Annotated in this window: 51 protein-coding genes, 3 tRNA genes, 1 other RNA gene and 1 pseudogene (2 of these 56 running past the window's edge); 26 read left to right on the plus strand and 30 right to left on the minus strand. The window is 59.3% G+C overall.

What is annotated here, in order from left to right:
• A pseudogene (locus KYK83_RS04415) lies at positions 1-359 on the plus strand (serine hydrolase domain-containing protein); it begins 517 nt to the left of the window's first position.
• A gap of 7 nt (positions 360-366) precedes the next feature.
• Here KYK83_RS04415 and KYK83_RS04420 read toward each other — a convergent pair.
• From KYK83_RS04420 to KYK83_RS04435, 4 genes are read right to left on the minus strand one after another with little or no spacing between them, the layout of a single operon-like run.
• Entirely contained in the window at positions 367-1041 is a 675-nt protein-coding gene (locus KYK83_RS04420) for a TetR/AcrR family transcriptional regulator (protein WP_346729414.1), read from the minus strand.
• A gap of 55 nt (positions 1042-1096) precedes the next feature.
• Positions 1097-2659, minus strand: a complete 1563-nt coding sequence (locus KYK83_RS04425; RefSeq protein WP_222827328.1) for an AMP-binding protein — start codon at positions 2657-2659, stop codon at positions 1097-1099.
• On the minus strand, positions 2656-4314 hold the full coding sequence (locus KYK83_RS04430) for a carboxylesterase/lipase family protein (RefSeq protein WP_222827329.1): 1659 nt from the start codon (positions 4312-4314) through the stop codon (positions 2656-2658). Before KYK83_RS04430 ends, KYK83_RS04425 begins: the two co-directional genes overlap by 4 nt.
• A gap of 2 nt (positions 4315-4316) precedes the next feature.
• A complete protein-coding gene (locus KYK83_RS04435) occupies positions 4317-6695 on the minus strand; it encodes a TonB-dependent receptor (RefSeq protein WP_222827330.1) in 2379 nt (792 codons plus the stop codon).
• 262 nt (positions 6696-6957) lie between these two features.
• Here KYK83_RS04435 and KYK83_RS04440 point away from each other — a divergent pair, with 262 nt between their 5' ends.
• The gene (locus tag KYK83_RS04440; protein ID WP_301642702.1) at positions 6958-8256 is read left to right on the plus strand and encodes a spinster family MFS transporter; all 1299 of its coding nucleotides are present in this window, start codon (positions 6958-6960) and stop codon (positions 8254-8256) included.
• A gap of 28 nt (positions 8257-8284) precedes the next feature.
• Here the strand turns inward: KYK83_RS04440 and KYK83_RS04445 are convergent, their stop codons facing one another.
• From KYK83_RS04445 to KYK83_RS04460, 4 genes are all read right to left on the minus strand, one after another.
• Positions 8285-9535: an adenosylmethionine--8-amino-7-oxononanoate transaminase gene (locus KYK83_RS04445; protein WP_222827331.1), complete on the minus strand. Its 1251-nt coding sequence runs from the start codon at positions 9533-9535 to the stop codon at positions 8285-8287.
• The gene (bioD, locus tag KYK83_RS04450; RefSeq protein WP_222827332.1) at positions 9532-10155 is read right to left on the minus strand and encodes a dethiobiotin synthase; all 624 of its coding nucleotides are present in this window, start codon (positions 10153-10155) and stop codon (positions 9532-9534) included. Before bioD ends, KYK83_RS04445 begins: the two co-directional genes overlap by 4 nt.
• The gene (locus KYK83_RS04455) at positions 10152-11207 is read right to left on the minus strand and encodes an 8-amino-7-oxononanoate synthase (protein ID WP_346729415.1); all 1056 of its coding nucleotides are present in this window, start codon (positions 11205-11207) and stop codon (positions 10152-10154) included. The genes bioD and KYK83_RS04455 overlap by 4 nt, the downstream gene beginning before the upstream one ends.
• A 195-nt stretch (positions 11208-11402) precedes the next feature.
• Entirely contained in the window at positions 11403-12023 is a 621-nt protein-coding gene (locus KYK83_RS04460) for a flavin reductase family protein (RefSeq protein WP_222827333.1), read from the minus strand.
• Positions 12024-12423: 400 nt separating this feature from the next.
• Between KYK83_RS04460 and KYK83_RS04465 the strand changes: the two genes are divergently transcribed.
• The 7 genes from KYK83_RS04465 to KYK83_RS04495 all read left to right on the plus strand — a co-directional run bounded on the left by KYK83_RS04465 (position 12424) and on the right by KYK83_RS04495 (position 19385).
• Positions 12424-13605 carry a tyrosine-type recombinase/integrase gene (locus KYK83_RS04465; protein WP_222827334.1) on the plus strand — a complete coding sequence of 394 codons (1182 nt, stop codon included), beginning with the start codon at positions 12424-12426 and terminating at the stop codon, positions 13603-13605.
• A 322-nt stretch (positions 13606-13927) separates the two neighbouring features.
• Positions 13928-14707 carry a CPBP family glutamic-type intramembrane protease gene (locus KYK83_RS04470; RefSeq protein WP_222827335.1) on the plus strand — a complete coding sequence of 260 codons (780 nt, stop codon included), beginning with the start codon at positions 13928-13930 and terminating at the stop codon, positions 14705-14707.
• Between the two features lie 129 nt (positions 14708-14836).
• A complete protein-coding gene (locus tag KYK83_RS04475; protein ID WP_222827336.1) occupies positions 14837-15751 on the plus strand; it encodes an ABC transporter ATP-binding protein in 915 nt (304 codons plus the stop codon).
• A complete protein-coding gene (locus tag KYK83_RS04480) occupies positions 15751-16503 on the plus strand; it encodes an ABC transporter permease (RefSeq protein ID WP_222827337.1) in 753 nt (250 codons plus the stop codon). Before KYK83_RS04475 ends, KYK83_RS04480 begins: the two co-directional genes overlap by 1 nt.
• Positions 16500-17669, plus strand: coding sequence for a histidine kinase (locus KYK83_RS17525; RefSeq protein ID WP_222827338.1), 1170 nt, complete (start codon positions 16500-16502; stop codon positions 17667-17669). Before KYK83_RS04480 ends, KYK83_RS17525 begins: the two co-directional genes overlap by 4 nt.
• On the plus strand, positions 17666-18271 hold the full coding sequence (locus tag KYK83_RS04490; protein ID WP_222827339.1) for a response regulator transcription factor: 606 nt from the start codon (positions 17666-17668) through the stop codon (positions 18269-18271). Before KYK83_RS17525 ends, KYK83_RS04490 begins: the two co-directional genes overlap by 4 nt.
• A 103-nt stretch (positions 18272-18374) precedes the next feature.
• The gene (locus tag KYK83_RS04495) at positions 18375-19385 is read left to right on the plus strand and encodes an acyl-CoA thioester hydrolase/BAAT C-terminal domain-containing protein (RefSeq protein ID WP_222827340.1); all 1011 of its coding nucleotides are present in this window, start codon (positions 18375-18377) and stop codon (positions 19383-19385) included.
• Positions 19386-19526: 141 nt separating this feature from the next.
• Here the strand turns inward: KYK83_RS04495 and KYK83_RS04500 are convergent, their stop codons facing one another.
• From KYK83_RS04500 to KYK83_RS04515, 5 genes are all read right to left on the minus strand, one after another.
• A complete protein-coding gene (locus KYK83_RS04500) occupies positions 19527-19850 on the minus strand; it encodes a helix-turn-helix domain-containing protein (protein WP_248284253.1) in 324 nt (107 codons plus the stop codon).
• A 445-nt stretch (positions 19851-20295) separates the two neighbouring features.
• A complete protein-coding gene (locus KYK83_RS17600; protein ID WP_430299016.1) occupies positions 20296-20634 on the minus strand; it encodes an HNH endonuclease in 339 nt (112 codons plus the stop codon).
• Between the two features lie 36 nt (positions 20635-20670).
• Positions 20671-21609, minus strand: coding sequence for a HEPN domain-containing protein (locus tag KYK83_RS04505; protein ID WP_222827341.1), 939 nt, complete (start codon positions 21607-21609; stop codon positions 20671-20673).
• A 408-nt stretch (positions 21610-22017) separates the two neighbouring features.
• Positions 22018-22092 (minus strand) — tRNA-Asn (locus KYK83_RS04510).
• A gap of 97 nt (positions 22093-22189) precedes the next feature.
• Entirely contained in the window at positions 22190-22972 is a 783-nt protein-coding gene (locus KYK83_RS04515) for an NAD kinase (protein ID WP_103023318.1), read from the minus strand.
• A gap of 131 nt (positions 22973-23103) precedes the next feature.
• On the opposite strand from KYK83_RS04515, the gene KYK83_RS04520 reads away from it, so the two are divergent.
• The gene (locus KYK83_RS04520) at positions 23104-24426 is read left to right on the plus strand and encodes a bifunctional diguanylate cyclase/phosphodiesterase (RefSeq protein ID WP_103023319.1); all 1323 of its coding nucleotides are present in this window, start codon (positions 23104-23106) and stop codon (positions 24424-24426) included.
• On the opposite strand, the gene mfd is transcribed toward KYK83_RS04520, so the two are convergent.
• Positions 24423-27914, minus strand: a complete 3492-nt coding sequence (gene mfd / locus KYK83_RS04525) for a transcription-repair coupling factor (RefSeq protein ID WP_222827342.1) — start codon at positions 27912-27914, stop codon at positions 24423-24425. The genes KYK83_RS04520 and mfd overlap by 4 nt on opposite strands.
• Before the next feature lie 121 nt (positions 27915-28035).
• Positions 28036-28314, minus strand: a complete 279-nt coding sequence (locus KYK83_RS04530) for an FAD assembly factor SdhE (RefSeq protein ID WP_103023321.1) — start codon at positions 28312-28314, stop codon at positions 28036-28038.
• 54 nt (positions 28315-28368) lie between these two features.
• On the opposite strand from KYK83_RS04530, the gene recG reads away from it, so the two are divergent.
• Complete coding sequence (gene recG, locus KYK83_RS04535; RefSeq protein WP_222827343.1) at positions 28369-30432, plus strand: ATP-dependent DNA helicase RecG; 2064 nt, start codon at positions 28369-28371, stop codon at positions 30430-30432.
• Here recG and KYK83_RS04540 read toward each other — a convergent pair.
• The 4 genes from KYK83_RS04540 to acs are packed head-to-tail and all read right to left on the minus strand — an operon-like array spanning position 30429 to position 34948.
• Positions 30429-31235 carry a fructosamine kinase family protein gene (locus KYK83_RS04540; protein ID WP_222827344.1) on the minus strand — a complete coding sequence of 269 codons (807 nt, stop codon included), beginning with the start codon at positions 31233-31235 and terminating at the stop codon, positions 30429-30431. The two genes, recG and KYK83_RS04540, sit on opposite strands and share 4 nt — an antisense overlap.
• Positions 31222-31695, minus strand: coding sequence for a low molecular weight protein-tyrosine-phosphatase (locus KYK83_RS04545; protein ID WP_222827345.1), 474 nt, complete (start codon positions 31693-31695; stop codon positions 31222-31224). Before KYK83_RS04545 ends, KYK83_RS04540 begins: the two co-directional genes overlap by 14 nt.
• Positions 31696-31734: 39 nt before the next feature.
• Positions 31735-32970, minus strand: coding sequence for a sensor domain-containing diguanylate cyclase (locus KYK83_RS04550; protein WP_222827346.1), 1236 nt, complete (start codon positions 32968-32970; stop codon positions 31735-31737).
• Positions 32971-32998: 28 nt separating this feature from the next.
• The gene (gene acs / locus KYK83_RS04555) at positions 32999-34948 is read right to left on the minus strand and encodes an acetate--CoA ligase (RefSeq protein WP_222827347.1); all 1950 of its coding nucleotides are present in this window, start codon (positions 34946-34948) and stop codon (positions 32999-33001) included.
• A gap of 103 nt (positions 34949-35051) precedes the next feature.
• Between acs and KYK83_RS04560 the strand changes: the two genes are divergently transcribed.
• The gene (locus tag KYK83_RS04560) at positions 35052-37061 is read left to right on the plus strand and encodes a TonB-dependent receptor plug domain-containing protein (RefSeq protein WP_222827348.1); all 2010 of its coding nucleotides are present in this window, start codon (positions 35052-35054) and stop codon (positions 37059-37061) included.
• Between the two features lie 4 nt (positions 37062-37065).
• Here the strand turns inward: KYK83_RS04560 and KYK83_RS17395 are convergent, their stop codons facing one another.
• Complete coding sequence (locus tag KYK83_RS17395) at positions 37066-37188, minus strand: hypothetical protein (protein WP_283249907.1); 123 nt, start codon at positions 37186-37188, stop codon at positions 37066-37068.
• A 339-nt stretch (positions 37189-37527) separates the two neighbouring features.
• On the opposite strand from KYK83_RS17395, the gene KYK83_RS04565 reads away from it, so the two are divergent.
• Positions 37528-38523: an AI-2E family transporter gene (locus KYK83_RS04565; RefSeq protein ID WP_222827349.1), complete on the plus strand. Its 996-nt coding sequence runs from the start codon at positions 37528-37530 to the stop codon at positions 38521-38523.
• A gap of 180 nt (positions 38524-38703) precedes the next feature.
• On the opposite strand, the gene KYK83_RS04570 is transcribed toward KYK83_RS04565, so the two are convergent.
• Together KYK83_RS04570 and KYK83_RS04575 are read right to left on the minus strand one after the other, a co-directional pair.
• On the minus strand, positions 38704-40425 hold the full coding sequence (locus tag KYK83_RS04570; RefSeq protein WP_346729416.1) for a sensor domain-containing diguanylate cyclase: 1722 nt from the start codon (positions 40423-40425) through the stop codon (positions 38704-38706).
• A 508-nt stretch (positions 40426-40933) separates the two neighbouring features.
• Positions 40934-41010: transfer RNA gene (locus KYK83_RS04575), tRNA-Pro, on the minus strand.
• A gap of 130 nt (positions 41011-41140) precedes the next feature.
• On the opposite strand from KYK83_RS04575, the gene thyA reads away from it, so the two are divergent.
• The 5 genes from thyA to KYK83_RS04600 all read left to right on the plus strand — a co-directional run bounded on the left by thyA (position 41141) and on the right by KYK83_RS04600 (position 46268).
• The gene (gene thyA, locus KYK83_RS04580) at positions 41141-42067 is read left to right on the plus strand and encodes a thymidylate synthase (protein ID WP_222827351.1); all 927 of its coding nucleotides are present in this window, start codon (positions 41141-41143) and stop codon (positions 42065-42067) included.
• A gap of 79 nt (positions 42068-42146) precedes the next feature.
• A complete protein-coding gene (locus tag KYK83_RS04585; protein WP_222827352.1) occupies positions 42147-43448 on the plus strand; it encodes a 3-methyl-2-oxobutanoate dehydrogenase (2-methylpropanoyl-transferring) subunit alpha in 1302 nt (433 codons plus the stop codon).
• Between the two features lie 59 nt (positions 43449-43507).
• Positions 43508-44506, plus strand: a complete 999-nt coding sequence (locus tag KYK83_RS04590; RefSeq protein ID WP_222827445.1) for an alpha-ketoacid dehydrogenase subunit beta — start codon at positions 43508-43510, stop codon at positions 44504-44506.
• A gap of 5 nt (positions 44507-44511) precedes the next feature.
• Complete coding sequence (locus KYK83_RS04595; RefSeq protein ID WP_222827353.1) at positions 44512-45819, plus strand: dihydrolipoamide acetyltransferase family protein; 1308 nt, start codon at positions 44512-44514, stop codon at positions 45817-45819.
• Positions 45820-46191: 372 nt separating this feature from the next.
• Positions 46192-46268 (plus strand) — tRNA-Asp (locus tag KYK83_RS04600).
• 118 nt (positions 46269-46386) lie between these two features.
• On the opposite strand, the gene KYK83_RS04605 is transcribed toward KYK83_RS04600, so the two are convergent.
• The 5 genes from KYK83_RS04605 to KYK83_RS04620 all read right to left on the minus strand — a co-directional run bounded on the left by KYK83_RS04605 (position 46387) and on the right by KYK83_RS04620 (position 47917).
• The gene (locus tag KYK83_RS04605) at positions 46387-46602 is read right to left on the minus strand and encodes a DUF2842 domain-containing protein (RefSeq protein WP_103023333.1); all 216 of its coding nucleotides are present in this window, start codon (positions 46600-46602) and stop codon (positions 46387-46389) included.
• Entirely contained in the window at positions 46599-47171 is a 573-nt protein-coding gene (locus KYK83_RS04610; protein WP_222827354.1) for a 5-formyltetrahydrofolate cyclo-ligase, read from the minus strand. The genes KYK83_RS04605 and KYK83_RS04610 overlap by 4 nt, the downstream gene beginning before the upstream one ends.
• 66 nt (positions 47172-47237) lie before the next feature.
• Positions 47238-47407, minus strand: a non-coding RNA gene (ssrS, locus tag KYK83_RS17605) — 6S RNA.
• A gap of 10 nt (positions 47408-47417) precedes the next feature.
• Entirely contained in the window at positions 47418-47741 is a 324-nt protein-coding gene (locus KYK83_RS04615) for a cell division protein ZapA (RefSeq protein ID WP_103023335.1), read from the minus strand.
• Complete coding sequence (locus KYK83_RS04620) at positions 47738-47917, minus strand: hypothetical protein (protein WP_234003115.1); 180 nt, start codon at positions 47915-47917, stop codon at positions 47738-47740. Before KYK83_RS04620 ends, KYK83_RS04615 begins: the two co-directional genes overlap by 4 nt.
• A gap of 205 nt (positions 47918-48122) precedes the next feature.
• On the opposite strand from KYK83_RS04620, the gene tkt reads away from it, so the two are divergent.
• Genes tkt through KYK83_RS04640 form a run of 4 tightly spaced genes read left to right on the plus strand, consistent with a single transcriptional unit; the run spans position 48123 to position 52828 of the window.
• Positions 48123-50114 carry a transketolase gene (gene tkt, locus KYK83_RS04625; protein ID WP_222827355.1) on the plus strand — a complete coding sequence of 664 codons (1992 nt, stop codon included), beginning with the start codon at positions 48123-48125 and terminating at the stop codon, positions 50112-50114.
• Between the two features lie 16 nt (positions 50115-50130).
• Complete coding sequence (gene gap / locus KYK83_RS04630) at positions 50131-51138, plus strand: type I glyceraldehyde-3-phosphate dehydrogenase (protein ID WP_103023337.1); 1008 nt, start codon at positions 50131-50133, stop codon at positions 51136-51138.
• A gap of 10 nt (positions 51139-51148) precedes the next feature.
• Positions 51149-52348, plus strand: a complete 1200-nt coding sequence (locus KYK83_RS04635; protein ID WP_222827356.1) for a phosphoglycerate kinase — start codon at positions 51149-51151, stop codon at positions 52346-52348.
• A gap of 12 nt (positions 52349-52360) precedes the next feature.
• Entirely contained in the window at positions 52361-52828 is a 468-nt protein-coding gene (locus KYK83_RS04640) for a PaaI family thioesterase (protein ID WP_222827357.1), read from the plus strand.
• Here KYK83_RS04640 and KYK83_RS04645 read toward each other — a convergent pair whose 3' ends face one another.
• Complete coding sequence (locus KYK83_RS04645; protein WP_222827358.1) at positions 52829-53587, minus strand: flavodoxin family protein; 759 nt, start codon at positions 53585-53587, stop codon at positions 52829-52831.
• A 135-nt stretch (positions 53588-53722) separates the two neighbouring features.
• Between KYK83_RS04645 and KYK83_RS04650 the strand changes: the two genes are divergently transcribed.
• A complete protein-coding gene (locus tag KYK83_RS04650) occupies positions 53723-54610 on the plus strand; it encodes a fructose bisphosphate aldolase (protein ID WP_222827359.1) in 888 nt (295 codons plus the stop codon).
• 10 nt (positions 54611-54620) lie between these two features.
• Here the strand turns inward: KYK83_RS04650 and KYK83_RS04655 are convergent, their stop codons facing one another.
• Complete coding sequence (locus KYK83_RS04655; protein WP_222827451.1) at positions 54621-54941, minus strand: hypothetical protein; 321 nt, start codon at positions 54939-54941, stop codon at positions 54621-54623.
• Between the two features lie 150 nt (positions 54942-55091).
• On the opposite strand from KYK83_RS04655, the gene thiE reads away from it, so the two are divergent.
• The 3 genes from thiE to KYK83_RS04670 all read left to right on the plus strand — a co-directional run bounded on the left by thiE (position 55092) and on the right by KYK83_RS04670 (position 57653).
• A complete protein-coding gene (gene thiE, locus KYK83_RS04660) occupies positions 55092-55715 on the plus strand; it encodes a thiamine phosphate synthase (protein ID WP_222827360.1) in 624 nt (207 codons plus the stop codon).
• A gap of 61 nt (positions 55716-55776) precedes the next feature.
• Complete coding sequence (locus KYK83_RS04665; protein ID WP_248284279.1) at positions 55777-56979, plus strand: L,D-transpeptidase family protein; 1203 nt, start codon at positions 55777-55779, stop codon at positions 56977-56979.
• Positions 56980-56996: 17 nt separating this feature from the next.
• Positions 56997-57653 carry a M23 family metallopeptidase gene (locus tag KYK83_RS04670; RefSeq protein WP_222827361.1) on the plus strand — a complete coding sequence of 219 codons (657 nt, stop codon included), beginning with the start codon at positions 56997-56999 and terminating at the stop codon, positions 57651-57653.
• On the opposite strand, the gene KYK83_RS04675 is transcribed toward KYK83_RS04670, so the two are convergent.
• Positions 57654-57671 carry the 3' end of a hypothetical protein gene (locus KYK83_RS04675; RefSeq protein ID WP_248284254.1) on the minus strand. Its footprint extends 351 nt past the window's final position, so only the last 18 of its 369 coding nucleotides appear in the window; the start codon falls outside the window, past its right edge; its stop codon occupies positions 57654-57656.

Genomic DNA, 57671 nt, shown 5'->3' on the forward strand with positions numbered 1-57671 from the left:
CCATGAGCCCGCGCGGCATGGCGAAGTTCGGAGAACTCTACCGGCTCGGTGGGGCGATCGATGGGAAGCGCCTGCTGCCAGAGGAATGGGTCGAACTGAGTTGGAAGCCCCAGACGACTTCCCCCTGGAGCGGAGAGCAATATGGTTACGGATGGTTCATATCCGACGTCGGCGGACATGAGTTGTATTATGCGTGGGGATATGGAGGCCAAATGATCTATGTCGTGCCTGACCTCGAATTGACGGTGGTCATGACGTCCACAACGGATGTCGAGCGCGGAGGGCAACATATTGCCGCTCTGAGAAGCCTGCTTGCGGAGGGCATCGTCCCGGCCGCGAAAACCGGCGGAAGCTTTTAGTCCGTTACTATGTGCAGATGGCTTTAAAGCCCGCAGCCATGAAATCGGCCATGCGTTGCTTCACCGCTTCGAAATCTTCGGATTGGCAAAGGCTATCGGACAGTTTGTCGATCCGCCCCGTTCGCGCGAGTGTGAGTAGCAAGGCGCCGGATACGAAATGATAGCCCCAGAAAATATCGACCTTGTTAGCATCGGGCAAGGCGCGGTTGATGATATCGACCAGCTTCAGGACGACCGGGTCGAAATTCTTGTCCATAAGTTTTGCGCCCCATTCGGGCGTGTTGGCCACTTGCGATGCGAGCGCCCCATAATTGCGCCAGCCTTCGCCTCCTGCGCCATACAGGTTGAGGTCCGTGTCGAGAAAGGTGTGTAGCGCCCCTTCGACGGTAAGGTTGTCTTCGTTTGCCTTCTCGTATTCTTCCAGCGCTTTCATCCGCAATTCACGAGTCACCTCGGCGCGGCGCTCGAAAACGGCTTCGAAAAGGGTATCCTTGTCGTCAAAATAGTAATTCACCAGCGTATGGTGAACGCCTGCACGTTGGGCGACATCCTTCAGCGTCACCCCGTAAAGTCCATGTTTCGAGAAGAGATATTCGGCTTCGTCCAGGATCTGCTCGGTCGTCTCGGCACGCCGTTCCGCTTTGCTCAGCGGCTTTTTTCCGGGCTTCCTGGCTGCTGGCACGCTGTTACTCTTCCGCATGGACGCCGCATCTGCGGCCGCAAGGGTGATGGAACGCTCATGCATTGCAATATTCGTTCCGTAAGCGCAACTTGTCGATCTTCCCGGTTGGCGCCAAAGGCATCTGCGGCAATCGCACGACGTGATCGGGGATCCACCAACTAGCCACCCGACCGTCCAGCTCTGCCAGGAGTTCAGCGTCGGTGGGGGAATACCCATCGCGCAGTTCGACGAGCAAAAGCGGACGCTCTCCCCACTTGGGGTCGCTGCGTCCGATGACCGCAGATTGCGATACGCAGGGAAGGGCGGAGATGACCGTTTCGATCTCGGTCGGATTGATCCATTCGCCACCTGACTTGATCAGATCCTTGGAACGGCCGGTGATGAGCACGGTACCGTCCCGCTCGATCCTTGCGAGATCCCCGGTGTTAAACCAGCCTTCTGCAGTGGCCTGCTGCTCCTGCCCGAAATAACGATCGACCACCGCGGCGCCTCGGACCCAGAGGTGCCCTTCGACCTCCCGCTGCACGTCCAAAGGGTTGCCTTCGCCATCGGTAAGCCGCAAGTCGACACCGACGGCCGGGCGGCCGGAGGTGCGCGGATCGCGCGCCTCGGCACCCGGGGGCGTAGCTGTCCCTAGCGGCGATAATTCGGTCATGCCCCAAGTCGTCTGGACCTCGATCCCGCGCTGCTCGATCCGGTCCATCAACGCCTGCGACATGGGCGCACCGCCGACCATGATGCGTTTAAGGCTCGGCAACTCAATTCCATTCGCATCGAGATGATCCATAAGCCCGAGCCAGACCGTGGGCACGCCAACCGCTATGGTGACGCTTTCGTTCGCGATGAAGCGCGCCAAGCTGGCACCATCCGCGTAGCGCCCTGGCAAAACCAGCTTTGCGCCGACGGCTGGGCAGGCAAAGGGCAACCCCCAGGCATTGGCGTGGAACATCGGCACGACCGGCATGACCACTTCGCGCGCGGTGATCGAAGTTACATCGGCTTGGAGCAGCTTCAGTGTATGGAGGTAATTGCCGCGGTGGGTGTAGGTGACGCCCTTCGGCGCGCCCGTCGTGCCGGAGGTGAAGCAGAGGCCGCTGGGCAAAGTTTCGTCGAAGCCGCCCCAGGCGATCTCTTGAGAGGGTTGTCCTAAAAGGTCATCCAGGCTGTCGTTGTCATCCTTCACTGGACCCAGCGCAATGAGGCGGCAGGCGCCGTTGGTTGAAGAACCAATCACCTCGCGCGCAAGATCGAGCAGATCGGAGCTGGCCAACAGGATGGACGCTTCCGATTGCCCGATCATCCAACCCAGCTGTTCTGCGGTCAGGCGTGGGTTAAGCGTGTGGCAGACCGCGCCCATGCCCATGATGCCGTACCACGCTTCGACATGTTCCAGTGTGTTCCACGCGAGCGTGGCCACTCGGTCGCCAGTCTCAATGTTAAGCGTGTCCAGCGCGGCCGAGACGAGGCGAGCCCGGCGATGCAGTTCCGCGTAATTGATCCGTCCGACTGTTCCGTCATCCCGGGCGCTCACCACTTCGGCGTCGGGATGCCATTTTGCAGCGTGGTCCAGAAACCGATCCAGCGTTAGCGGGAAATCCTGCATCGCCCCATCGATCATCGGCACTGGTCCACGGGGGGCGGAAGCACAGGTGAAGCGAGGCCCGCATTCCAGTTCCATTGCTGATCACCTGCGGCGCGGCGGCGGCAGACGACATGCTCGACCAGATCATAGCGATAGCTCATGACGTCCTCGATGACGTGTGGCCTCTCGTCGAACACCATCCAGTTTTCGCTTTGTCCGAACGCCGGCCATTCTGGATTGCCATCGGCCGACGGCTCGCCCGAGCGGGTAAACGATGCCCAGTAATCGACCATTGCATCGGACAGCGCCCGTTCCTTGCGGTCGCGTGGAATGCGTGGCCAATTGGCGGCGGTCCGTTCGATGGTTCCGAACATGTAGGGCAGCTCGGCACCGTGAAATGCATGAAGGCCTGCCTTGTCGGCGGCAGGATATCCATGATCGAAGAGATAGACGAAAGCCGGGGAACCAACCGCTTCCTGCTTTTCTGCAATACGCTGGGTAGTCCACCCATAGAGCGCATCACGCGTTGTCTCGAGCATGCTCTGCTCTATCCTCTCGGAGGGGTATACCCGCAGAAAGATATCGGCCACATCGCCATAGGCATTGCGGATTTTCGCTTCGTATTCTTCTTTGCCGGATGGGGCGGGGGGCAGCAGCATCCGCAGCGAGCGAATTTCCCCGCTATTGAAGCCGGCGAGGACCGGCACGCGAGCTTGCGCTCCCTGGTCGAACACATCGGTGATTTGCGCAGGGACGATCTTGCCGTCCACCGTGAAATAGGTCTGGAATCCTGCGGCGGTCGACTTTCTCGTGATCTCGCCAGCGCTCATCTCGCGCAGTCTGGCGAGATTTCCTGCGCCAATAGCTTCGGCAATGCGCACTCCCTCGCTTTCGGCGGAAGGGTGGCCATTGAGCACTTGTCGAAGGCTCGGCTCGGAAACCATATACGCGCTCTGCATAACGGCGCGGTCGAAGAGGCCCGTGGCAAGCGGGGATGCGAGGAGGTGCATGACGCTAAGGCCGCCCGCCGATTCCCCCGCTACAGTCACATTGCCGGAATCACCGCCGAATGCCGCGATGTTGCGTTCGACCCAGCGCAGCGCCTCTATCTGGTCGAGGAGGCCGTAATTACCGGACACATTGTCCGGCGATTCGGCAGACAGTTCGGGATGGGCCATGAAACCGAGCGCCCCAAGCCTGTAGTTGATCGAGACAACCACGACCCCACGCTTTGCCAGTTCAGCCCCGTCATAAAGCGAGAAACGGCCTGCGCCCGTCAAGAGCGACCCGCCATGAATCCAAACGAAGACCGGCGCATTATCCGCATTCTCGGGCTGCCAGACATTGAGCGAGAGGCAGTCCTCGCTCATCGGTGGGAGATCCTCGTAATAAATGTTTGCAGGTACGTTCGGGAATTCGGGCTGGTTGCAGATTGGGCCGAACTCGCTCGCATCGACTGGTGCGCTCGCACGTGCTTTCGGTACGGGCGGGCGCCAGCGACGCTCGCCGGTTGGCGCTTCTGCATAGCTTATCCCGCGAAAGACATTCGCCGAGCCCTCGGTGACACCCTCGAATGTACCGGCGGGCGCGGTGACGGACGGTCTCTCGGCAGACCATGCGGCTGCAGAAAGGCCGAGGGCCGTCATGCCAAATGCGATGTGGCGAAGCGCCCGATAGTGCGACCGGATCATGGTCAGATCCCGTAACTGAGGCGGATGCCAAACGTCCGCGGACGCAGGGTGCCGAAACGGCTTATCAGGAAGGCTTCTGGATGGATGTAGGTGCTGGAATGATCGTCGAAGATGTTCTCAACATAAAGCTGCGCGCCAAGCTTGCCCTTGGTCACCCCAAAGCTAGCATTGACGTTGGTATAGGCGTCGGTCTGCCCAAAGGTCGCCAGGCGCACGTTCGGGTTGCCCGGCTGGTTGGGGAAACTGCTGTTATATTCGCCGATATACTGAGCGTTCGTGGCTAGGGTCGCCTCCATATCGTCCGCAAGATTGAAGGTGTAACTGATGAAGGCAGCCCCCTGAATACGTGGGGCGGAAAGCCGGTGACCAATTTCTGCACCCGAGATCGCCGCTTCGGCGGCTGTCAGTTCTGTGATCTTTGCATCATTATAGGCGCCATTGGCGCCGAGGAACCAACCAGTCGCCGGAACTACGCCAAGCTCGAATTCGATACCCTTGCTGGTCGCTGCGCCAATGTTGGTGGCAAACTGAACGGAATCGCTGACCCGGTTGGCCTGGACCTGAATGTTGCTCCAATCGATGTAATAGGCTGCCAGATTTGCAGTTACTCGCCCGTCAAGCCAGACTGCCTTGGCGCCGATCTCATAGCTTTTCAGATCGTCAGACGTGGCGCCGAACGGAATGATAATGTCGTTCTCGCCGCCAGGAGCCACGCTGGGCCGACCTGCGGCAGCATTGACGATCGGTGCGCGAAAGCCAGTGGCGAATGTGGCGTAGGTGGTAATATTCTGCGTGGGCTTGAACGAAGCAGCAAGCTTGTAGGATGGCTTGGATCCTTTCGCCTTGACACCTTCCACCGCTTCATAGGGTGTAAACGTATCGAAGTTCAGCGGGATGCCAAACAGGGCGGCGGTATAATAATTGGTCTGAGCGCCGGGAATAAAAGGCGTGGTGCCTGTAGCGAGGAAGCCCCCCGCTTCGGTGAAGCCCTGAGCACTGATCTCCCCGTACCGGAGGCCGCCTGTCAGCCAGAAGCGGTCGGAGAAGCGATAGGTAAGCTCGCCGAACGCCGCGATTTCTTCGCTTATGGAGTAGGTATACTGTTCCTGGAAATACTTGTCAGGAAGACCGGTAAGTCCACGTGCCTCGAGAAAAGCGGGGTTGGAGCGATAGAGAAAGTCAACGTCCCGGCGACGGTTGAGGTAGAAGCCGCCTACGACGAATTCGAACGCACCACCCAGCGAGGAGGCGAGCCTGGTTTCCTGTACGAAAACGTTATCGAACGCATCGGCGTCGAGGCCGAAGGCGATCGGGGCGCCAGGAAAGGATCCGGGGGCGAAGGTTCCAGCCAGATCGACATAGAAACGCTGCTTGAAGTCCGAATAGGTTGAGGAACTGGTGAGTGTCGCCCAGTCGAAATCGTATTCCAATGTCGCATTGGCGATAAGCTGCTTGCCGGTGAAGCGATCAGGTTCATCGGAAATGCGTTTCTCCTCGCCAAGCGAGGGTCTGGTTAGCGAGCTGTCTTTCGGGTCGCTGTTCTCGTAGCTTCCGAGCAGCTTGATCGACAGACGGTCCGTCGGCTGGAACAGCAGGACGAGCCGACCGCCGTAGTCGATCAGCGTGTTGGAATTGTTCACTCCGGTGCCGAGGTTGTCGAGATAACCTTCCTCGTCACGGTAGAAGCCGACCGCGCGAACGGCGACCTTGTCGCCAATCGGGACGTTGACCATCGCATTGTAACGCTGGCGGAAGGAATCATCGTTTGTCAGGCCGAAATCCACCAAGGCGGCCGTGTCGAAATAGCCGAGTTCGGGGCTCTTGGTGATGATCCGCATGGCGCCCGACAACGAGCCCGATCCGAACAAGGTACCCTGCGGCCCTCGTAGAAATTCCACCCGCTCGACATCGAACAGGTTTGGATCAACGACTGTGGTATTACCGATCGTCGAGACGGGCAGTTCGTCGATATAGACCGACACTGTACTCGATAGGTTGGCATTGTAGCCGTTGGTCGCGATGCCGCGCGCCGTGAAATTGTTGAAATTCTGGGTCGGGCGGTTGAGGATTACGCCCGGTGTTTCGCGGCCGATGCCTTCGAAACCGACGATCCCTTTCTTGGTCAGTTCTTCCTGACCGAAGGCGGTGATGGAGAGGGGAACATCCTGGATGCTTTCCTCGCGGCGGGTTGCGGTGACGATGATCGTGTTGCTGGAGCGCGCGGCCTCGGCGCTGGGCGAAACATCCTCGATGACCTCTTCGCCGGCGACGTCAGGTCCGGTGGACGGTTGCGCGATGTCGTTCGCATCCTGCGCGTAAGTCGGTATGGCATGAGCCGTGAAGGCGAGCGCCGAAGCTGTGGCAAAGTAACGTGCCGTCATCTGTTTTCTCCCAATCCCTACGACGAGTCGCGCCCGCCGCTTGCCGTACAACTCGTTCACACGAACGATAATGTCAACATTCACTATCGCGCGCGTTAATAAAAGATGGCGAGGGTATGTCGAGGTTTCCACATTGACCAACGGGCTGACAGATCCTACTCACTCACAAACTAGTGAATGAAATCGCGCAGCACGACGCGAAGGGGAGAGTAGGGATGAACAACGGTAAACGGGCGGATTCCATCAAGCCTTGGGGCAACTCGTGATCGCGGTTACCGCGGCGCCGGAGCGAGCCGTCCGCAAGCCGGACCGCAAAGCTTGGACGATGCTTTCCCTGCTGAGCTTCGTCTATGTGCTCAATTTCCTCGACCGCCAATTACTCGCAATTCTGGCGCTTCCGATCCAGGAATCGCTTGATATCACCGATGGTCAGCTCGGCCTGATCGGTGGGCTCTATTTCGCGATGTTCTATACTTTCATCGCGATTCCGGTCGGTTGGCTTGCCGACCGCACCAACCGGGTAACCATTCTGGCGGTGGCCTGCGGTATTTGGAGCGCAGCCACTGTCGCCTGCGGGCTCGCGCGTACTTACCCCGAACTGGTGGTGGCCCGCATGGCAGTCGGTTTCGGCGAGGCGGGCGGGGTGCCGCCATCCTACGCTCTTATCACAGATACTTTCTCGCCCGGTTACCGGGCAACCGCGCTTGGCATCTTCAACCTTGGTCCGCCCATTGGAGCGGCAGTTGGTATTGCTTTTGGTGCCTCGATCGCCGCCGCTTTCGATTGGCGCGACGCCTTCATTGTTGTCGGCATCGTTGGAATCGTGACCGCAATCCTGCTCAAATTGGTCATGCGTGATCCCGAACGTGGAGCGACCGACACCACGCTGGATGAAACCGCGTCCATGCCGGCCCCATTCGTGGGCACGGTGAAGGATTTTTTCCGTAACCCGTTGCTCGTGCGCGCCTCGCTCGGGAGTGGAGCGACGCAGTTCGTAACCTACGGCCTCGGCAATTTTGCGGTGCTCTTCCTCATGCGTGAAAAGGGTATGACGTTGGAGGAGGTTGCGCTCTGGTACGCCTTGGTGGTCGGCCTGGGTATGGGATCGGGCATGCTGGTTTCGGGGCGTCTGCTCGACCGGTTTACACGGGGTACGCGGACGGCGTTCGCTCTCGCTCCTGCGGTGTCGCTGACGCTCGCTCTACCATTCTATCTCGGTTTCGTATGGGCGCCAACTTGGGAGTTAGCGCTCATTCTGCTGACGCCCGTGATGTTCTTGAACTACTTCTACCTCTCAGCTTCGATAGCGCTGGTGCAGGACGAGGTGCGTCCGAACCAGCGCGTGCTTGCAGGCGCTCTGCTACTGCTCGTGATGAATTTCATCGGGCTGGGTCTGGGACCGACCTATGTCGGCATCGCCAGCGACTATTTCGCCGCGCAAGGTATGACAAATTCGCTCCAGGTCGCGCTCTATACGCTTACACCCTTCTTCGTCATCGCCATCCTAATCTTTCTGTCGCTGGCTAAGCGATTACGGAACGAAGTACGCAGCCTGGGTTGATGGCCAGCCAACGATCAGCACAGTCCCACTACGTCACGTCGTCAATCACTTCGCGGATCGTATCGTATATACAGTCTAGTTGCTCACTGCTGATGCAATAAGGTGGCATTACGTAGATCGTGTTGCCTAGCGGCCGAAGCAGGACGTTTCGTTCTCGAAAAAGTGCCAGCATTCGCGGGGCGAGGTCGGAGAGATACCCGCTCCCTTCGCCCACCTCGAACGCAGTAATGGTGCCAGTTTGCCGAGGATTTTGAACCGCCGGGTGCGTTGCCAGCGCGTTCAATTGCACTGCCTGCCCTTCGCCCAAACTCGCGATCCGCGGCATGACTGGCTCGTCCCGCCAGATTGCAAGGTTGGCATTGGCGGCTGCGCAAGCGATCGGATTGGCGGTATAGCTTGATGAATGGAAAAACATATGGGCGCGATCTTCGCTGCGATGTGCGTCGAAGACAGGCTCGCTCGCCATCGTGACTGCCAACGGAACTGCACCGCCGGTCAGCCCTTTGGATAAGCACAGTATGTCTGGCTCGATCTCGGCCTGTTCGCAGGCAAGCAACGTGCCGGTCCTGCCCCAACCGGTCATGACCTCATCGGCGATGAAAAGGGTACCATATCGCGCGCAAATCCGGCGCATGTCCGCGAGCGTTTGCGAAGAATACATCAGCATCCCGCCTGCGCCGAGAATAAGCGGCTCCACAATGAACGCTGCTGCGCCTTTGCGACAGGCTACCTCCAAGGCATCAAGCGCATGCTGTTCCGCACCCAGCGAAGGAAAGGGGATCGACGTAACGTCGAACAACAGGGGCTCGTAAGCCCGGTTGAATGCGCCGCGGGCGCCGACCGACATGGCCCCGATGGTGTCGCCATGATAGCCGTTGTCCATCACGACCACGCTATGTCGCGCTTCGCCACGATGAAGCCAGTAACCCAAGGCCATTTTCAGGGCGACTTCAACGCTTGTCGATCCGGAATCGGAAAAGAACACGCGCGTCAGGCTTTCCGGCATCAGGGCGCGGAGACCATTCGCCAGCTCTTCGGCCGGACCATGGGTCCAGCCCGCGAAGATGATCTGGTCTAGCACCGCAGCTTGCTCGGCAATGGCTGCGGCTATTCGGGGGTGAGCATGACCATGCGTCGTCACCCACCAGGATGAAATCGCATCGATTATCTGTTGTCCATCACTGGTATGAAGGATTGCGCCTTCGGCCCGCGCCAACGTCGGAATGGGTTCGCCCAGGCCGTGCTGGGTGAATGGATGCCAGATGGGCGATTCCTTCATTGAAAGTCGTCCATTGCGAAACAGCGCGCAAATGTGGTGGCAAGACTTTCACTATCAAGCGGATCGAGATGAGGCAGGCGCCCCAGACGCCTGACCTTACCGATCGCGCAAATGGTCTCTTCGGTGTCCTCTTGCGGATTGCCGATAAAGGCGATCCCGAGAATTGGGACGTCACGAGTGCGCAATGCCTCAACAGTCAGCAGCGAATGGTTGATGGTACCAAGCGCGGTGCTTGCCACGATTACAACCGGCGCCGCCCAGCGCGCGAACAGGTCCGCATAGAGTAATTCGCGGGTGACCGGAACGAGCGCGCCGCCAGCGCCCTCTACCACCAACGGTCCTGTCACCTGCGGCAACGCTAAAGAAGCGGGATCGATGATGACATTGTCCAATTCGGCCGAGCGATGCGGTGAGCACGGCGTCTTCAAGCGGTAGGCTTCTTGGACCAGCGACGATGCAGGGACGCCTAACTGTGTGACACGTGTGCTATCAGTGCCATCGTCGAGACCAGCTTGCACCGGCTTCCAGTAAGAAGCGCCGAGCGCCTTTGTGAGCCCGGCAGCAAAGACCGTCTTCCCGATGTCCGTGTCCGTGCCAGTGACGACGATCGTCTTTCTCATAACAGGTCTTCCAATGCGGTGGCGAGTTCGGAAACTGCCGCCTCGTCGATGTTAAGCGTGAGAGATATCCGCAGCCGTGCGGTGCCTGCTGGCACAGTCGGCGGGCGAATGCCGCGAATGTCGAAACCGCGGGCCTGAAGTGCCTCAGCGATGCGCATTGTGCGTGAATCTTCGCCAATCGGCACGGGCTGGATATGCATCCCGCTCGGAGTGATGCCTAGTGGCGCCAGGCGCTCGCCGGCATGTTCGATGATGAGGCGCAAACGTTGGCGTCGTTCATCTGCATTCGCGACGATCGAAAGGCTTTCGCGAACAATCGCGGCAATCAGCGGCGAAGGTGCCGTCGAGAAGATGAAGCTGCGCCCCCTGTTCACGAGAAAATCGCGAAGGACTGATGGCGCCAGGATGAGCGCTCCTTCGCATCCCAGGGCTTTCCCGCACGTTACGAGAGTGACGACATTTTCGCATCCATGCAGATGTGCAGCGAGCCCGCGCCCCTCTGGTCCGCATACCCCGACCGCATGCGCATCGTCGATGAGCAGCATGGCCCCGGCACGCTCCGCCAAGGCGGCAAAATCGTCCACGGGCGCTACATTGCCGTCCATGCTGTAAAGCGTTTCGAAGGCGATCCACGGTGTGCCGCATCCGCCCTTCGCCCGCCATCGTGCGATCGCGTCGGCTGCTGCGTCCACGTCGTTATGCGCAAATTTCTGGCAAGGCGCCCGTGCCATCCGCATGCCCTCGTGCACGCTGGCATGGATCAGTTCATCGTGCAGAATGAGGTCCCCCCTTTGTGGCAAGGTGGAGACAACCAAGCTATTTGCGGCGAAACCCGAGCCGACGAACAACGCACTTTCGCTGCCGAAGAAACGGGCAGCATCGGTTTCCAGACCCAAATGTTCAGCACAATTGCCGCGCAGCAAACGCGACCCACCGGACCCCGGAGAGACGCCTCTTGCCAACGCGTCCATGGCTGCGGAGCGTAAGGCAGCTGACCCCGCAAGCGCGAGATAGTCGTTGGAAGAAAAATCGCAGCCGGAAGCCAGGGTCATCGCGCGTCGACGACCCCCTTTCTCCAGTCGCATCAAATCGTCGTTATAGAAGCTCGTTACCGTCACGCGCGGCGGCGCATAGGCGAGGCCTGCCGCGTTGAAAAGACATCACCTATTTCCTGACGGACTGAGTGCCAAAAGCTGGTGATTTGGGCACCAGTCAAAAGCTCAAGCCTAGCAAGGCCTTCCCAAACGTCAGCCGTCGGGTCGTTTCATCTTGAAGAGGCGGTCCTGCGTAATCTCGAAATAATCTGCCGGGCCTCCGCCACGCGTAATGGGGCGGGGACGAGCAGTGATGTATATGCCGTTTTCAAGCATTGAAGTGTCAATATGAATGCCGATGGCCTCGCCAATTACGAGCCATCGATCCAGCTCGCCACCCTCCTTGTTTTCGAGTTGTATCAACTGCGTGAGGCGGCACTCGAACTGGACGGGGCTGCCCGCAACTCGGTCGGGCTTGACGCGTAGTGAAGGCAGCGCATCAAGCCCCGCAAGGTCGAACTCGTCGATATCGGCCGCCACACTTGCTGAGCTCATGTTCATCTGTTCGGCCTGAGCCATGGTGGCGAGGTTCCAGACAAACTCGCCCGTCGCCTTCACATTAGCGACGGAATCCTTCCACCCGGAAGATGAGAAAGCAATGAGCGGCGGACGATAATTGATGAGATTGAAGAAGCTGTAAGGCGCCAGATTGCGCGCGCCATTGGGGGCTATGGTCGAAATCCAGCCTATTGGCCGTGGTGCAATGATCGCGTTCAGCGGGTCGTGCGGCAGGCGATGCCCGTCTGCCGGCTCGTAAAAGTGATACTCTGTCATGTTACACTTAATGAACTAAGGGCGATCTGGTTCATATACGCACTTGGTCAGAGGCGGGCATGGCAAAAGCATCGGTGGCGGATCGCTAGATCGGACATGGGCCCGATCAGGCGCAGTCTAAACGTTCGCCTGAATTCAACAATTGCGCACCTTTAAGCCTCGATCCGGCCGGACAGAGCATAAATTTCGCGATTTGAAAGGCTGATGCTCTCACTTCCTAAGAAGTGAATGGCTCCCCGAGTTGGAAAAAGGGAGCCATCCCTGTGTTTCCAACGCCATCCAACGTTCTCCTAAAATGCTGTAATGTAGAGCTTTCGTTGTCCATGCCATTCCATGTGCAGCCATTGCAAGCCAGCATTTAATGTGGGAAACCGTGTGGGAACGAGAAGGATGGCTCCACATGGGAAAGCTCACTGCGCTCAAAGTCAAACACGCCGCGCCAGGAATTCATGGCGACGGCAAAGGTCTGTATCTCAGGGTCAAGGACACAGGCGCAAAAAGCTGGGTGCTGCGCGTCCAGTTCAACGGTAGGCGGCAAGATATCGGGCTTGGCTCGATAGATGATCTGACGCTGAGCGAGGCGCGCGATAAATCAGCCTTCCTGCGAAAGATTGCGCGAGCGGGTGGAGATGCAATTGCGGTACGCGACAAGAACAAAGTGAAGATCCCGACCTTCGCAGAAGCGGTGGACTTGGCGCATGCTGAATTGGGAAAGGGCTGGGCTGAAAAGACTGCCGAGCAATTCAAGGCATCATTGGATACTCACGCGGTGCCGCGCATGGGCAAAAGGCGGGTCGACGAGATTCAGGTTGAGCATATTATTGCAGCACTTTCCCCAATATGGACTGAGAAACCTCAAATAGCTCGCAAGGTGCGCCACCGCATCATTCAAACCTTGGCCTTCGCGAAGTCACATGGCTGGCGATCAGAGCAGGTTCCGCTGGCCAAGGAAATCACCGGCGGACTAGCGAAGCAACCTGAGAGCAAGGGATTTCGTGCCATGCCCTTCAAGGAATTGCCTGATTTCATCGCGGGAGAACTTTCAAAGGCAGAGTCACCTGCGCGACTGGCATTGCTTTTTACCATTCTCACCGCAGCCCGATCAGGCGAGGTCCGCCGGTCCACATGGGCAGAAATCAACTTCGGCGACGCATTGTGGAATCGGCCAGCTGAACACATGAAGTCTGGAAGAGCACACACCGTTACACTCTCGGATGCCGCTCTGACCGTGTTAAAGCGTGCCAAAGCGCTTTATGGTGAAGAGGGTTTGATATTCCCCAACGCGCGTCGCAAGCCCCTTTCTGACGCGGCTCTAGGCAAAATGTTGCGGGACGGTGGGAGAGAAGAAACCGTTCACGGTTTTCGGTCGACTTTCCGAGATTGGGCTGCTGAAAAGATGCCGTCAATTCCATTTACCGTGGCCGAACTTGCGCTCGCTCATGCGGTCGGCAACGCAACTGAACGGGCATACTTGCGGAGCGATCTGCGAGATATGAGGTCTTCACTTATGAGTTCATGGGGTGCATTCGCGGCTCCATCTCTTTCTCGGAAACAGGCGAATGTTGTGTCGATCCATGCCTGAGTTTGGACCGGCACCAAATAGTCCCAAAAGTTGAGTAGCAAAGTCAGGTTCGCGCTCGACCGGTCTGTGTCCATGAGTGTCCGAATGTGACGTTGATTTTAGGCGGCACGCCTGAACTCAAGAGAAGTAAAGATATCCAATCGCTGGGTGGCTTATTGTGCGGCCAGTGACCGAAAGGGGGCCGGTTGCGGACCGTCCACTTCTAGCCACAAAACCCGGCGAAGCGGACGTTCGACTTCCGACGCGAGAGCGGTTGTTTAAGGTTTGCAAAACCGACCGTCATAGCGGACATTCATCGAGCGGAATGGAGGCCCATTCGAAAATGAATAGTCAATCGAAGCTGCTTGCGAAATTCTCGATGGCCGAAGCTTGGAAGGCTTTCGTCTCAGTGTCGCGAGCATGTTTCTTGTTCATACTGAAACCGCAGCCTGCCATCAGGGAAAAAGACTTGTTGCCATTTTCGCCTTTGGCGGTTGGAGTAAGTCTACTGGCCCTATCGCTGGTTGTCACAGCGATGCTTGCCCTCGCGGCATTGCCGCTCTTTCTGATGGCTGACGCAGCCCCTGGGAGTCAGCTTCATCAGGTTATGTCTCGCTCGATTGCATCCGTCGTCCTGGCGGTGGTCGTTATCGGGCCCTTGATCGAGGAGGTTATGTTTCGAGGCTGGTTGTCGGGCACGTGGCGGTCTGTCGTCGGCAGCACGGTGTTCGTCGCGCTTGTGTTTGGCGTTATTCACGTCGTCGACGGGCTGTTCTCGGTTTCGGCAGCAATCATCCAGTTGGGGCTAGCCGCCATTGGGATGATTGGATTCCAGCTGTTGTCACCGATCGATACTGGCAGGCGATTGCCGTATTTCGAGCGCGCTTTTCCATTCATTTTCTGGGCGCAAGGTATCGTGTTCGGCGTTTTGCATTTTCAGAATATAGCCACGATTTCTCCGGTCGTCGCGGTCCTATATACGCTTCCCCTTGTGATTTGCGCGTGGCTTTGGGGTTTTGCGAGGATCTATCTCGGTCTTGCGAGTGCCGTCCTTCTACATGCTGTCTACAATGTGCCTGCCGTTGCAGGCATGCTCACCATCGTGATGCTGCAAGGCACATGACTGCGGCATCGTTCTGATCTGAATCTAAAAGTCCGATCGTGACATCTGTCATGCTGCGCGGCTTACACCTCGCACTGCTTTCCCCGCTTTATTGGTCCTAGTCCGAGGGCCGATGACGAGGAGAACCAGATGCAGACAGACCCGAGCCTCAATGTCGCCAAGTTGGAATGCGTTTCCAAATCTTATGGTGGCCTGCGCGTGTTGGAGGATTTCAGCTTTGAACTCGAACCCGGATGCGTAACGGCGCTGCTTGGTCCCAATGGGGCAGGTAAATCCACCGTTGCCGGGCTTTTGACCGGACGCCTTTCAGCAGATGTCGGCCAGATCAGCCTGTTTGGGCTGGACCCGCGCGATCGCCGGGCGCGGGCCCGAATGGGCATCATGCTTCAATCCGCTGGCTTGCCTGAGACGCTGACAGTGATGGAGCTGATTGACCTGCACGCGAGCCATTATGCCCGCCGCATGGCAACCGAAAGGGTGATCGAGCAGGCCGGGCTGGTCGATCTCGCGGACCGTCGATGTAGCAAGCTTTCCGGAGGAGAGCAGCGCCGGGTTCAGTTCGCTCTCGCCATTTCCGGTGCGCCTGACCTCCTCGTTCTGGATGAGCCGACGACCGGTTTTGATTCCGAGGCTCGTCGGGCCATGTGGCAGCTTGTCCGCGCCAAAGCCGAAGCGGGAACAGCCGTGTTACTGGCAACGCACCATATGGATGAGGCAGACGCACTGGCAGATCGCATCGTCGTCATTGCGAACGGCGGTATTGTCGAAGACGGCCCGCCCTCCCAGATCAAGTCGCAAGTGGCAGGCTCGGTTCTCAGATTGCGGACCCGGCTGCCTGCTGCACGGTTCCGCAACCTGCCCGACATTGTGAAAGTCGAAGAGCGCGGAGCAGATCTCGCAATTCTTACATCGAGCCCCCGGCTCACGCTGGAATCGATATTCCAAATCGACCCCGACCTTCAGCACTTCGAGGTTGTTGGAGCATCACTCGAAGACGCAATTGAGAACCTCATCATGAGTCAGAGCAAAAAGGAAGCCGCGTAATGTCTGATCTTCTCCCTGCAGCACCGCGCATCTATTGGCTCGAAAGCAAGGCTGAGATCATCAAGTCGGCGCGCATGCCGCAATTCATCATTCCTACCATCGCGCTGCCTCCTGCATTCTATGCGCTCTTCGCGCTCGCTCTCGGGCAAGGCAGCGAAGCAGCTGCAACGCAAACGCTGGCCACCTTCGGAGTGTTTGCGGTGATGGGGCCGGCGCTGTTCGGTTTCGGCGTCAATATCGCTGCCGAACGTGAAACCGGCCAGCTTGAATTGAAACGGTTGTCTCCGATGCCAGCAGGCGCGCAGATCACTGCCAAGATCGCCGCCACCACAGTATATTGCGCCGTTTCATTGGTGATGCTGTATTCGCTCGGTATCGTTGCAGGTGTTGCGCTTGATGCGGCACAATGGACCGCGATGATCCTTGTCCACTTCCTTTCCATCATTCCGTTCTCGCTGATTGGAATTGGAATAGGTTACCGGTTCGGACAGGGCGCTGCCGTTGCCCTCGCCAACATCGTATTTCTTTCTCTCGCCGTCATGGGAGGCCTGTGGTTTCCGATTATGGCTATGCCTCAAGTGATGCAGAGCGCCGCTTGGGTTTTGCCCTCCTATCATCTGGGCGAAATAGCGTTGATGGCGGCAGGTCAAAGGAATGACGGCTTCCTTCTATTGCATGTGGGGCCCTTGCTGCTCATCACGCTTGCAACAGCTATCTTCGCTTGGACTGGGGAAAGGCAGCAATCACGGTGAAGCAAGACGAAACAATGGAGACTAGCGGGACGCCGGCGCACCCTCAGCCATCGGTAAACGCGATCGGCGAGCTTGGTGCTGGAAAGGGGCGACCGGTCAAGCCTATCCCTTGGTCCAAGCTCGACCACCCGGCCATCTGGCTCGCTTATCTTCCCTTGTTCTTCATCCCATGGTTCATCGAGCGACCAAGCCTTACCCAGATGATCGCCGCGACGGCAGGGCTCGTCCTCTTTCTCGCTCTCTATTTCGCCGCATTCAAGGCAACCGGCAGACGCCTCACAATGCTGGCGGTGGCCACTCTGCTGATTTCTTTTGCACTGGCCTTCACAGGCAGCAACTGGACGGTGATCACAATCTATGCCGCCGCGATGGTTGGCAACCTGCGACCGCCGCGCCACGCCGCCATTCTGGTAGGGAGCTTCGCAGTCGCCACCTGCGTTCTCGCTTTCGTAACCAGACAACCTGTGATCTTCTGGGTATTCGGTGTGTTCCTCGCTATCATGGTCGGTGCTGCCAATATCTCGCGTGCGGCGCTCGAGGACAAGAACCAAGCCCTAGCAGAATCTCGCGACGAGGTGCGCCAGCTCGCCGCTGCAGCCGAGCGCGAGCGTATCGGGCGCGATCTTCATGACCTCTTGGGTCGAACACTGACGCTGATCGCCATCAAGGCTGATCTCGCGGCCAAACTGTCCGACAGGGACAGCGATGAGGCGAGGAAAGAGATGCGCGAAATTGCTGCGGCTGCGCGGCAAGGGCTCGCCGATGTTCGCTCGGCAGTCAATGGCATGACCGGGGCAACGCTTAGTCGTGAGCTTGCGACTTCGCAAGCGGCGCTCTCTGTCGCGGGGATCCGATGCAAAATCGAAGGCGATGCAGACCGAATAGACCCCGGCAGCAGTGCGGTGCTCGCCATGGCACTGCGGGAAGCGATCACGAATGTCATTCGACATTCGGGAGCATCGTTGTGCGAAATCATTCTCAAGCAACAGCCGGGAGGACTTGAGATGACCGTTAGCGACAACGGCCATGGTGAGGCCGTGCGGGCGGGAGGGGGAATATCGGGCCTTCGATCCCGTCTCGGAGCGGCTGGAGGAGATCTCGCCGTTCGTGGGACATCTGAGGGAACGCGACTGGTTGCGCGTCTGCCGCAAGGAGCAGCGGCATGATCAGGCTCGTCATTGCGGAGGATCAGGCAATGGTTCTCGGTGCGCTTGCGACCGTGCTGTCGCTCGAAGACGATATCCAGGTTGTCGCTCGCGCGGAGGATGGCACAACTGCGCTTGAATATGTGAGGCAGCACAAACCCGATATTCTCCTGTCCGATATCGAGATGCCCGGTCTTTCTGGTCTTGATGTAGCCGAGGCTGTCACGCGAGAGAAGCTGGAAACGAGCGTCTTCATTGTAACGACATTCGGGCGCGCGGGCTATCTGCGTAGGGCTATGGATGCAGGGGTGCGTGGCTATCTGCTCAAGGATACACCGTCTGACGCTCTTGCCGCCGCAGTGCGAAAGATCGCCGCCGGAGGAAGGGCAATCGCGCCGGAACTCGCGGAGCTCGCGTGGGACGCGCCCGCCAATCCGCTTACCGAGCGCGAACGGGACGTGCTGCGACTGGCCGACGAAGGACGCTCGAACAAGGAAATTGCCCGGCAGCTTGATCTCTCGCCCGGGACAGTCCGCAACTACCTGTCAGAAGCCTCAAGCAAGCTGCATGCGTCGAGCCGCATCGAAGCCGGTCGCATCGCCCGTGATCAGGGATGGCTCTGAAGCGTTTCCATCTTCGTGACGTTTGTCAGGTCTGCGGTCTGACAGCCCGCACTGCCTAGGCCGACCTAGAAGGCATAATGCTCTGCCGATCAAGGAGAGCGAAATGCGTTCAGTCAGAACAGTCTTACCGGTCATCGGGATTGCTATCCTGCTGGCGGGAGCTGCCCTGTTTCAGCAGGCAGCGCCGGACCGCTACGGGCTGCCTGAGATCGAGGTGCTCGATCCCGGGCCGACCGGCCAGCGCATCGACCAAGATGAGTTATTCGGCAACTTTTACCCCGCAGCCGGAAATGCAGGCATCAGTCAGGACGTACCTCGTCCCGCCGTGCTTCTCCTTGGCGGCTCTGAAGGCGGGCTCGGCGGCGGTGCCAAGCAAATGGCGCTCTCGCTGCAGGAAGAGGGGTTTACGGTCCTTCATCTGGCTTATTTCGGCGCGCCGGAGCAGCCTGATGCGCTTGAACGCATACCGCTTGAATTGTTCGATCAGGCTCTCGAATGGTTGAAAGAGCAGCCGGGGGTCGATCCAGGAAGGCTGGCCGTCGTTGGTGCATCCAAGGGTGCAGAGGCTGCCTTGCTAGTTGCAACTCGAAGGTCCGATCTTTCGGCGGTGGTCGCCGGAATGCCGACAAATGTCGCGTGGAACGGGATTGATTGGGCTAGGAACGGGCAAAGCCTTTATTCTTCCTGGACGGCTTCAGGCGAAGAGGTGCCGACGATGCCGTTCTCTGACTGGAACGCATCGGATGGTATCATTAGCGTCTATCGCACTATCGAGGATCCCACGCATCGCGCCAATGCAGATCGGGCAGCGATTCCGATTGAACGAGCCAGCGCAAAGATCATGCTCGTATGCGGAGAGGCCGAAACGATGTGGCCCGCATGCCCTATGTCCCGAATGATTGCAGAGCGCAGTGCCGAGCGCTCAGGTCCCTCCATTACCGTTTTGGCCTATCAGCACGCCGGACATTTCGTTTTCGGGCCTCCAGTGGCTTCGGACAACCCGTTTTACCGCAGGCTCGACGCGTTCGGCGGAAGCGTCGAGGGCAACGCTACCGCGCGCGCCGACAGTTGGCCGAAAGTCGTGGCATTCATTAAGGCTCGGGCAGCCGATTAGGAGGCTCTCTTTTGGAAGCGAAGGCGGAAACTGGGCCGCTTGCGGAATGTCAGCTTTCGGGTCACGCCACCTCCTCGATGAACGGCTGGGATTGGGGCGCAAAGCGGACGCCTCCTAGTCACGAATTCTGAAAAACTACTGTTAAGAATCAATCTGATCGACCGACTTGCGCCTACGCTCAACGAGGCTCCTCAAACTCTCAGTGAGCACCAATGTCGAACTGCCCAGCTTGATGTACTCAATTTCTCCTTCGCCAATGAGCACATAGAGCGTGCTTCGACCGATCCCGAGATAGCGGCAGGCTTCCGGAACCCGCATGGCAATCGGTTCGATGTCGGTCTGGATTTTCTGCCTGGCTCGCTGCTCATTCGCGCCTGATGTCGGCATGCCGGTCGGTCCTTTCATCAATCGGGTGATGACGGACTGACCTGGGGGACATGGAGCGGAGCAGGTCAGGCCCGCCATCGAGATCGATTATCCCTCAATGCGGTCTGGTTGCGCCACATGACGTTTCTACGCTGGGGCTGCCGTTCTCACGCCATTGTGCCGATGGATCACCGAATTCGAGCAAAACGCACACTCATGCATCCGAGCGGACGAGCACAGACCTGCACTTTGAGGCATGTCGAGGCCGATTTGAGCAAATCTCGACAAAGCGCCGTCGCCAGTTTGCTTGAAAAGAAACAGCTTTTGGAGGGAAGCGCCGCAGAGGTGTTTCGAGCGCCGTCGCACATTACCCCACAAAACCAACCACCTGCAGCCCGACCGACGGCGCTGCTTCTATCTTGCCATCCAATCCAACTTCAAAATCAGACGCCCACGGACCGTTGTCTTTTGGGCGCGCACGGCTTGCTCAAAACCTGCGAACGCCGCGCATTCGATCTACAGCGAGTCTGCACACGGCGCGCGCTTAGCGAGTGTTCCTGACCCCGCCTTCGAAGGTTGGCTTGAAGCTCTTCGGGCGCATTGCAAGCCGAGCTGTGACGAACTGAAGCCAGATCAGATCGCACCCGGTTGGCGCACGATCAGCGCGTTGCTGGTTGCATCGCTGGTGCTTTAGGAGACCATTGCGGAGCGTTCTGCCGCCGCCAGAACTGCGCGTCGTGACGTGATCGAAGGTGGGGTAGGAAGGATCGAACCTCTTCAGCCGAGAAGCGCTAGGCACGTGGTCACCGCATCCTGCACAAAGCGATCCCTGTGCCCAGCGAAGGGCCCGGAGCTGTGCTGCACGTTGCCTGGAAGCGACCATGGCAGGTGCATCTAGACTGTCGGAGTGGAAACGTGGTTAAGCCTTGTCTGGTCGCGCCCTTGCGTCAGCCTTGAGCTTTTCGAGACGTTCGGTGCACACCTCGTGGACGACGCGGCCCAGTTCATCGACCTGTCGCCCAAGCCATTCGAGTTCTTCTTCGGTGATGCGGTAGTGTTTCGAGTAGCGCGCTTTGACGTAAGCTTCCTTGAGCTTCTCGAACCGCGCGCGATCACGCTTGGTCTCGCGGGGCCAGACATAAGTGAGGCGGCGATCAATGCGCTCGGCTTGGGTGCGCAGAAAACCGAGATTATGCACGTGGGGAGTGTAGAATGTGCAGACCAGAAGCACACAATGGTACAAACGCTCCGCTGCTTGATGTAGCTGGAAAGCCGCGTTGTTGTTTCGGCCTTGATCTCGGTTGAACTTATAATTGTCGAAGAACTCAGCGCCGGTTCGGTACCATTCGTCGAAGTACTCTTGCGCCATCGCTAGCGCCTGCGTCGGCGTCTTGGGCTTGGGCGTGTGCAGCTCGGTACCGTCGAACTGGTAGAGAGCTACGCCGTCGTCCTTCACATCCATGAAGAAGTAGCGACCGTGGGCGAGCCCGTCGTTCACCTCTTGCAACGTGTGGACGATGAAGTTGACTGGGGTCTTGAGTGCCTTGGTAACCCCGTATTCGCGCATCAGCCGGTCGTCGAGCTTCGCCCAGTACTTTACCCGGTCGACCAGTCGCTTGTCATTGACGATGATCAGCAGGTCATAGTCCGACTGGTAGCCCTTGGCCGTATGCGGCTCGTCGACCCAGGTGCCGCGCGCATAGCTGCCGTAGAGGATCACCTTGAGGATGCGTCCGGCCTTCTTCCATTGATGCTTGGCCAATGCGAAGGCATCGTCGAACTCTTCAAAGATCAACTGCACCACGCGTTCCAGCTCGCGCTGCTTTTGCGGTGGCAGATGATCGAGATCGGTCTTCATCGCTCAGTTCCTAGCAAGCGCTTGAGAAGCTTGCACCTGCCGAGTGCAGCAGCGCGCTGCGACGGCGCACCCCAAAGCGCTGAGGAGCCGCGCGCTGGCATGCCCGCGTTAGCAACAATCCGATCAGGATTGTTCGTTAGCATTGTTAAGGGACGCTGGAGGCCAGCATTTCTGCGGGTTTGAAGCCTGTTTGGGTTCCTGATAGACCGACCTTTCGGTTCCCGATAGTACGAGTCTCCCGGTTCCTGATAGACCGAACACATACCCGCCTTATCCACAGAGTTGAGACCGAACCCAATCTGAGGCATCGTTTGGCCAAAGCCGACACCAAAATGGTGATCTTTTGTGGGAACTAGGAATGGATTTTTGGAGAATTCCGCAAGAAAACAAAGGCTTGAAAAGAAATATTGGCTCCCCGAGTTGGATTCGAACCAACGACCAAGTGATTAACAGTCACCTACTCTACCGCTGAGCTATCGGGGAGCAGCCCGCTGGGCAGGGGTGCGCCTATATGGGGGGCTTTGCTGTTTGGCAAGCGGGCAAATCGCAAAAATTCACACTGCTTACCTACTTTTGCAACTTAGACGACGAACTGCTCGGCGACGATGCGTTCGTCGAGCGCATGGCCGGGATCGAACAGCAGCGTCAGCTGGCTGTCGCGCGCGATTTCAAGGTCAACTAGGGCGACATCGCGAAGCTCCCGCTGGTCTGCGACGACCGAAACGGGACGCTTGTGCTCTTCGAGCACGCGCAGCGAGACTCTGCTTCGATCCGGCAGGATTGCCCCATGCCAGCGGCGCGGACGGAAAGGACTGATCGGCGTGAGTGCGAGCAGGTTTGAATCGAGCGGCAAGATCGGTCCATCGGCGGAAAGGTTGTAGGCAGTCGAACCCGCCGGCGTTGCGAGCAGGACACCGTCGCAAACCAACTCCGGGATTCGCACCTTGTCGTCGACCGTCACTTCGAGCTTCGCGGTCTGCCGCGTTTCGCGCAGCAGGCTGACCTCGTTGATCGCGCAGAAGGTGTGAGTTTCACCGTCCTGGGTCCGCGCCCGCATGCGCAGCGGTGCGATATGATGGAGTTTGGCCTTTCCGATGCGCTTGATCAGCGTCTCGGGGTTCCGGTTGCGATTCATCAGGAAGCCAACCGTGCCGAGATTAAGTCCGTAGGCCGGGATTATCCGTTCGCTATCCAGCATCGCATGAAGCGTCTGCAGCATGAAACCATCGCCGCCGAGAACGACGACCGCCTCGGCTTCGGATAGTGGCACCCAATCGGCTATTTCGCGGAAACCCTTGTCGGCAGCTTCCTGCGCAAGCGGAGCATCGGAAACAAGCAGAGCCAAGCGGCTGAAATCGGGCATTGCCCCAGCATCCTCCTGTCCGGGATAACCATTGCCCGGGATTGCAGCGTACCTATGGATGCACGTCCCATTTGGCAACATGGGTGAAAAAGTGGCATACCCTTCTGCGGGGCGCGCTAAGGACGGCCGATATGGCAAGCATGCCCCACGAAATTAACGGCGAAACGCGCGACACGCTAACTGGCCTCGCTGATCAGGCGCAGGCCCGCGGCACGATTACGCGCTGGCAGCGGGATTGGCCCGACAAGACCATTTCCTGTCCCATGCATGCGATGCTCATCACGCTGGGGCGCATCGATACGCTAAATGTCGCTTTCGGTGAGAGTGCAGGCGACGGCGCGCTGGTCGAAGTGGCGCAGCGTATCAAGCATTTCGCTTCGGACGAGCTGGAAAGTAGCAGTGCCTGGATCGCCGCGCGCATGGGCGGCGGCAGCTTCCTTCTCATCGCGCGTCAGGAATGTAGCCGCGAGAGGTGGCAATGGCTGGCCGAAGCGCTTGCCGACGCCATTGCTATGCCCATCGCCAATCCCGAAGGCGGGGCAAGCCTCAGGTTGTGGCCTCGACTCGCCCTCATGCGGGTCACCGACAATGACAATGCCGATAGCGTGCTTGATCGGCTGTCCGAAGTTGCAGCTCGTATGCGTGACAGCAATCGCCGCCGTATCGACTGGTCGGCGGGCGCAGTGGCGCGTTCAGGGCGTTCGAACCAGCAGCTCGAAGCGGATTTACTCGCCGCAATTGACCGTGACGAAATCGAGATCCTGTTCCAGCCGCAATTCGCGCTGGACGACGACACGCTGATCGGTGCCGAGGCCCTGGCTCGCTGGGAGCACCCACTGATAGGGCGAATTGGCGCCGGAACGCTGTTCCAGATAGCCGAGCGTGCAGACCATGTTGCCCACCTTTCCCGGCACATCGCGAAACGTGCTCTCGAACGGGCGCTCGAATGGCCGGATCACTTGCGGCTGTCATTGAACATTACGCCTGTTGATCTCGCTGCCGATAATTTCGCCATCGACTTTGCACGCATGGCGGAAAGGGTCGGCTTTTCGTTGGGGCGGATCACGCTCGAGATTATCGAGCAGGTGCTGCTCGCCGATCTCGACAGGGTCAGCCGGGTACTCGATCAGTTGAAGCTGTTCGGAATACGCATCGCGCTGGACGATTTCGGCGCGGGCTTCTGCAATTTCCGATATCTGAAGGTCTTGCCGATCGACTGCCTGAAACTCGATCGCACGATGCTGGACGGGGTCCTCGACGACGAGCGGGACCTGGCGGTGTTCAGGGCTATCCTCGCCATGGCCGAGGCGCTCGACCTGAAGGTGCTGGTCGAAGGTGTCGAAAACGCGGATCAGCGGGATCTGGCCCGCAAGGAAGGGTGCCAGTCCTACCAGGGCTTCCTTCGTGCAGAACCGATGAGCGCGCCCGATTTCCTCAAACTGGCAGGATCCTAGGCGGCAACCTTCTCGCTTTTTCGCGATTTACGGGCGATGCCCGACAACCCCTTGGTGAGCTGGAAGAGACCGTTGAGCCTGCTTTCCGGTGAATTCCAGGCTCTGCTGATAACAAGCTTCATATCGGGCCGCAGCTTCGCTGTGCCCTTGAGGCGATCGACATAGCCGAGCAGGCCCATCGGATCGGGGAAGTCGTCATTGTGGAAAGTGACCAGCGTTCCCTGAGCGCCCACATCGACCTTGGCAATGTTCGCTTCGATGGCCTGATGCTTGATTTCGATGAGTCGGACGAGATTGGCCGTGGCGGATGGCAACTCGCCGAACCGGTCGATCATTTCTGCGGCCAGTGCCTCTATCTCGGCCTTGTCGGCGGCATCGTTAAGGCGGCGGTAAAGCGCCATGCGCACAGCAAGGTCGGGCACGTAATCTTCCGGGATCATGATCGGTGCATCGACCGTGATCTGCGGACTGACACGTTCAGGCTTCGCCTCGAGCCCCAGTTCTCCCGCCTTGGCCGCGAGTATCGCATCCTCCAACATCGACTGGTACAGTTCGAACCCGACTTCGCGGATATGGCCGGACTGTTCGTCACCCAGCAGATTGCCCGCTCCGCGAATGTCGAGATCGTGACTGGCAAGCTGAAAGCCTGCGCCCAGGCTGTCGAGATCGCCGAGAACCTTCAGGCGCTTTTCCGCGACTTCCGAAAGCTGAGTGTCCTGCGCATAAGTCAGATAGGCGTAAGCGCGCAGCTTCGACCGGCCGACACGCCCTCGCAGCTGATAAAGCTGCGCCAGTCCGAAGATGTCGGCCCGGTGGATGATGATGGTGTTGGCACTAGGGAGATCCAGCCCGCTTTCGACGATCGTTGTCGCAAGCAGGACTTCGTATTGGCCTTCGTAGAACGCGCTCATCCGCTCCTCGATTTCGCCGGCCGACATCTGGCCGTGAGCGGAGACAAATTTTATCTCTGGAACGTTTTCGTGAAGCCAGTCGGAAATCTGCTCCATGTCGGAAATACGCGGTACGACGATGAAGCTCTGCCCGCCGCGATGATGTTCGCGAAGCAAGGCTTCGCGCATCACCATGTCGTCCCACTCCATCACATAGGTGCGCACGGCAAGCCGATCGACAGGTGGGGTCTGGATGGTCGAAAGCTCTCGCAAGCCCGTCATGGCCATCTGCAGGGTGCGGGGAATGGGAGTGGCCGTCAGCGTGAGCATATGCACATCCGCACGGAGCTGCTTGAGCTTCTCCTTGTGCGTGACGCCGAAGCGCTGCTCCTCATCCACGATGACAAGGCCAAGGTTTTTGAAATTCGTCTGTTTCGACAGGATCGCATGCGTTCCGACGACGATATCGACCTGTCCGTTCTCCAGCCCTTCGCGCGTTTCCTTCAATTCGCGAGCTGGCACCAATCGGGACAGTCGACCTACCTTGAGCGGGAAACCGTTGAAGCGCGCCGCGAAATTTTCGAAGTGCTGGCGGGCGAGGAGCGTAGTGGGAGCCACCACAGCGACCTGCTGACCATTCATCGCCGCCACGAAAGCCGCTCGCAAGGCGACCTCGGTCTTGCCGAAGCCGACATCGCCGCAGACAAGCCGGTCCATCGGCTTGCCGCTTTCCAAATCGCCCAGAACGTCCTCGATGGCGCGTTCCTGATCATCCGTTTCGTCATATTGGAAACGGTCAAGGAACTGATTGAAGGGACCTTCGTCGATTTCGAAGACTGGGGCTTTCCTGAGCGCGCGTTGCGCCGCGACCTGCATCAGCTCGCCCGCGATCTCGTTGATGCGTTCTTTCAGGCGTGCACGGCGCTTCTGCCAAGCTTCGCCTCCGAGCCGGTCGAGCATGACCGCTTCCTCGCTGCTGCCATAGCGGCTCAGCACATCGATATTTTCGACCGGGATAAAGAGCTTGTCGCCGCCCTTGTATTCGAGCTGCACGCAATCGTGTTTGGATTTGCCGACAGCAATCGGTTCAAGGCCGAGATACTTGCCGATGCCGTGTTCGGTATGAACGATCAGATCGCCCACGCTGAGCGCTTGCAACTCGGCGAGGAACGCGTCGGAATCCTTGCGCTTCTTTTTGCGGCGAACAAGCCTGTCGCCGAGGATGTCCTGCTCGGTGAGCAGTTCCATCTCGTCATTGGCGAAACTTGCTTCCACAGGCAGGATCATGGCCGCAGGCTTGCCCTTCGCCGCCATACCCAGCGCTTCCTGCCAGGTTTCCGCCATCTGGACCGGCGTGCCAGCCTCTTCGAGGATGGACGCTATGCGTGAGCGGCTTCCCTTGGAATAGGCTGCGAGGAGCGGGCGTTTGCCAGCCTTGGCAAGTGATTTCAGATGATCTGCGAGAACCGGATAGACATTGTCCCCTCGCGCGCGCTCCGGTGCAAAGTCGCGGCCGGAGCGGAACCCGAAACCAACCACCTTGTCGCTTTCGGGTTCGTCGAAAGGCGTGGTCCGGTGGGCGGGCGCTGCCTCCAGCGCTTTCTTCAGTTCTTCGCCGGTCAGATAAAGCGCGTCTGGCTTCAGTGGGCGGTAATTACCCTTTGCCTGCCCCGTGATAGCGGTGCGCTGATCGTAATAATCCGAGATGTCCTTGACCCGCTCGTCAGCGGCAGCAATCGAAGCCTGATCGATGACGATCAAATCGTCCTTGCCCAGGTGATCGAACAGCGTCGCCAGCTTCTCCTCGAACAACGGCAGCCAGTGCTCCATCCCGGCGAGACGGCGACCATCGCTGACAGCTTCGTACAGTGGATCCTGCGTCGCATTGGCGCCGAACATTTCCCGGTAGCGGCTCCGGAAACGCTTGATGCTGTCCTCGTCGAGGAGCGCTTCACTAGCGGGGAGCAGCAGGTGCGAATCCAGTCGACCGGTGCTCATCTGGGTATTGGGATCGAAAGTGCGCAGCGATTCAAGTTCATCGCCGAAGAAGTCCAGCCGCAATGCTTCGTCCATGCCGCTGGGGAAGATATCGACAATCGACCCGCGAACGGCATATTCGCCCTTGTCGATGACCGTGTCGGTGCGGCCAAACCCCTGTTTCTGCAGCAGCAGCCCCAGGCTTTCGCGGCCGATTTCCATGCCGGGTTTGAACTCGCGCACACTTTCGCGAATGCGGAAGGGGCTCAGCACGCGTTGCAATACTGCATTGGCTGTCGTGACGACGAGCTGCGCCTTGGCCTTGCCGGCCTGCAGGCGAAACAGTGCCGACAGCCTTCTGGCGCTGATCGAGAGCGCGGGGCTGGCGCGATCGTACGGCAGCGAGTCCCAGGCGGGAAATTCGATGACCTCGAGCTCGGGCGCGAAAAATGCGGCAGCATCGACAATCGCGCGCATCGCCGCATCGTCCGGCGCAATGAAAACCGCGCGGCCCGTACTCGCTCGGGCGAGATCGGCCATGACAAGCGGCTGAGCACCGCGTGCGACCTGCGCCAGGGTGAGGGGAGTATCGGCTTTCAGGATGCGGGAGAGGTCGGGCATCGGGGTCCTGGCGTTTGGGGGCGCGGCGGGTCGCACACGCAAGACTGCCCCCTGCCCGGATTTGGGGAGGGGGCGCATTGGAAAATTCGTCAGTGGCGAGATAGTGCCCGAGGGCCGTCCGTCAACGCGGAATATCCACGTAGTCGAGCTGTTGCATCGCCTCGATCAGCTTGCCCTGGAAGCGGGGCGGCGTCGGCTGGGTTTTCAACGCCCAGGCCATGACATCGACGTCGTCTTCTTCCAGCAGCGCTTCGAACCAGGCCAGTTCTTCTTCGGCCCAGTCGGCATGGTACCGGTCGAAGAACCCTCCGATCATGAAATCCGCCTCGCGCGTGCCGCGGTGCCATGCGCGAAATTTGGCGCGCTGTTTGCGGCCTTCGAATGTGAGAAGATCGGGCATTCGTCGCGGGTAGGGCACTCGCCAAAGCCGCGCAAGCGGCTATAGCATTCCGCAATGCGTCCCGATATTCTCAACCCCCTCTTCGCCGAGACAGAAACTCTCGATGGCGTTGGACCCAAGCTGAAGAAACCACTGGACCGGCTTGGCCTTACGCGGGTGCGCGATCTCGATTACCACCTTCCCGAAAGGTTCGTGACGCGCCGCGCGGTGCAGAATGTCGACGATGCGGGCGAAGGCGAGCAGATCGTGGTGAAACTGTCGGTCACAGAGCATCGCAGCGGCCGTTCCCCGCGGGCCCCCTATCGCGTGCTGGCGCAGGATGGCATCGGCAACGTGATCGCGCTGACCTATTTCGGGCGCGCGTCCTATAATGCGAAAAAGCAACTGCCGGTGGGCGAAAGGCGGTGGGTCGCAGGCAAGCTGGAACGCTTCGGCGACATGCTGCAGATCGTTCATCCCGATCATGTGGTGGAGGAAGGCGGCGAAACCCTGCAGCGGCTGTGCGAGCCGGTCTATCGCCTGTCGGAAGGGCTGACCCAGCCCAAGATCGCAGGGCTGGTCGACCAGTCGCTGTCCCGCACACCCGACCTGCCCGAATGGATCGACAGTTCGCAGGTGAACAAGGAAGACTGGCCCACTTGGCGCGATGCGCTGGTGCTGGCCCACAAGGGCGAAAATGCCCCGGCGCGCGATCGGCTGGCGTATGACGAACTGCTCGCCAACAGCTTGGCCCTGATGCTGGTTCGGGCCGACAATCGCAAACGCAAGGGCCAGCCCCTGCAGGGCAACGGCACTTACCGCGGAAAGCTGACCCTACCGTTTCCGCTGACGGGGGCGCAGCGGCGCTCCATCGCCGAAATCGAAGGCGATATGGCGCAGGAAGCACCGATGCTGCGGCTTCTCCAGGGCGATGTCGGTGCAGGCAAGACCATCGTGGCTCTCGAAGCCATGCTCATCGCGGTGGAAGCGGGCGCCCAGGCGGCGCTGCTCGCCCCGACCGAAATCCTGGCCCGCCAGCATTACGAGAGCCTTCGCCGCATGGCGGAACCCACCGGCGCGCGCGTGGCGCTGCTGACCGGGCGCGACAAGGGGAAGGCGCGCGAAGCTACGCTGATGGGGCTGCTGGATGGCAGCATTGACCTCGTCGTGGGTACCCACGCGATTTTCCAAGACGCGGTCAGCTATCGCAATCTCGCCATGGTCGTGATCGACGAACAACACCGTTTCGGGGTGGGCCAGCGCCTTATGCTGGCCAGCAAGGGCAGGCGCGCGCCGCATGTCCTCGCGATGACGGCGACGCCGATCCCCCGCACTCTGACATTGGCGCAATATGGCGAACTGGATGTCAGCAAGCTCGACGAATTGCCGCCCGGACGTCAGGCGATCGACACGGTTGTCATGGGACAGGCGCGGATTGGTGCGCTGGTCGATCGGCTCGCCGCGCAGATCGCCGAAGGGCGGCAGGCCTATTGGGTCTGCCCGATGGTCCGCGAAATGGACGGCCCGGAAGAAATCGCCGCCGCGGAAGCGCGCTATGCAGCGCTGAAAGAGCGTTTCGGCGATGACGTGGTGATGGTCCACGGCCAGCTCGGGGCAGAGCTCAAGGACGCGGCGATGGAACGCTTCGCCCGCGGCGATGCCAAATTACTCGTGGCAACGACAGTGATCGAGGTCGGTGTCGATGTGCCCAATGCCACCTTGATGGTCATCGAACAGGCCGAACGCTTCGGCCTTGCCCAGCTTCACCAGCTTCGGGGCCGGGTGGGGCGGGGTAGCGGGAAATCCTTCTGCGTCTTGCTCCATGGCGAAACACTGTCCGAAAGCGCTCAGAAACGCTTGGCCCTGATGCGCGAATCCCAGGACGGTTTCTTTCTTGCAGAAGAAGATCTGCGTCTTCGCGGTGGTGGCGAACTGCTCGGAACACGGCAATCTGGCGATACGCCGTTCGCCGTGGCGAGCCTCGAACAGATCACGGAACTGTTGCCCAAGGCCTATGACGATGCGCGCCTGTTGATGGAACGCGACGGCGGTCTTGAAGGAAAACGGGGCGAGGCGGCACGGGTGCTGCTGTATCTTTTCGAACGCGATTTTGGCGTCAAGACCCTCCGCGGCGGCTAGAAGCCCAGCTGATCGAGATCCCGTTCCGCAGCCACCCGGTAACCGGAACCGAACAGCCGCACATGGATCAGCCACATCCACAACCGGTACACCGGCAATCGCTTCCGCCACCCCGGCGCCAGGTCCAGCTGCTCGAAGAATTGCGGAGGAGGTGTGTCGAAAGCCGTCAGCGCGGCTACATCGACTTCGCGGTCGCCGTGACAGGCACAAGGATCGATCAGCCACGCAGTGGCCCCGTCCCACACGATATTGCCGCCCCACAGATCGCCATGGACGAGTGACACGGGTGGTCTTTCCGGGATTAGATCGTCCAGCCTTTCCGCCAGTGCAGTGACTCTTCGACCAAGATCGGGATCGAGTTCGGGGACATGGCAAAGGAGGCGATTATCGCGCCAGAATTCCACCCAGCTTTCTCGCGGTTGGTTCTGAACGACGATATGGCGCAGGCCGTAATCTTCCTTCCAGCCGTATTTCCGACCTGCGGCCGCGCCGCGCAAAGGGGCCATCGTTTCGGCAAGCGCTGACCAGGTGGCTGATGAAAATGGTCGAGGTTGCCCAAGATCCTGGAGGAACAGCCAATCCTCGACTGTTCCCACCACCACGGCTGACGGCGCATCCAGTCGCTGAAAAGCTTCCAGCATTCGCGCCTCGCGATCGATCAATGGACCCTTCTTGGCTACGCAGGAAAAACCGTCGGCAAACTCGATCCTGCTGGCACCGGATATGTCCCCGCCAGCCAGAGTTTCTATCGCTGTCGGGCTGGCACCGAATATTGCTTTTGCCGCATCTTCAAGCGCGGTCATCGGTCATTTTCGCGACCAGTACCTTGGCTGCCATCGACACATCGTCCCATGTCGCACGGAAATTGTCTTCGCCGCCATACCAAGGGTCGGCGACTTCGCGGCCTTCCTGTCCGGGCACGATATCCATGAGCATGAATACCTGTGCTTTGCCGTCGCCCGGATCTACACTGGAGATGTTCGTCATGTTCGATCGGTCCATACCCAGGATCCAGTCGAACTCATGGAAATCAGCCGGCTTCAGTTGTCGGCCGCGATAGCTGGAAATATCGATGCCATGGCGCTGCGCCTCCTCGATACTGCGGGGGTCGGGCATTTCATCGACATGATAATCCGCTGTGCCGGCGCTATCGACCTCGGCGTCCAGTCCGGCTTCGCTCGCAGCTTTGCGAAAAGCCGCTTCGGCGAGGGGAGAGCGGCAGATATTGCCGAGGCAGACGAAGAGCACGCGCTGTTTGGTCATCGCCACTGCCTACGCGGCTATCGCACCCGCGTGCAAGTGTCAGGCGGCCAGGCGAACCTGGTTCCTGCCGCCGACTTTCGCTTCGTAAAGGGCGGTGTCTGCCCGCACCATGATGTGGTCGATATCGTCGCCGGTGCGAAATTCCGCCACACCGAAACTGGCTGTGAACGGGATGATCCCATTGTCCCACGTAACCGGCCGCCCGGCGATGGCTGCGCGCATCCGCTCGCAAACCAGATGCGCCTTTTCCAGATCTGCCCCGGGCAGCAGAACGGCAAATTCTTCGCCGCTGATCCGTCCGACGAAATCCTGCTCCCGCAGGGCCTGCATCGCCCGGCTGCCCACTTCCCTGATGACTTCATCACCGGCCTCATGGCCACAGCGGTCGTTGATGCGCTTGAAATGATCGACATCGAATATCGCCAGGGCGAATTTTCGTTTGGGATTGTTTTCGGCCACCGAAATCGCGCGGGCGAGCGCATCGGTGAATTTCTGTCGATTGGGAAGGGAGGTGAGGGCGTCCGTCCCAGACACCCGCTCCAATTCGCTTTCCAGTCCGCGTCCCCTGGCAAACGAGCGGCGCAGAAACAGGATAGTCACTGCTGTCAGTAGCAGGAACAGCACCCCGATGCTCGCCAGCACATACTGAAGGCGCTCGTTCGATACCGCTCGCAAGTCGGCAAGTTCGCCGCGCTCGAGCAGCAGCGCCCGTTCGGCATCCACGAGCGCGTCGATTTCGTGCAAGACCGCTTCGAGCGCATCCTTGTCGTTTCCGAGCTGAATGTAGAAGATTGCATCTTCGCGCCGTCCGCTTTTCTGCTGCGCGATCACGGCGTCGAGAACCGCGTTGAATGCGCCGAACTCGTCGCGCATATCCAGCAGCCGTTGCTGCTGTTCCGGATTGTCGGCCGTAAGTTCGATCAGGCGGGCAAAGCTCTTGCCCGCCGCATTGCGACCTTCGACAAAGGGATCGAGTAAACTTGCATCACCGGTAAGCAGAAACCCGCGTTCGCCGCGCACCTGCTGAAGTGCCGCCATCCGCAGTTCGTCTGCCGCCAGCAGAACGTCGAGCGAGTGAACCTGTCGCTCGCGCACGGCGGACAGATCCTGTGATGAACGATGCGCGTTAAAGCTTGCGCCGGCCAGCAGCACGGCCAGCAGAATGGCGCAGCCGAACAAAAAATAGCTGCGCCATTCGAACTGGCGGGAAGGGCGCGCCAGAAGTCTCGCTATCCACATCTGGCGGCGTTCCTGTGCATCCGCCTTCAATGCCATCGCGTGGTTAACTTAGAGCTAAGGTCTGCTAACGGTTCTTTCTTCCCTCGATAAGTTCATCGACTACGCCGGGATCGGCCAGTGTCGATGTGTCGCCCAGTGATGTGAAATCGTTTTCGGCAATCTTGCGAAGAATGCGCCGCATGATCTTCCCGCTCCGCGTCTTGGGAAGGGCTGGGGTGAAATGGATGTGATCCGGTGTCGCAATCGGGCCGATTTCTTCGCGGACATGCGTGCGCAATTCTGCCGACAGTTCGTCACCCGGCTCTTCTCCGGCGTTGAGCGTGACATAACAATAGATGCCTTGGCCTTTGATATCGTGCGGGAAGCCGACCACGGCTGCCTCGCTGACCTTCGGATGCAGAACCAGCGCGCTTTCAACTTCGGCCGTACCCATGCGATGGCCGGATACGTTGATGACATCGTCGACGCGGCCTGTGATCCAGTAATATCCGTCCTCGTCGCGGCGGCAGCCGTCACCCGTGAAGTACTTGCCCTTGTAAGTGCTGAAATAGGTCTGGATGAAGCGTTCGTGATCGCCGTAGACCGTGCGCGCCTGACCGGGCCAGCTTCGGGTGATGCACAGATTGCCCTCTGTCGCACCGTCCAGAACATGGCCTTCATTGTCGACCAGCTGCGGGCACACACCGAAGAAAGGCCTTCCCGCACTGCCCGGTTTCATGTCATGCGCGCCGGGCAGGGTGGTAATCATGCAGCCCCCGGTTTCGGTCTGCCACCAGGTGTCTACGATCGGCAGTTTCCCCCCGCCGACAGTCTCATAATACCAGCGCCATGCCTCGGGATTGATCGGCTCGCCCACGCTGCCCAGCAAACGGAGCGATGACAGGTCGTGCTTCGTTACATGAGCGTCGCCCTCGCGCATCAGCGCGCGGATCGCGGTTGGAGCAGTGTAGAAGATGTTGACCTTGTGCTTTTCGCATACGGCCCAGAAGCGGTCGTGATCTGGATAGTTCGGAACGCCTTCGAACATCAGGGCGGTCGCCCCATTCAGCAGCGGACCGTAGACGATGTAGCTGTGCCCGGTGACCCACCCGATATCTGCAGTGCACCAGAAAACCTCACCTTCGCGATAATCGAAGATGTAACGGAAGGTGGTTTCGGTCCAGACGGCATATCCGCCGGTGGTATGCAGAACGCCCTTTGGTTTGCCTGTCGAACCTGACGTATAGAGAATGAACAGTGGATCTTCCGCATTCATCGGCTCGCATGGACATTCATCCGCCACATCGGCCGAAAGCTCGTGGTACCAGTGATCGCGGCCTTCCGTCATGCTCACCGAACCGCCCGTGTGTCTGATGACCAGAACACCCCTGTTCGGCACCTTTTCAAACGCTCGATCGACATTGCTTTTCAGCGGAATCCGCTTGCCGCCGCGCAGTCCTTCGTCTGCGGTGATCATCCAGTCGCTCGCACAATCCTCGACCCGGCCCGCGATCGCGTCGGGGCTGAAGCCGCCGAAAATCACCGAATGGATCGCCCCGATCCGCGCACATGCCAGCATGGCAAAAGCGCCTTCGGGCACCATGGGCATATAGATGGTTACCCGGTCGCCTTTGGAAACACCCATCTTTTTCAAGGTGTTGGCCATTCGAACAACCTCTGCCTGAAGTTCGGCGAAGGTAATCCGGCGCACCTCTTCATCGGGAGCATCGGGCTCGAAAATCAATGCGATGCGCTCGCCATTGCCCGCCTCGACATGCCGGTCGACGGCATTGTGACAGATGTTGAGAACACCGTCCTCGAACCACTTGATGGAAACCGGATCGAAGGACCAGTTGCCAATGACCTCGGGCTTGCTGAACCAATCGATCCGCTCCGCCTGCCCGCGCCAGAAAGCATCCGTATCCTCGATGGTTCGCGCATAGAGTGACTGGTATTCTTCCAGCGTGCAATTCGTGCCTTCGGCGGCCATAGCGGGGCGCTTGACCCATTCAGATTTCTTGCCAGCTTCCGTCATGCATCAGGTCTCCTCTTCGACATATCTCTAGGCATTCGTTTGCTCAGTGCAAACGCCTTGCAGGCACTCGCAATTCCCCAGACCTGGCGTTAGGGCGAGCGCGATGGTCATTTTTCGATATTCGCTGGCTGCTAGCCTGATCGCGGTCGCCGCCGCGACCCCCACATTCGCGCAGACCGATGAGCCTGTAATCATTGTGACCGGCACGGGGCTGGAAGCGACACCTGCTGCTCCAGCTTACGACACGCAGGAAATCGATCGCGACCAGTTGCTTTCCGTGCCGTCCGGGCGGATCGAGGATGCCCTTTCGTCTGTTGCGGGGTTCCAGCAGTTCCGCCGTTCGGACAGTCGTTCCGCGAATGCGTCCGCCCAGGGCGCGACGCTGCGTGCCCTGGGCGGCAATGCGACCAGTCGGGCGCTCGTCCTGCTCGACGGTGTGCCCATGAGCGATCCCTTTTTCGGCTATGTTCCTTTCAGCGCGCTTGCGCCGGAGCGTCTTGCGCAAATCCGGGTCACACGGGGCGGGGGATCGGGGCCCTTCGGTGCCGGGGCGCTGGCCGGAACGATCGAGCTGGAAAGCGCCGGGCTCGAGGCACTGGACGGCGTCGCCGGTCAATTACTGGTCAATGATCGCGGGGAGACGGAAAGCTCTGCGAGCATCGGTTCGCGCCTGGGCGCTGGGTTTGCCGTGGTGTCGGGTCGCTGGGATCGTGGGAAGGGCTTCTTCACAACGCCCGCAGATGATCGTGTGCCGCAGACGGCGCGCGCTGCCTTCGATAGCTGGTCGACCCAATTGCGCGGCGTTGCGCCCCTCGCAGGCGATGTCGAGCTTCAATTTCGCGGGCTTGCTTACCGCGATGCTCGGACGTTGCGATTTGAAGGCGCCGACAGCACGATCGAAGGCCAGGATGCGAGCCTCCGGCTGATCGGTCGCGGCCGATGGCAATTCGATGCGCTGGCTTATGTCCAGGCACGCAATTTCACGAATGTCGTGATCAGCTCGAGCAGCTTCACTCCGGTACTGGATCAGCGAAATACTCCGTCGATCGGCCTCGGCGGAAAATTCGAACTGCGCCCGCCGACCGGAGAAGACAATGTGCTGCGGCTGGGTGTCGACTATCGTCGATCGGATGGCGAATTGTTCGAAACGGCGATCAGCGCGTTTTCCGGCGCGGTCACGGCGCGGCGTAATGCTGGCGGCACAAACAGCGATCTTGGCCTCTTCATCGAGAATGACTGGACGCTTGGTACCCTGACCCTGACTGGCGGCGCGAGGCTTGATCGCTGGTCGATCCGCGACGGTTTCTTCAGCGAGCGCGACGCCAACGGACTGCCCGTCGCCGCCGAAACCTTCGCCGACAGGGGCGGATGGGATGCCTCTTTTCGAGGGGGATTACTCCTCCGGCCATCCAACACACTAGCCCTCCGGGCCGCAGCATACTCCGGCCTTCGTCTGCCTACGCTTAATGAGCTTTACCGCCCGTTCGTCGTCTTCCCCGTCGTCACCCAGGCCAACGCGGGATTGCGGAATGAGAGACTGGAAGGGTTCGAGGCCGGATTGGACGTCACGCCGACCGAAACCCTGTCACTATCCCTCACCGCGTTCGACAACCGCGTAAAGAACGCGATAGCCAATGTGACGATTGATACTAACCTGCGAGAGCGTCAGAATATTGATGCGATCCGTGCTCGTGGTATCGAGGCCGGAGCGAAGGCAGATCTGGGTAAGCTCAGCCTGAATACCTCTATCTCATGGACGGATGCCGAAACTCGCGGATCGGGCTTTGCCGCAGCACTCGATGGTAACCGACCTGCCCAGACACCCCGCTTTGCGGGGCGCGCAACGCTCGCATACCGCCCCGCGATCGACTGGATCCTGTCGGCAACCGTCGGTCACGTTAGCGCCCAGTTCGAAGACGATCTGGAAATGGATACATTACCTGCTGCAACGACGCTCGACGCCTTTGCGCAGGTGCCGATCATGGGCAAGCTAAGCCTGGTACTCCGCGGAGAAAATCTTACGGGCGAAACAATCGTGACCCGCAACCAAGGCGGTTCGATCGACCTGGGTGCCCCGCGCACGATATGGGGCGGTCTCCGCTACGGCTTTTGAGCGATCAGGTGGCGTCGTCGACCGTGTTGGCGACCGATTTCAAATCATCGCCCACCCCGCGAACAGTGTTGCAGCCACTCAGAACGATGGTGGCCATGAAAAGTGCAGCAATGGTTGCGCGGCGCATTTGAGGAAATCCCGATATAGTTTTCAGACCGGTCGCAAAAGGCGACAACCTCCTATCGCGCAAGCAGGCTTGCTGCGCAATGAAGGGTTGGGATGAAGTGCTAGACTGGCCGCGGCCGAAGTCGAACAGCGGCCAATTGAATCGAAAGCGCTCCAAGGGCCCGTCGTATTTCATCGAAAGCGTGAATGCTGCGAATGCCAGAGGGGGACAAGCGCCCTAGGAATTATCCATTTAATAAGGACCTGACGTTGCGGCTATTGGTTGATGCTTCCGGGCGGCCGATCGGAGCTCGTCCTGGGAGTAAATGAAAATGCCCATCGACTGTCTCGTGAGCTTCCCGTGACCGGCAGCCTTGCGCAGTTTTCCTTCCGTGTTCTGATAGCTATAGCACTGGTAGTTTGCGCTCTGCTGATCTGGCAGTTGCAAAGCGTTCTCTTGCTAATCTTCGCAGCGGTAGTGGTAGCCGTTGTACTCGACGCCTTTGGAAACGCGTTGCGGAAGCTGGCACCCGTGCCGGAAGGCGTTTCGCGTCTGCTGGCCGGCATTCTGATTGCGTCGGTGCTTATTGGCGCGGCGTTGTTGTTCGGTCGCCAGATATCCGCCCAATTGTCCCAACTCGGCGACACGCTTCCCCCAGCTTGGGAGAATTTCGTCGACTGGGCAGGCCCCGACCGTGTTGAAAGCGTGATCGACGATTTCGCGCCTGACGGCACAAGCCTGGCCTCAATGGTGCAAACAATGTTCGGGGCACTGACAGACGCGCTATCCGGTTTGGTGGTCGCGGTATTGGGCGGGGTCTATATCGCCATCAATCCCAAAACCTATCATAAAGGTGCCATCAGGCTCCTTCCGCAACGTGCGCGCGATCGTGTGGATGCAGCCAGCCGCAAAACGGGAAAGGCCTTACGCGACTGGTTGCTGGCCCAGCTCATTTCCATGCTTGCAACCTTCCTGGTCGTCTATCTCGGACTGACCCTGCTTGGCGTGCCGTCCGCACTGGCGCTGGCTATCTTGGCCGGGCTATTCGAGTTCGTGCCACTCCTGGGGCCCGTCTTGGGCGCAATACCCGCAGTGCTGATAGCCGGCACCGTTGGTATCGATACAGCGTTGTGGACCATCGGTTTCTTTATCGTTTGGCAGCAGATCGAGGGCAACGCTGTTGCTCCTCTGGCCATGAAATTTGCAGTCGAGATCCCGCCAGCGGTCACATTATTTTGCCTGCTGATTTTCGGGGTTTTGTTCGGTTTGCCCGGCCTCTTGCTGGGTGGCCCATTGACCGTGGTAATATGGATGGCGATCAAGACGCTGTGGGTCGAACCACGAGCGTCTGGATAAGCGGAGTCAGTTGCCTCGACCATTCGACTGGTCAAAAGGAGCGAAGGCTCCGCAGCGAATTAGAGCGACAAGTACGCCAGCAAAGTAGTCAAAAGACCGGTTAGAAAATTTCCATTCTAATGGCACTCATTGCCGGGCACGCTGACTGACCTGAAACCTGCTCCTGTTAAGTCCCCCTAATCACATGTGGACGCGATCAATCCCGGACACCAGGGTTGTGATCACTTGGTGTCTAGCAGAGCTGATATCAGCGATGATCACGCGGTTTCGGCCTGCGTGCTTGGCGGCATAGAGTGCGTCGTCGGCTTGCCTGTAAAGCGTGTCGAACGGCCCATCCGCTATGCCTTGCGCTATCCCAATGCTGGTTGTGATCCGGAGAGCGGGTGCAATTTCATCCAAATTGCATTGCGCCAATTCGGATTTTACCGCTTCGCCGAGCCGGAATAGGTCTTCTTCGGCAAGCCCGCTCACACCCACGACGAACTCTTCTCCGCCTAGCCTGCCAACATGGCAGGCATATCGCGCTTCAAACGTCTGCAATTTGCGACTTATAGCTATTAGGACCTCATCTCCTGTCTGATGCCCAAACTCATCATTGACCAACTTGAACCTATCCAGATCGATTACGAGCAAGCCGAATGGGACTTTCACGAGCCCGCCAAAATCTTCTGAGCATCGGGCAAGGAACCCCCTGCGGTTCAACAATCCCGTCATCGGATCCCGTTCGGCGAGTTCCACCATTCTCAAACCAGTTTCGATCGCGACGTCGCGCTCCACTCGCAGGGATCCCAAGCGTGCCGCTGCAAAGCCGGTCAAGCAGATAACCTGCAAGGCGGAAGCAAACAGCATCACGATCCTGTCGCCGCCGCCCCATAACACCCCGCCGAGATCGACTATCTGAGTAATGGCCAACGTTGCCATGGGAATGGCCCAGCTAATCGCAAGATAACGGCCTTCCACATGACCATCCTTCCAGGCTTTTGCGATGCAGGCCGTTGCTAGTGCCACGCAAGATAGGGTCCCGATCCCCAGTATTATGGCAAACCGTCCAATGTTGGCGGCGGGCAGGCCGCTTACCGTACCCAAGGCGAAAACTACGGCGCCGAGCGCGACGAGCAGGCGGCGCGGGCGTTTCGGCGTGGCTTGCCGTAGCGCCGCTGCCGTTGCGAGAGACGCCAACAGAATTGCAAGACAGGCCAGAATAGTCGCGAGGCGGTTCGATGTGGTGCCCGCCATCTCTGGAATTATCGTCAGTCCGATCTGAGACCAAACAAGGCCCCAGATCATGACTGTCGCCGCCCAGCCACCATGCCAAAGAAAAAAGCTTTGCCGTAAGCCCATAGCGAGACCGAAGTTGAACAACGCAGCTATACCTAGAAGAGCCAATGCACCTCCGATAGCGAATGCGGTCAGCTGGAACTGGCGTTGTGCGGCCGGCTGAGAAACCATTCGCAGCTCAAGCAGATCATAACTCTGCAGGCCCTCTATTCGTAGCCATGCCGCGCTAGCTTGATTGTCAACATCGGTGTCGAAAGCGATCTGACCACCGACTTGCCAATTACTGCCGTAGGCGCCTCGGCCGACCGACCCCGCTTTTCGTATGCCGTTTCTATATTCGAGGTAGACATCGAGGCGTTCGAACCGAGTGGATTGAATGGCGAGCGATGCATCTTGCGAAAGCGCTGGCGCGATCGGCACACGCAGCCAAAGGACACGGCTGCTGTAACTGCGTGGTTTCCCCGAGCATTGCAGATCGGATCTATCGGGAACGATAACAGAGCGCGAAACGGCAAAGCATGTGTCGGTAGGTGGGGCCGCGAACAGGCCAGGGCCGATAAGTCCGGCGCAGATTATCACAACCGTTTGAAGGAGCGACCGCCACGTGAACCACAGCAAACTCATGTTTGACTTCGAGACCCCTTGGCGAACTGCGCTTCGCTCGCGCTTATCCAATTAGCTATTTCGTTCTTTAACTTAGGTACATTTCATTAAATTCTCTTCAATGCCAGCAGTTAGCAGCAGGACAGACCTCCATACGCATGGCATTTCAACGCTGACTTGCGTCCGTGACAGTCGAACGTCCGCCCTAAGGTAGGTGTCACAAGTAATCAGCCTAACGGAATTGCGCTTTCGGCACGTGCCAATACGAAAAAGCATTGGGGGCTGTTCGGGGAAGGTCGTTGCTCGGGTCAGCCGTCTGAAGCGCGAGCGCTAGAGGCCGAGAGGTAATATTTCGGAAATGGATGCGGCGCCGGATGACATATCTCGCGCCGCGACGCGTAAGATGAGCAATGCGAATAATCGGTCTGACCTTTCCGCATGTGCATCGCTTATGTGCTACAGTCGTGTGACCGCAGTGGTGCGATGCATCATGCTAAAGAGGCGGAAAACCGTCGTTTTTGCGATAAAGTGGTCGGGGAGAGAGGATTCGAACCTCCGGCCCCTGCCTCCCGAAGACAGTGCTCTACCAGGCTGAGCTACTCCCCGACCGGATGCTTGCGGGGCGAACCCCGCGAGGCAGAGGCGGGCCTATAGGTGTGGATTGCCATGCGTGCAAGCGGGCAATTTGCACATTCTCGCGCTAACGTTAAAGCCTTGCTCAAACAAAGCCGGGCCAATGTCAGACATCCACTACGAACAGCAATATCTCGACCTGATGCGCCGCATATGGTCTGATGGTGATGAGCGCGAGGATCGCACTGGTGTTGGCACGCGTTCCATATTCGGCGCGACTTTGAGGTTCGACCTCTCGGCAAATGCCATGCCGCTTATCACTACCAAGCGCGTGTATTGGAAGACGGCCACGCGTGAGATGTTGTGGTTCCTCACCGGCGAAACCAATATTCGTCCGCTCGTACGGCAAGGGGTGAAGATCTGGAACGAGTGGCCCCACGCGCGATATGTGAAGGAAACGGGCGACAACATCACGTTGGACGATTTTGTCGAGTGCATTGCCGATGATGCGGCGTTTGCGGAACGCTGGGGTGATCTCGGTCCGGTGTACGGGAAGCAGTGGGTCGATTGGCCGACTTATCGCGAACGCGACGATGGGCTTTATGAGACCGGTCCGGGAATAAATCAGATTGCTGACCTGGTGGATTCGCTCAAGACGAACCCGGGCAGTCGCCGCCATATCATTGAGGGTTGGAACGTGGCCGAGATCGACGAGATGGCACTTCCGCCCTGTCACAAGACCTATCAGTTTCACGTCGCGGGTGGGCGGCTGAACTGCTGTCTTTACCAGCGTAGCTGCGATGTTGCGCTTGGCCTGCCGTTCAATCTCTGGTCCGCTGCTTTGCTCACCAGAATGCTGGGCCAGCAAATAGATCTCGATCCGGGGGAACTGGTTTGGATGGGCGGCGATACGCATCTCTATCTCAATCACAACGATCTCATAGAAGAGCAATTGTCACGGGAACCGCAAGGGAACCCAACGCTTGAGATAGTGCGGCGTCCGGCTACGATATTCGATTACAGGATCGAAGATTTCGCAGTTCATGATTATGCGCCGCACGGGCCCATCAAGGCGCCCGTCGCGGTGTGATCCGGCGCTGACTTGACCGCACCCCACTCGTGAAATAAAATAACGCGAAAGCGTAAGATTGCGTCTGGGAGACGATTCTATGGCCGAACGGCCCGAGGGTAGTGCAGCGGAGGGTGATAATCGCCCGAAACTTTCGTTGCATGTGCCCGAACCTAAATTTCGGCCTGGGGATACGGTCGACTTCTCGCATATAAATGTACCCGAAGCGGGGAGCATGGCACGTCCCGACGAGACCTGCGACCCGAGCGAAATGCGCGATATGGCGTTTGGCCTGGTGCGCGTACTCGGCGAGGACAATCAGGCGCATGGGGCGTGGAACCCCAAACTCGATCCGGATACGCTGCGTAAAATGCTCGGTCACATGGCAATGACGCGCGCTTTTGACGAGCGTATGTTCCGAGGTCAGCGGCAGGGCAAAACCAGCTTCTACATGAAGTGCACGGGCGAAGAGGCGACGAGCGTCTCGGCCAGCATGGCCTTGGCTGCGGACGATATGGTCTTCCCGAGCTATCGCCAGCAGGGAATCCTGATCCAGCGCGGCTACCCGATGATCGAGATGATCAACCAGATCTATTCGAACAAGGGCGACAAGCTGAAGGGCCGTCAGCTCCCGATCATGTATTCGAGCCGCGAGCACAGCTTCTTTACCATCAGCGGCAATCTGGCCACGCAGACGCCGCAGGCGGTAGGCTGGGCAATGGCAAGCGCAATGAAGGGCGACAGCCGGATTGCGGCCACCTGGGTGGGTGAGGGCAGTACCGCAGAAGGCGACTTCCATTCTGCCTGCACCTTTGCGACCGTGTATAATGCACCGGTTATCCTCAACATTATCAACAACCAGTGGGCCATCTCCAGCTTCAGCGGTTTTGCTGGTGCCGAACGGACCACCTTTGCTGCCCGTGCGCTCGGCTATGGCCTCGCCGGCTTGCGCGTCGATGGAAACGATGCGTTGGCGTGTTACGCGGCGGAGAGGTGGGCGGCCAACCGGGCGCGGGCGAATGCCGGGCCGACGCTGATCGAGTTCTTCACCTACCGCGCGGAGGGGCACTCCACCTCGGACGATCCCACCGGTTATCGCAGTGCGCAGGAGCGCACCGAGTGGCCGCTGGGCGACCCCGTGACACGCCTCAAGGACCATTTGATCGCGATTGGCGAATGGGACGAGGATCGGCAGGAAAAGATGGATCTGGAGGCGGCGGAACACGTCAAGAAGGTCACCAAGGAAGCCGAAGCAAACGGCATCCTTGGGCACGGTCTCCACCACCCTTTCCGGACCATGTTCGAGGACGTATTCGAAGAGCTTCCCTGGCATCTCAAGGAGCAGAGCAAGCAGGCGATCCGCGAGCGCGAGATCAAGTTTCCGGGAGGGCTCGACCAGTGAGCGCCGACGCGAACACATGTCAATCAAACGTTTCATCCGGCACCGAACGCCGGCTGAACATGATCGAAGCGATCAATGAAGCGCTCGATGTATCGATGCAACGCGATGACGACGTTGTCGTCATGGGCGAAGACGTCGGCTATTTCGGCGGGGTGTTTCGCTGCACCGCGGGTCTGCAGGAGAAATACGGCAAGACCCGTGTCTTCGACACGCCGATCAATGAATGCGGCATCATCGCGGTAGCGGTGGGGATGGGGGCCTATGGCCTGCGCCCCGTGCCTGAAATCCAGTTCGCCGATTACATTTATCCCGGTCTCGACCAGCTGATCAGCGAGGCGGCCCGGCTACGGTATCGCTCGGCCGCGGAATATATCGCTCCGATGACGGTGCGCAGCCCGTTCGGCGGCGGCATCTTTGGCGGACAGACGCATAGCCAGAGCCCTGAAGCGATCTTTACGCACGTTTCGGGCCTGAAGACGGTTATTCCGGCCACGCCTTACGATGCCAAGGGGCTGCTGATTTCCTGCATCGAGGATAACGATCCGGTGATCTTCTTCGAGCCGAAGCGGATCTACAACGGTCCGTTTTCCGGTTATTACGACAAGCCGGTGCAGCCCTGGAAGAAATTCGACGCCAGTGTGGTGCCCGAAGGATATTACAAGATCCCGCTGGGCAAGGCGCGTCAGGTTACCGAAGGCGAGCAGCTCACCATTCTGGCTTACGGAACCATGGTCCATGTGGTCGAAGCCGTGTGCAAGGAGAAGGGCGTCCAAGCAGACATCCTCGATCTGCGCACGCTGGTGCCGCTGGACATCGAGGCGATCGAAGCATCGGTCGAGCGTACCGGCCGATGCCTGATCGTCCATGAGGCGACCCGCACGAGCGGCTTTGGCGCCGAACTTTCCGCATTGGTGACGGAGCGCTGCTTCTATCACCTCGAAGCCCCGGTCGAACGCGTTACAGGCTTCGACACACCCTATCCCCATAGCCTCGAATGGGCCTATTTTCCCGGCCCGGTCCGCATCGGCGAGGCCATCGACAAGATCCTCAAGGACTGATCCCCATGGCGAAATTCACCTTCAACATGCCCGATATCGGCGAAGGCATCGCCGAGGCCGAAATCGTGCAGTGGCACAAGCAGGTCGGCGATACGATCACTGAAGACGAGGAATTCGTCGACATGATGACCGACAAGGCCACCGTGCCCATGGAAAGCCCGGTGACCGGCAAGATTCTCGAGATCGCGGGCGGCGAGGGCGACATGGTGTCGATCGGCTCCATGCTCGTCGTGATCGAAGTCGAAGGCGAAGTGCCCGACGAGGTGATCGAGGAAAACGAGGCGGCGGCCGATGCCGCGCCAGCGCCGAAGGACGACGAGGTAGAAGAGCGGATCGAGGTCGAAAATCCCGATCCATCGGATGCCGACGACGCGATGGCTGCCGATCCGAGCCCGCCGCCAGCACCCGCCCCGACGCCTGCCCCTGCACCGGCGCAGAAGGCCGATACGCCGGTTCTGGCAACGCCTGCCGTGCGCAAGCGGGCACGCGATCTCGGTGTCGATCTGGCACAGGTGAAGCCGGCCGAGGATGGCCGCGTTCGTCATGGCGATCTGGACCAGTTCCTGTCTTACACATCGGGTTATGGCGCCGCTGCCAAGACCCGCGAGGACGAGGAAAAGAAGGTCATCGGCATGCGCCGCCGCATTGCCGAGAACATGGCCGCGTCGAAGCGCAACATCCCGCACTTCTCCTACGTGGAAGAATGCGATGTGACTGCGCTGGAAGAACTGCGTGGGCAGCTCAATTCCAACCGCGGCGATAAGCCCAAGCTGACGCTGCTTCCGCTGCTGATCACCGCGATCTGCAAGACATTGCCAGATTTCCCGATGATCAACGCACGGTACGACGATGAAGCGGGCGTGGTGACGCGGTATGGCGCGGTGCATCTTGGCATGGCCGCACAGACCGATGCCGGTCTGATGGTGCCCGTCATCAAGAATGCTCAGGCCAAGAACCTGTGGCAGTTGGCCAATGAAATTACGCGTCTGGCCGAGGCAGCCCGAAATGGCACCGCCAAATCGGAAGAGCTGCAAGGTGGGACACTGACGGTGACATCGCTCGGACCGCTTGGCGGGGTAGCGACGACACCGGTCATCAATCGTCCGGAAGTTGCCATCATCGGTCCGAACCGCATCATCGAACGCCCGATGTATGTTACTGGCACGGATGGCGTGGAGCGCATCGAAAAGCGCAAGCTGATGAATATCTCGATCAGTTGCGATCATCGCGTTGTCGATGGTTGGGATGCGGCAAGCTTCGTACAACAGCTGAAGAATCTGCTCGAAAAGCCTGCTCTGATCCTGGTGGACTGACGCGATTAGCTGGCCTCGCTGGCTGGCGAGCGCACAGTCGCAAACCGTCTGATAAAATATGCCCGGTGCGTGGGTTGCGATTTAGCAGCCCCGCGCCGGGCGCCTTCGTTTGTCCAGAATAGCTTGTAAAATCCCGGCAGCCCCATTTATGTCGAGCAACCCTTTCGGAAATAACGATAAATTCCGGTCCGCGACGATGGGATGCATGATATCGGCATAGGACATTGGCTGAATTAGGCCGCGATCCAACGCGCCGAATTGTGGTAAAACTGGAGGTCGAAAAATGCCCGCACAAAAAGAGCAAAAAAGCGTCACATCGGCCATTGACAGAAATCGGACCCGCCCGTAGATGCGCGGCTCCCAAGTGGCTGCGCGGGTGTAGCTCAGTTGGTTAGAGTGTCGGCCTGTCACGCCGAAGGTCGCGGGTTCGAGTCCCGTCACTCGCGCCACTTGGGAATTTTCTCTACAATTCGACTATGGTCAAAGCGCCTTGTTTGAAGATGCGCCGACGACCTATCGCGGGCCCTTCACGAACGGCGTTAGATGGCGCTCGACATGCGCCGGGGATCAACCCCAGCGCCCGGTTTCCATCCAGATGAGAAAGCGCCTGAGCGGCAGCAGCCAAATCAGGCCCAGAACGATGTAAATGAGCGTCTGCACGAGGGTAGGCCAATCGCCGATCACACCGGGGGCATAACGCGCGATGACAATCCCGTAGATCGCCAGCACCACCAGCAGGCCGAGAATGCCAACGGGAATGCGCCAGGTCGGTTCTTTCCTCATGCGAAAGGTCCGTACATGCGCGTAGGAGTTACGACGGCCCCGAGGGGTATGTCGTGCGGCTCTGTAGGCAAGGTTTCGACAAGCTGACAGTCCCAGGCGAGCCCGATCGTTGTCGTACCGGGATGCGCAACAAGCCAGCGGTCATAGTGGCCGCCACCCTGACCGAGGCGACCGCCGGTTTCGGTAAAGCCGACCAACGGTACGAACAGGACGTCGGGTACGATTTCTTCCGTCGCAGTCGTCGGCTGCTTGATGCCGAAGGGCCCCGTTTCAACATCGCTTTCATCGTGAGGATCCACGAAGCGGCGGAATTGCATCCGCGTATTCATGGCCGAAAAATGCGGCAACGAGATTTCGTGCCCCTGTTCGAAAAAATAGCGTGCGTAGGCCGCTGTCGGCGCTTCGGAAGAGCCGGCGTGATAAAGCCCGATGGTCGCATCGTCCGGTATCATTTCCATGAGGGGGGCAGGCGGGCGCATGAACACGAGCGTGCGCATGCTATCGGGAAGGGCGGCCACGTGTTCACGCCGTTTGGCGCGAAGCTGCTTTCTGAGATCGTTCTTGGTCACACACAGGTCCTTATCGGCAGATCACTCCGGCGTCCAAGGGATCAACGATGGGGAGGGATGGTGAGTGGCGGAACCACCATGGGTCGTTTCCGGCGAAATCCTCTGACGCGAAAACGTCAGGTGGGTACCGTTTGCCCCAATCCCACGGCCGAACCGGTGGACCAGGGCAGGGACAGCTCCCATGGATTGCTTATAGCCTCAGGGATATTCATGCGGCTCGTGCCGGGCAGTCCCGCCGTGCCCTATTTAGGAGGTACTGCCGCTACCCTCAAGGGTGGAAGCGGCATTCTCCAGCGCGATGGCCATGCGTTCGAGCTGATTGCCCAGACGATCCGTGTCGAAACCAGGTTCTGTGGCCGGTGAAGGCTTGTCCCGTGCTTCTTCCACTTCGTCCGCAAGTATGAGCGCGGCGAACAGCAGGTTCTTGGCATCGTTACTGGACAGATTATTGCCCATCGCACTCAGTTTGCCATCGATCACGCTGGCAAGGTGCCGAACATGATCTTCCTGCCCATCGGCACAAGAGACGGTATAGTTGCGGCCACCGATCGAAAGCGTGACGTCGCTCATCGCTTCAGACCTTCGATGAGATCGTCGAGTTGCGAAATGCTGCCCGACACCCGTTTGCGCAGCGTTTCATAGCGTTCGGCCAGTTCGGCATCGCCCGCATCTGTCGCTGCAGTCGAATGGGAGGCCAAGGCGGCCTGCGTTTCGATCCGCGCAAGGGCGCGATCGATGCGGTCCATGGCATTTTTGATGCGGTCGGAACTCATAAGGCGTGCAGAATACCGATTTTGCCGCGGCGAGGCAAAGGTTTGCAGCCGCCTGTTGATAAGTGAAGTGAAGGGGGCGGAAGCTGTGAATGCCCACCTGCGCGGGTTGACCTTGCGCGCGCGCTCCGCGAAGGCTTCGCGCGCGTCGAATCGGCCCCTTTTTCCGGAGAAATTTCCCATGAGTCTCGCCACATCTCGCATGGTCCCGATGGCCAACGCCATCAGGGCGCTTTCGATGGATGCGGTACAGGCTGCAAACTCAGGGCATCCGGGAATGCCGATGGGTATGGCCGATGTGGCGACCGTGTTGTGGAGCGAGTATCTAAAGCATGATCCCAAGGCCCCCGGCTGGGCCGATCGGGACCGCTTCGTGCTGTCGGCCGGACACGGTTCGATGCTGATTTATTCGCTTCTTCATCTGTCGGGTTACGAACGTCCCACGATGGAAGACATCCGCAATTTCCGTCAGATTGGCAGCCCTTGCGCCGGGCATCCGGAAAACTTCCTCCTCGACGGCGTTGAAAGCACGACCGGCCCGCTGGGCCAGGGCCTGGCGATGTCCGTCGGAATGGCCATGGCCGAACGTCATCTCAATGCGACGTTTGGTGACGAGATCGTCGATCATCGCACTTGGGTGATTGCCGGTGACGGTTGCCTGATGGAAGGCATCAATCACGAAGCGATCGGCCTTGCCGGGCACCTCAAGCTGGGCCGTCTGACAGTGTTCTGGGACGACAACAACATCACCATCGACGGGACGACCGACCTTTCGACCAGCGAAAACATCAAGGCGCGTTACGAAGCGACCGGATGGCATGTAGTTAGCTGCGACGGCCACGATTTCGACGACATTCGCCGGGCGATCGACGAGGCGGTCGCCGATGAACGCCCGTCGCTCATCGCCTGCAAAACGGTGATCGGAAAGGGAGCGCCCAACAAGCAGGGAACCAGCGCGACGCACGGCGCACCACTTGGCGATGACGAAATTACCGCGGCGCGCGGTGTACTGGGCTGGGAATCGGCACCGTTCGAAATTCCCGAAGAAGTGCTGTCGGACTGGCGCGGCACGGCGGACGACGGCGCGCGGGCGCACAGCGAATGGCAGATGCGCCTCGACGGGTATGCGCAGAAGGCGGAATTCCAGCGCCGGATGGCGGGCGAGCTGCCCAAGGACTTCAGCCTCGACAAATATATCAAGGGGTTGATCGATCAACCTCAGAAGGTTGCAACGCGCAAGGCCAGCGAAATGGCCCTGGCGGAAATCAACACCGGCCTTCCCGAAACGATTGGCGGCAGTGCCGACCTTACCGGTTCGAACAACACCAAGGCAGGCGGTATCGGCCCGTTCACGGCCGATGATTACAGCGGCCGCTATGTCTATTACGGTATTCGCGAATTCGGCATGGCCGCAGCGATGAACGGCATGGCACTGCACGGCGGCGTCATTCCTTATGGCGGCACGTTCCTGGTGTTCACAGATTATTGCCGCGCGGCCATCCGGTTGTCGGCCCTGCAGCAGGCGCGCGTCGTTTATGTCATGACGCATGACAGCATCGGATTGGGGGAAGACGGCCCGACCCATCAGCCCATCGAGCATGTCCAGTCGCTGCGCATGATGCCCAATCTGCTGGTCATGCGCCCCGCCGATGCAGTCGAAACCGCGGAATGCTGGGACATAGCGCTGCGCCAGCCCGATCGCCCGACGGTGCTCGCGCTGAGCCGCCAGAACCTGCCGCAAATGCGGACGCACCAGCTCTCCGAAAACATGACCGGGCGCGGTGGTTACCGGCTCAAGGCGGCGCAGGCTGCGCGGCGTGTCATCCTGATTGCGACCGGATCAGAGCTGCATGTGGCGATGGAATGCGCGGAAAAGCTGGAAGCGGACGGTATCGGTGCCGATGTCGTATCGATGGTGTGCACGCAGCTTTTTGACGAGCAGGACGATGCCTATCGCGCCGACATTCTTCCGGATGTTTCGCCCGACGAAGTTTTGCGGGTGAGCATCGAAGCGGGCACCACCTTCGGGTGGGATCGCTATACGATGACCAATGGCTTGCGCATCGGGATCGATCGGTTCGGCGCAAGCGCACCCGCCGAAGATCTGTTTGAAAAATTCGGCCTCACTGCGGACGCGATCGTTCCGCAAATCATGAATAAACTGAACGCTTAAGCAGGAGTTCTTTCCAATGGCGACCAAGGTTGCAATCAACGGTTTCGGACGTATCGGCCGCCTCGTGGCGCGCGCCATTCTCGAGCGCGACGACCATGATCTGGATCTCGTCAGCATCAACGATCTGGCGGATACGAAATCGAACGCGATCCTGTTTCAGTACGATTCGACGCACGGGCGCTTCCCCGGCACCGTCGAAGTGGGCGACAACGCGATCATCGTGAACGGCAAGTCGATCGCCGTGACCAGCGAGCGCGAGCCCGGCAAGCTGCCGCATGGCGAGCAGGGCGTGGACATTGTGCTGGAATGCACCGGTTTCTTCCAGTCGGACGAGGCGTGCCGCCCGCATCTCGATGCAGGCGCCAAGCGCGTGCTGATCTCAGCCCCGGCTAAGGGCGTTTCCGCGACGATCGTCTTCGGCGTCAATGACGAGACCCTGACAGCGGAAGACGTGATCGTCTCCAACGCCAGCTGCACGACTAACTGCCTCTCGCCGATGGCCAAGGTGCTGCACGAAACCGTCGGTATCGAGCGTGGTTTCATGACCACGATCCACAGCTACACCAACGACCAGCGCATGCTCGACCAGATGCATGGCGACATGCGCCGCGCACGCGGCGGGGCGCAGAACATGATCCCGACAACGACCGGCGCTGCCCGCGCGGTCGGCCTCGTACTGCCCGAACTGGCAGGTAAGCTCGACGGGTCGAGCGTGCGTGTGCCGACGCCGAACGTCAGCCTTGTCGATCTCGTCTTCACCCCCGGCCGCGACACCAGCGCCGAGGAACTGAACGCGGCCCTGAAGGCCGCGGCGGAAGGCAAGATGAAGGGCGTGCTCGATTACACCGACCAGCCACTGGTCTCCTCGGACTTCAACCACTATCCGGCCAGCTCGACCATCGACAGCCTCGAAACCAGCGTGATGGAGGGCAAGCTCGCCCGCGTCGTGAGCTGGTACGACAACGAATGGGGCTTCTCCAACCGCATGATCGATACCGCCGGCGTAATGGCGAAGTTCCTCTAAGGACATTTGCATGAGCAGCTTCAGGACCCTGGACGACCTTGGCGACATCACCGGCAAGGTTGCGCTGGTGCGCGTCGATCTCAATCTTCCGATGCAGGAAGGCCGGGCATCGGACGTCACCCGTGTCGAGGTGGTCAAACCAACCATCCTCGAATTGGCCGATAAAGGCGCCAAGATCTTGTTGCTTGCCCATTTCGGCCGACCGAAGGGTCAGCGCCATTCGACCATGAGCACGAGCATGGTGCAGGGCGATATCGAGCGGGTGCTCGACCGTGAAATCATGTTCATCCCCGAAGTCATGGGGCCGGTCGTCGAACAGTCGATCGGGATCCTGCGCGATGGCGATATCGGGCTGCTCGACAATGTCCGCTTCTGGCCCGGCGAAGAAGCCAACGATCCGGAATTCGCCAAGGGTATCGCGGCGAACGGCGATTTCTATGTGAACGATGCGTTTTCTGCCGCGCACCGCGCGCACGCGTCGACCGAAGGGTTGGCGCGTCTTCTCCCGGCATATGCAGGCCGCGCCATGGAGACCGAACTAAAAGCGCTGGATGCGGCCCTAGGGAATCCCGAGGCGCCGGTCGCGGCTGTCGTCGGGGGAGCAAAGGTTTCGACCAAGCTCGAGGTGCTCCACAATCTGGTCGGTAAGGTCCAGCACCTCATCATCGGCGGGGGCATGGCCAACACCTTCCTGGCAGCGAAGGGAGTGGATGTTGGTAAATCGCTGTGCGAGCACGATCTGACCGACACTGCCAACCGCATAATGGACGAGGCGGACCATGCAGGATGCACTGTGCATCTGCCTTACGATGTGGTGGTCGCAAAAGAATTCGCCGCCAATCCGCCGAGCATGCGGACCTGCAATGTGCATGAAGTCGCCGCCGACGAAATGATCCTCGACGTAGGTCCGCTCGCGGTCGAAGCGCTTGCCGACGTGCTCAAGACTTGCCGGACGCTGGTCTGGAACGGGCCGCTGGGCGCGTTCGAAACCCAGCCGTTTGATGCGGCGACGGTTGCGCTTGCCAAGACGGCTGCAGCGCTCACGCAGGATGGTTCGCTGACATCGGTTGCCGGCGGCGGCGATACGGTCGCAGCGCTGGCGCACGCCGGTGTGAAGGACGAATTTACTTTCGTTTCCACGGCCGGCGGGGCTTTCCTGGAGTGGATGGAAGGCAAGCCCTTGCCCGGCGTTGCCGCACTGTCGGCTTAGGAGCATGCGGATATGACCGAGATCGTCGAGCCCAGCCACGGTCCAATCGCGATCACCGAAGGCGAATGGTCGGGTTGGTCCACCTGGAAATCTGACGCGTTCGAGCAGACGGCGGGACCGTTCTACGAAAAGCAGGACACGAACGGCGACTGGATTTGTGCCTTCGTCGCCGAGCAACGTCACATGAATGGTGCAGGCTTCATGCACGGCGGTTGCCTGATGACCTTTGCAGATGCTGCGCTGTTCACCATCGCCCGCAACGAGATGCGTGACAGCTACGGCGTGACGATGAACCTAGCAGGCGATTTCCTGGCCGCGGGCAAGGTCGGACAGCGCATCGAGGGCAGGGGGGAAGTGACGCGCGGCGGCGGTAAAACCGTGTTCGTACGCGGCATCGTGACGGGCGATGGAACGCCGCTGCTCAGCTTTTCCGGCATTATCCGCAAGACCGGCAAGCGCGCCGACAGGATTGGCGACTGATCAGCGATATTCGGGATTTGGCGCATCGAAACGGCGACCATCGTTCCACATATCGACCGAATTTCCGTGGGCGGGAATACCTCCAGCATCCTTGAGCATGCGTGCCATGTGCATCAGGTTCCAGGTCATGAATGTGGTGTTGCGACGGGTGAAGTCATTGTCGAAGCCGACATATCCCTCACCATCTTCCCTCGCGTCGCCATAGCTCGGCCCCGGTCCGGCTTCGCCCACCCAGCCGGCATCGGCTTGTGGAGGAATGGTGTAACCGACATGCTGTAGCGAGTAGAGCACGCCCATACCCACGTGCTTGATGCCGTCTTCATTGCCGGTCACGATGCAGCCACCGACCTTGCCATAGAAAACGTACTGGCCCTTGTGGTTCGTCTGACCCGAGTGGGCGTAGAGCCGCTCGATCAAGCGCTGGCAGACGCTGGATTTCTCGCCAAGCCAGATGGGCGTACCGACCACGAGAATATCGGCGGCCTTCACCTTCTCCCAGATGTTCGGCCAATCATCATGGTCGGCGCCGTGTTCGGTCATGTCGGGGAACACGCCCGGGGCGATGTTGTGATCGACCAAGCGAACTTGTTCCAGCGCTACGCCATTCCGCGCGAGAATGGCTTCGGCAATACCGAGTAGTTTGTCGGTGTGCGAGCCTTCAGGTCTGAGTTTGAGGGTACAATTGATTGTCAGCGCATTCAGATCGGAGAAATCGGTCTGACTGTTGCTGGTATGCGGATCGTTCTTGTCATTCGGCATGTCGTCTCCTTCGCTCAATACGAAATACGATCGGGTTGGCGATAAGTTACCCATCGGCTGTTGCAGGTGCGAAAGCGCCTTTGTATGTGCGGTGCATACGAATGCATGACCACAATCGAGTGACGGGGTTCCCAGATGACTTTCGATGAAATGAAGGCGCGTATCGCACAGGGCCAAGGCTTTATTGCAGCACTTGACCAGTCCGGCGGGTCGACCCCCAAGGCACTCAAGGGTTACGGCGTCGAAGACGGTGCGTGGACGAGCGAAGAAGAGATGTTCGGCCTGATCCACGAAATGCGTCAGCGCATTATCGAGGCCCCTTGCTTCGGCAACGGCAAGGTCATCGGCGCGATCCTTTTCGAAAAGACCATGGAGGGCGAAAGCGCCGGCAAGAGCGTTCCGGAACGCCTGAAAGAGCGCGGTATCGTGCCGTTTCTCAAGGTCGACAAGGGTCTCGAGGACGAACACGACGGCGCCCAGCTGATGAAGCCCAACCCCGACCTTGAAGACATGTGCAACCGCGCGCGAGAACTGGGGGTATTCGGCACCAAGATGCGTAGCGTCATCAAGTCTGCGGACCCGGTCGGAATCAAGGCAGCCGTTCGCCAGCAGTTTGCCGAAGGCGCAAGGATCTTGAGCTGTGGCCTGATCCCGATGCTTGAGCCGGAGTATGACATCACTGCTGCCGACCGCGCTGAGGGTGAGACAATCATGCTGGAGGCGATCGAGGAGGGTCTTGAGGCACTGCCCGCCGGTCAGCAGGTCATGTTGAAACTCTCGATCCCCAAGGAAGCCGGATTATATGCAACGCTCGCGAAACACCCCAAAGTGTTGCGCGTCGTCGCACTTTCGGGTGGTTATTCGACAGAAGACGCTTGCCGCGAACTTGCAAAGAATCCGGGAATGATCGCAAGTTTCAGCCGAGGCCTCTTGCAGGACCTGCGAGCCTCGCAAAGCGATGAGGAATTCGACGGCACCTTGTCGAGTGCCATCGACCAGATCCACGCTGCCAGCGTCGCCTAATTCTCAGGCGTCAGCGCTGCTCGAATACGAAGCGATATTCGCCGACCGGGATTTCCCGGTCGGTCGTCTTTTCAGGCGTAGCCGAAACAAGCACGTAGGTCCGCCCGAGTATCTCGTAAGGTTCGCCCAGGGTGAGAGGGGCTGTCTGCTTCCAGTGTGTCGCGGCGATCCGCGTCGACACAGTGAGCTTTCCGGCCCAAACGCAGCGCGCATTCATAGGGCAGCGGCTGTCTTCCGTGACGGCCAGAGGTGTCAGGATCGTATCGCCGGTCCAGACAGGCTGATTGATCCCGACGGCAGTGCCTCGCGAGGCCGCATCTCCGTTCGACATAGGTGTGTCCGGGATAATTGCGCAGGCAGATAGCGGCGCGAGGATGACGGCGGCAAATAGGGCTTTCATACGACCCGATAAACGATCGTCACGCTTTCGGAGTTCTGAACGCGTGACGAAATGAGAGGATCGCATTAGAGGACGCGGTCTATGACAGATTGCCAGCTTTACCTCATTTCGCCGCTCGATGTTTCGGGTGATTTCCCCCAGCGACTGGAACGAGCGCTCGATGCGGGAACCGGGATTGCGACCGCGTTCCAGTTTCGCGTGAAGGGCATCGACCAGCACGAAGCCGCGAAGCTGGCGGAGCCCCTGCAGGCGATCTGCGCTGCACATGACGTGGCCTTCATCGTGAACGACGATGTTGCTCTGGCAAAGCGGCTGAACGCGGATGGCGTGCATCTGGGGCAGGGCGACGGCGAACCGAAAGATGCTAGGGAAGAACTTGGCCGCGACATCCAGATCGGGGTTACCTGTCACGCATCGAAGCATCTGGCGATGGAGGCGGGAGAGGCCGGCGCGGATTATGTCGCGTTCGGTGCATTCTTCGACAGCACGACGAAGGCGAGCGAGCACCGTCCTGATCTGGAAATTCTCGAATGGTGGAGCACGCTATTCGAAATCCCGTGCGTTGCCATTGGCGGTATAACGCCCGAAAACTGCAAGCCGCTGATCGATGCAGGGGCCGACTTCCTCGCTGTCTCAGGTTCGGTCTGGAACGGTGACGAAGTCGCAGCGATCAAAGCCTTTGCGGAGCAAATCGGGACGGCATGAGTTTGCTTTCCTGAAGGGGCGGACCACGCCCCCGGTTCAGGAGGCTTCCCCCGTGCGTTCAATGATTTTCGTCGCTGTGTCCTCACTCGCTCTGGCCGCGTGCGGCATGCAGGGACAGGACAACGACAGCGAAACCGACACAGCTGTTGCTGCGAGAGGTAGCACAGACCTAGGTTACGACACCTATGGCTCGGACAATCTGGCCGACACGATGGCGTCGAACGACGATGCGCATCTCAACGGCTTCGATGCTGATAGCAACGCGGTTGCCGTTGCAGAAGAAGAACGCCCCATCATGCAGGCTCAGGTGGTTCTCGATCGGGTTGGCTTTGGTCCTGGCGTGATCGACGGGAAAATGGGCATGAGCACGGAGAATGCCTTGCGTGGTTTTCAGGAAGCCAATGACCTCGAAACTACCGGCGAACTCGACGATGCGACCAAGGCTGCCCTCTCGAAATGGGAAAAGATTCCCGCGACACGCGTGGTGACCATTCCTTCCAACTGGTCAAGCGCGCAGTATTCCGAAATTCCCGACGATCCCGCCGATATGGCGAAGCTGAAGAAGCTGGGATATACATCGCTGGATGAGCGACTGGCCGAGCGGTTCCATACCACTGTGGATGTTCTCAAGCAGTTGAACCCGCAGGGAGGCACCTCACGTACGCAAGGGGCGCCTCAACCACGTTCGGTCGCGTCCGGCTCGCCAGAGACGCCTCAATCCCAGGATTATTTTACTGCGGGACAGGAAATCCGTGTGCCGAACATTGGGGCGGATCGCATCAAGCCCGGATCGGTAAACAATAGCGATTGGCAAAAGACGCTGGCCTCCCTGGGCGTAGGGACAGAGCAGCCAGAAGTGGACCGCATCGTAGTGAGCAAGGCGGGAAAGACGCTGAAGGCTTATCAAGGCGACAAGCTGGTCGCCTTGTTCACCGTCAGCTCCGGGTCGAGCCAGTACCCGCTGCCGCTGGGAGAATGGGACATCGTCGGCGAAGCCTACAACCCGACATATAGTTACGACCCCGAAGTGCTGGGCAAGAACGGGTCAGACGATGGCACACACGAATTTGCGCCGGGCCCGAATTCACCCGTGGGCGTGGTCTGGATCGATCTCAGCAAGGATCACTATGGCATCCATGGAACTCCCGAACCCGAAACTATCGGCCGTGCACAGAGCAGTGGCTGTGTCCGCCTGACCAATTGGGACGCTGCGCGGCTTGCCGGGATGGTCTCGCAATCAACTCAGGTGATTTTCGAAGCGTAAGCCGCTAGTCTCGCCTGATGAAGATCGTCGACCGGATATTGACCATTGTGATCACCGCCACGCTGACCAGCGCGGTATGGATCGTGGCGGGTGGCAGCCTCATCGAAAATGCCAACAGTTCCAGTCAGATCAAGGTGACCCGGCCAGCGGCCGCTGCTCCTAGCCCTACGCCGAGTGAAACTACGGGCGCGGAGCCGCTGGATACTCCGGTTGCGGAATCGACAGTCACCGTACAGCCAAACCAGTTGCTGATCCCGGTGCAGAACATCCGCCCGAGCGATCTTAGCGATACCTATAGCGATTCGCGTGATGGCGGCTCGCGTCTTCACGAGGCGCTCGACATCATGGCCCCCAAGGGGACAAGCATACTATCAGCTACGCCGGGCGTAATCGAACGGCTGTTTCAGTCCGATGCGGGCGGGAAGACGATTTATGTCCGCTCTGTCGATGGCGAGACGATTTATTACTATGCGCATCTCGATGATTATGCGCAGGGTCTGAAAGAGGGGCAGCGGGTCCGCCGTGGTCAGCGGATCGGAACGGTGGGAAGTTCTGGTAACGCCTCGGAAGATGCGCCGCATCTGCACTTCGCGATATTACAGACGACCAAAGACGCAGAATGGTGGGAACCGGCGACTGCGATCAATCCGTTTCCGCTACTCAGCAACAGGTGATCAGTTTTTTACCGGGCC

This window comes from Qipengyuania pacifica, from assembly GCF_019857205.1.
GTDB classification, from domain to species: Bacteria; Pseudomonadota; Alphaproteobacteria; order Sphingomonadales; family Sphingomonadaceae; genus Qipengyuania; species Qipengyuania pacifica.

Coding starts and splice junctions, on each gene's coding strand:
- KYK83_RS04425 (WP_222827328.1), bottom strand. CDS start 2,659: ATGATCGATGGGGCGATGCAGGATTTCCCGCTAACGCTGGATCGGTTT.
- KYK83_RS04430 (WP_222827329.1), bottom strand. CDS start 4,314: ATGATCCGGTCGCACTATCGGGCGCTTCGCCACATCGCATTTGGCATG.
- KYK83_RS04435 (WP_222827330.1), bottom strand. CDS start 6,695: ATGACGGCACGTTACTTTGCCACAGCTTCGGCGCTCGCCTTCACGGCT.
- KYK83_RS04445 (WP_222827331.1), bottom strand. CDS start 9,535: ATGAAGGAATCGCCCATCTGGCATCCATTCACCCAGCACGGCCTGGGC.
- bioD (WP_222827332.1), bottom strand. CDS start 10,155: ATGAGAAAGACGATCGTCGTCACTGGCACGGACACGGACATCGGGAAG.
- KYK83_RS04455 (WP_346729415.1), bottom strand. CDS start 11,207: ATGACCCTGGCTTCCGGCTGCGATTTTTCTTCCAACGACTATCTCGCG.
- KYK83_RS04460 (WP_222827333.1), bottom strand. CDS start 12,023: ATGACAGAGTATCACTTTTACGAGCCGGCAGACGGGCATCGCCTGCCG.
- KYK83_RS04465 (WP_222827334.1), top strand. CDS start 12,424: ATGGGAAAGCTCACTGCGCTCAAAGTCAAACACGCCGCGCCAGGAATT.
- KYK83_RS04470 (WP_222827335.1), top strand. CDS start 13,928: ATGAATAGTCAATCGAAGCTGCTTGCGAAATTCTCGATGGCCGAAGCT.
- KYK83_RS04475 (WP_222827336.1), top strand. CDS start 14,837: ATGCAGACAGACCCGAGCCTCAATGTCGCCAAGTTGGAATGCGTTTCC.
- KYK83_RS04480 (WP_222827337.1), top strand. CDS start 15,751: ATGTCTGATCTTCTCCCTGCAGCACCGCGCATCTATTGGCTCGAAAGC.
- KYK83_RS04490 (WP_222827339.1), top strand. CDS start 17,666: ATGATCAGGCTCGTCATTGCGGAGGATCAGGCAATGGTTCTCGGTGCG.
- KYK83_RS04495 (WP_222827340.1), top strand. CDS start 18,375: ATGCGTTCAGTCAGAACAGTCTTACCGGTCATCGGGATTGCTATCCTG.
- KYK83_RS04500 (WP_248284253.1), bottom strand. CDS start 19,850: ATGGCGGGCCTGACCTGCTCCGCTCCATGTCCCCCAGGTCAGTCCGTC.
- KYK83_RS17600 (WP_430299016.1), bottom strand. CDS start 20,634: ATGGTCGCTTCCAGGCAACGTGCAGCACAGCTCCGGGCCCTTCGCTGG.
- KYK83_RS04505 (WP_222827341.1), bottom strand. CDS start 21,609: ATGAAGACCGATCTCGATCATCTGCCACCGCAAAAGCAGCGCGAGCTG.
- KYK83_RS04515 (WP_103023318.1), bottom strand. CDS start 22,972: ATGCCCGATTTCAGCCGCTTGGCTCTGCTTGTTTCCGATGCTCCGCTT.
- KYK83_RS04520 (WP_103023319.1), top strand. CDS start 23,104: ATGGCAAGCATGCCCCACGAAATTAACGGCGAAACGCGCGACACGCTA.
- mfd (WP_222827342.1), bottom strand. CDS start 27,914: ATGCCCGACCTCTCCCGCATCCTGAAAGCCGATACTCCCCTCACCCTG.
- KYK83_RS04530 (WP_103023321.1), bottom strand. CDS start 28,314: ATGCCCGATCTTCTCACATTCGAAGGCCGCAAACAGCGCGCCAAATTT.
- recG (WP_222827343.1), top strand. CDS start 28,369: ATGCGTCCCGATATTCTCAACCCCCTCTTCGCCGAGACAGAAACTCTC.
- KYK83_RS04540 (WP_222827344.1), bottom strand. CDS start 31,235: ATGACCGCGCTTGAAGATGCGGCAAAAGCAATATTCGGTGCCAGCCCG.
- KYK83_RS04545 (WP_222827345.1), bottom strand. CDS start 31,695: ATGACCAAACAGCGCGTGCTCTTCGTCTGCCTCGGCAATATCTGCCGC.
- KYK83_RS04550 (WP_222827346.1), bottom strand. CDS start 32,970: ATGGCATTGAAGGCGGATGCACAGGAACGCCGCCAGATGTGGATAGCG.
- acs (WP_222827347.1), bottom strand. CDS start 34,948: ATGACGGAAGCTGGCAAGAAATCTGAATGGGTCAAGCGCCCCGCTATG.
- KYK83_RS04560 (WP_222827348.1), top strand. CDS start 35,052: ATGGTCATTTTTCGATATTCGCTGGCTGCTAGCCTGATCGCGGTCGCC.
- KYK83_RS17395 (WP_283249907.1), bottom strand. CDS start 37,188: ATGCGCCGCGCAACCATTGCTGCACTTTTCATGGCCACCATCGTTCTG.
- KYK83_RS04570 (WP_346729416.1), bottom strand. CDS start 40,425: ATGAGTTTGCTGTGGTTCACGTGGCGGTCGCTCCTTCAAACGGTTGTG.
- thyA (WP_222827351.1), top strand. CDS start 41,141: ATGTCAGACATCCACTACGAACAGCAATATCTCGACCTGATGCGCCGC.
- KYK83_RS04585 (WP_222827352.1), top strand. CDS start 42,147: ATGGCCGAACGGCCCGAGGGTAGTGCAGCGGAGGGTGATAATCGCCCG.
- KYK83_RS04590 (WP_222827445.1), top strand. CDS start 43,508: ATGATCGAAGCGATCAATGAAGCGCTCGATGTATCGATGCAACGCGAT.
- KYK83_RS04595 (WP_222827353.1), top strand. CDS start 44,512: ATGGCGAAATTCACCTTCAACATGCCCGATATCGGCGAAGGCATCGCC.
- KYK83_RS04605 (WP_103023333.1), bottom strand. CDS start 46,602: ATGAGGAAAGAACCGACCTGGCGCATTCCCGTTGGCATTCTCGGCCTG.
- KYK83_RS04615 (WP_103023335.1), bottom strand. CDS start 47,741: ATGAGCGACGTCACGCTTTCGATCGGTGGCCGCAACTATACCGTCTCT.
- KYK83_RS04620 (WP_234003115.1), bottom strand. CDS start 47,917: ATGGACCGCATCGATCGCGCCCTTGCGCGGATCGAAACGCAGGCCGCC.
- tkt (WP_222827355.1), top strand. CDS start 48,123: ATGAGTCTCGCCACATCTCGCATGGTCCCGATGGCCAACGCCATCAGG.
- gap (WP_103023337.1), top strand. CDS start 50,131: ATGGCGACCAAGGTTGCAATCAACGGTTTCGGACGTATCGGCCGCCTC.
- KYK83_RS04635 (WP_222827356.1), top strand. CDS start 51,149: ATGAGCAGCTTCAGGACCCTGGACGACCTTGGCGACATCACCGGCAAG.
- KYK83_RS04640 (WP_222827357.1), top strand. CDS start 52,361: ATGACCGAGATCGTCGAGCCCAGCCACGGTCCAATCGCGATCACCGAA.
- KYK83_RS04645 (WP_222827358.1), bottom strand. CDS start 53,587: ATGCCGAATGACAAGAACGATCCGCATACCAGCAACAGTCAGACCGAT.
- KYK83_RS04650 (WP_222827359.1), top strand. CDS start 53,723: ATGACTTTCGATGAAATGAAGGCGCGTATCGCACAGGGCCAAGGCTTT.
- KYK83_RS04655 (WP_222827451.1), bottom strand. CDS start 54,941: ATGTCGAACGGAGATGCGGCCTCGCGAGGCACTGCCGTCGGGATCAAT.
- thiE (WP_222827360.1), top strand. CDS start 55,092: ATGACAGATTGCCAGCTTTACCTCATTTCGCCGCTCGATGTTTCGGGT.
- KYK83_RS04665 (WP_248284279.1), top strand. CDS start 55,777: ATGATTTTCGTCGCTGTGTCCTCACTCGCTCTGGCCGCGTGCGGCATG.
- KYK83_RS04670 (WP_222827361.1), top strand. CDS start 56,997: ATGAAGATCGTCGACCGGATATTGACCATTGTGATCACCGCCACGCTG.